The organism is Shewanella hanedai, assembly GCF_007197645.1.
Lineage (GTDB): Bacteria > Pseudomonadota > Gammaproteobacteria > Enterobacterales > Shewanellaceae > Shewanella > Shewanella hanedai.
In genome coordinates this window covers 57672-108965 of sequence record NZ_VKGK01000023.1, presented here as the reverse complement: position 1 = coordinate 108965, position 51294 = coordinate 57672, and the positions used below count along the sequence as shown (strand labels likewise).

General features: G+C 42.7%; 41 protein-coding genes. 24 read left to right on the top strand and 17 right to left on the bottom strand.

What is annotated here, in order from left to right; all coding sequences use genetic code 11:
• The 4 genes from FN961_RS17700 to rluA form a co-directional block, all read right to left on the bottom strand.
• Positions 1-217 (bottom strand): transposase domain-containing protein (locus FN961_RS17700; RefSeq protein ID WP_185972828.1); only part of this gene is annotated, 217 nt, incomplete at its 3' end.
• Between the two features lie 137 nt (positions 218-354).
• Positions 355-4215 carry a S8 family serine peptidase gene (locus FN961_RS17695; RefSeq protein ID WP_144041508.1) on the bottom strand — a complete coding sequence of 1287 codons (3861 nt, stop codon included), beginning with the start codon at positions 4213-4215 and terminating at the stop codon, positions 355-357.
• Between the two features lie 197 nt (positions 4216-4412).
• Positions 4413-4874 carry a transcriptional regulator AsnC gene (gene asnC / locus FN961_RS17690; protein ID WP_144041507.1) on the bottom strand — a complete coding sequence of 154 codons (462 nt, stop codon included), beginning with the start codon at positions 4872-4874 and terminating at the stop codon, positions 4413-4415.
• 161 nt (positions 4875-5035) lie between these two features.
• A complete protein-coding gene (gene rluA, locus FN961_RS17685; RefSeq protein ID WP_144041506.1) occupies positions 5036-5713 on the bottom strand; it encodes a bifunctional tRNA pseudouridine(32) synthase/23S rRNA pseudouridine(746) synthase RluA in 678 nt (225 codons plus the stop codon).
• Positions 5714-5935: 222 nt separating this feature from the next.
• On the opposite strand from rluA, the gene FN961_RS17680 reads away from it, so the two are divergent.
• Positions 5936-8110 (top strand): winged helix-turn-helix domain-containing protein, encoded by a 2175-nt coding sequence (locus FN961_RS17680; RefSeq protein ID WP_144041505.1) that lies wholly within the window; start codon positions 5936-5938, stop codon positions 8108-8110.
• A gap of 179 nt (positions 8111-8289) precedes the next feature.
• Positions 8290-8532, top strand: coding sequence for a hypothetical protein (locus tag FN961_RS17675; RefSeq protein ID WP_144041504.1), 243 nt, complete (start codon positions 8290-8292; stop codon positions 8530-8532).
• A gap of 1103 nt (positions 8533-9635) precedes the next feature.
• Here FN961_RS17675 and FN961_RS17670 read toward each other — a convergent pair.
• The 3 genes from FN961_RS17670 to FN961_RS17660 are packed head-to-tail and all read right to left on the bottom strand — an operon-like array spanning position 9636 to position 10882.
• Complete coding sequence (locus tag FN961_RS17670; RefSeq protein WP_144041503.1) at positions 9636-9926, bottom strand: hypothetical protein; 291 nt, start codon at positions 9924-9926, stop codon at positions 9636-9638.
• Positions 9927-9966: 40 nt separating this feature from the next.
• Positions 9967-10497, bottom strand: a complete 531-nt coding sequence (locus FN961_RS17665) for a class I SAM-dependent methyltransferase (RefSeq protein ID WP_144041502.1) — start codon at positions 10495-10497, stop codon at positions 9967-9969.
• Entirely contained in the window at positions 10472-10882 is a 411-nt protein-coding gene (locus FN961_RS17660; protein WP_144041501.1) for a hypothetical protein, read from the bottom strand. Before FN961_RS17660 ends, FN961_RS17665 begins: the two co-directional genes overlap by 26 nt.
• A 135-nt stretch (positions 10883-11017) precedes the next feature.
• On the opposite strand from FN961_RS17660, the gene FN961_RS17655 reads away from it, so the two are divergent.
• Both FN961_RS17655 and FN961_RS17650 read left to right on the top strand, forming a co-directional pair.
• Positions 11018-12010: a 2-hydroxyacid dehydrogenase gene (locus FN961_RS17655; protein ID WP_144041500.1), complete on the top strand. Its 993-nt coding sequence runs from the start codon at positions 11018-11020 to the stop codon at positions 12008-12010.
• A 128-nt stretch (positions 12011-12138) separates the two neighbouring features.
• Positions 12139-12876, top strand: a complete 738-nt coding sequence (locus FN961_RS17650) for a dienelactone hydrolase family protein (protein WP_144041499.1) — start codon at positions 12139-12141, stop codon at positions 12874-12876.
• Between the two features lie 69 nt (positions 12877-12945).
• Here FN961_RS17650 and FN961_RS17645 read toward each other — a convergent pair whose 3' ends face one another.
• Positions 12946-13473, bottom strand: coding sequence for a DUF3332 domain-containing protein (locus FN961_RS17645; RefSeq protein WP_144041498.1), 528 nt, complete (start codon positions 13471-13473; stop codon positions 12946-12948).
• 317 nt (positions 13474-13790) lie between these two features.
• Here FN961_RS17645 and FN961_RS17640 point away from each other — a divergent pair, with 317 nt between their 5' ends.
• The 3 genes from FN961_RS17640 to ahpF all read left to right on the top strand — a co-directional run bounded on the left by FN961_RS17640 (position 13791) and on the right by ahpF (position 17083).
• On the top strand, positions 13791-14534 hold the full coding sequence (locus tag FN961_RS17640) for a spermidine synthase (RefSeq protein ID WP_144041497.1): 744 nt from the start codon (positions 13791-13793) through the stop codon (positions 14532-14534).
• Between the two features lie 217 nt (positions 14535-14751).
• Entirely contained in the window at positions 14752-15321 is a 570-nt protein-coding gene (ahpC, locus tag FN961_RS17635) for an alkyl hydroperoxide reductase subunit C (RefSeq protein ID WP_144041496.1), read from the top strand.
• A gap of 193 nt (positions 15322-15514) precedes the next feature.
• Positions 15515-17083 carry an alkyl hydroperoxide reductase subunit F gene (gene ahpF / locus FN961_RS17630; protein WP_144041495.1) on the top strand — a complete coding sequence of 523 codons (1569 nt, stop codon included), beginning with the start codon at positions 15515-15517 and terminating at the stop codon, positions 17081-17083.
• A gap of 78 nt (positions 17084-17161) precedes the next feature.
• On the opposite strand, the gene FN961_RS17625 is transcribed toward ahpF, so the two are convergent.
• From FN961_RS17625 to FN961_RS17615, 3 genes are all read right to left on the bottom strand, one after another.
• Positions 17162-17350, bottom strand: a complete 189-nt coding sequence (locus FN961_RS17625) for a cytoplasmic protein (protein ID WP_144041494.1) — start codon at positions 17348-17350, stop codon at positions 17162-17164.
• 114 nt (positions 17351-17464) lie between these two features.
• On the bottom strand, positions 17465-18880 hold the full coding sequence (locus tag FN961_RS17620) for a cytochrome C biosynthesis protein (protein ID WP_144041493.1): 1416 nt from the start codon (positions 18878-18880) through the stop codon (positions 17465-17467).
• A 224-nt stretch (positions 18881-19104) separates the two neighbouring features.
• A complete protein-coding gene (locus tag FN961_RS17615) occupies positions 19105-19518 on the bottom strand; it encodes an OmpA family protein (protein ID WP_144041492.1) in 414 nt (137 codons plus the stop codon).
• Positions 19519-19767: 249 nt separating this feature from the next.
• Between FN961_RS17615 and ohrR the strand changes: the two genes are divergently transcribed.
• The 3 genes from ohrR (at position 19768) to chrA (ending at position 22757) form a co-directional block, all read left to right on the top strand.
• On the top strand, positions 19768-20220 hold the full coding sequence (gene ohrR / locus FN961_RS17610) for a transcriptional regulator OhrR (RefSeq protein WP_144041491.1): 453 nt from the start codon (positions 19768-19770) through the stop codon (positions 20218-20220).
• Between the two features lie 111 nt (positions 20221-20331).
• The gene (locus FN961_RS17605; RefSeq protein WP_144041490.1) at positions 20332-21507 is read left to right on the top strand and encodes a glycerol-3-phosphate dehydrogenase/oxidase; all 1176 of its coding nucleotides are present in this window, start codon (positions 20332-20334) and stop codon (positions 21505-21507) included.
• Between the two features lie 80 nt (positions 21508-21587).
• A complete protein-coding gene (chrA, locus tag FN961_RS17600) occupies positions 21588-22757 on the top strand; it encodes a chromate efflux transporter (RefSeq protein WP_144041489.1) in 1170 nt (389 codons plus the stop codon).
• A gap of 52 nt (positions 22758-22809) precedes the next feature.
• Here chrA and FN961_RS17595 read toward each other — a convergent pair whose 3' ends face one another.
• Positions 22810-23793: a pentapeptide repeat-containing protein gene (locus FN961_RS17595; RefSeq protein ID WP_144041488.1), complete on the bottom strand. Its 984-nt coding sequence runs from the start codon at positions 23791-23793 to the stop codon at positions 22810-22812.
• 221 nt (positions 23794-24014) lie between these two features.
• Between FN961_RS17595 and prfB the strand changes: the two genes are divergently transcribed.
• Together prfB and lysS are read left to right on the top strand one after the other, a co-directional pair.
• Positions 24015-25113, top strand: a protein-coding gene (gene prfB, locus FN961_RS17590; protein WP_185972827.1) for a peptide chain release factor 2 whose coding sequence is annotated in 2 segments (ribosomal slippage) — positions 24015-24089 and positions 24091-25113 — 1098 coding nt in all. Because the reading frame shifts where the segments join, the coding sequence is not laid out codon by codon here.
• A gap of 116 nt (positions 25114-25229) precedes the next feature.
• Positions 25230-26735 (top strand): lysine--tRNA ligase, encoded by a 1506-nt coding sequence (lysS, locus tag FN961_RS17585; RefSeq protein WP_144041486.1) that lies wholly within the window; start codon positions 25230-25232, stop codon positions 26733-26735.
• 81 nt (positions 26736-26816) lie between these two features.
• Here the strand turns inward: lysS and FN961_RS17580 are convergent, their stop codons facing one another.
• Positions 26817-27902, bottom strand: a complete 1086-nt coding sequence (locus FN961_RS17580) for a PQQ-dependent sugar dehydrogenase (protein ID WP_144041485.1) — start codon at positions 27900-27902, stop codon at positions 26817-26819.
• A 125-nt stretch (positions 27903-28027) separates the two neighbouring features.
• Positions 28028-28645 (bottom strand): pseudouridine synthase, encoded by a 618-nt coding sequence (locus FN961_RS17575; protein WP_144041484.1) that lies wholly within the window; start codon positions 28643-28645, stop codon positions 28028-28030.
• Between the two features lie 297 nt (positions 28646-28942).
• Between FN961_RS17575 and nagB the strand changes: the two genes are divergently transcribed.
• From nagB to FN961_RS17530, 9 genes are all read left to right on the top strand, one after another.
• A complete protein-coding gene (nagB, locus tag FN961_RS17570; RefSeq protein ID WP_144041483.1) occupies positions 28943-29734 on the top strand; it encodes a glucosamine-6-phosphate deaminase in 792 nt (263 codons plus the stop codon).
• Positions 29735-30246: 512 nt separating this feature from the next.
• Positions 30247-32373: an LruC domain-containing protein gene (locus FN961_RS17565; RefSeq protein WP_144041482.1), complete on the top strand. Its 2127-nt coding sequence runs from the start codon at positions 30247-30249 to the stop codon at positions 32371-32373.
• 9 nt (positions 32374-32382) lie between these two features.
• The gene (locus tag FN961_RS17560; RefSeq protein WP_144041481.1) at positions 32383-32871 is read left to right on the top strand and encodes a hypothetical protein; all 489 of its coding nucleotides are present in this window, start codon (positions 32383-32385) and stop codon (positions 32869-32871) included.
• A 231-nt stretch (positions 32872-33102) separates the two neighbouring features.
• Positions 33103-33636 (top strand): SRPBCC family protein, encoded by a 534-nt coding sequence (locus FN961_RS17555; RefSeq protein ID WP_144041480.1) that lies wholly within the window; start codon positions 33103-33105, stop codon positions 33634-33636.
• Between the two features lie 215 nt (positions 33637-33851).
• Positions 33852-35180 (top strand): GGDEF domain-containing protein, encoded by a 1329-nt coding sequence (locus FN961_RS17550; RefSeq protein ID WP_144041479.1) that lies wholly within the window; start codon positions 33852-33854, stop codon positions 35178-35180.
• Between the two features lie 178 nt (positions 35181-35358).
• A complete protein-coding gene (locus FN961_RS17545; protein ID WP_144041478.1) occupies positions 35359-37497 on the top strand; it encodes a TonB-dependent siderophore receptor in 2139 nt (712 codons plus the stop codon).
• Between the two features lie 160 nt (positions 37498-37657).
• A complete protein-coding gene (locus FN961_RS17540; protein WP_144041477.1) occupies positions 37658-38338 on the top strand; it encodes a nitroreductase family protein in 681 nt (226 codons plus the stop codon).
• Between the two features lie 84 nt (positions 38339-38422).
• Complete coding sequence (locus tag FN961_RS17535) at positions 38423-40348, top strand: peptidase U32 family protein (RefSeq protein WP_144041476.1); 1926 nt, start codon at positions 38423-38425, stop codon at positions 40346-40348.
• A 187-nt stretch (positions 40349-40535) separates the two neighbouring features.
• Positions 40536-40910, top strand: coding sequence for a PH domain-containing protein (locus tag FN961_RS17530; protein WP_144041475.1), 375 nt, complete (start codon positions 40536-40538; stop codon positions 40908-40910).
• 1803 nt (positions 40911-42713) lie between these two features.
• Here FN961_RS17530 and ppiC read toward each other — a convergent pair.
• Positions 42714-42992, bottom strand: coding sequence for a peptidylprolyl isomerase PpiC (gene ppiC, locus FN961_RS17525; protein WP_144041474.1), 279 nt, complete (start codon positions 42990-42992; stop codon positions 42714-42716).
• Positions 42993-43227: 235 nt separating this feature from the next.
• Between ppiC and FN961_RS17520 the strand changes: the two genes are divergently transcribed.
• Positions 43228-44151: a TAXI family TRAP transporter solute-binding subunit gene (locus FN961_RS17520; protein ID WP_144041473.1), complete on the top strand. Its 924-nt coding sequence runs from the start codon at positions 43228-43230 to the stop codon at positions 44149-44151.
• Between the two features lie 115 nt (positions 44152-44266).
• Entirely contained in the window at positions 44267-46186 is a 1920-nt protein-coding gene (locus FN961_RS17515) for a TRAP transporter permease (protein WP_144041472.1), read from the top strand.
• Positions 46187-46358: 172 nt separating this feature from the next.
• On the opposite strand, the gene FN961_RS17510 is transcribed toward FN961_RS17515, so the two are convergent.
• Together FN961_RS17510 and FN961_RS17505 are read right to left on the bottom strand one after the other, a co-directional pair.
• On the bottom strand, positions 46359-48152 hold the full coding sequence (locus FN961_RS17510; protein ID WP_144041471.1) for an AAA family ATPase: 1794 nt from the start codon (positions 48150-48152) through the stop codon (positions 46359-46361).
• Between the two features lie 542 nt (positions 48153-48694).
• The gene (locus tag FN961_RS17505; RefSeq protein ID WP_144041470.1) at positions 48695-49849 is read right to left on the bottom strand and encodes a methionine aminotransferase; all 1155 of its coding nucleotides are present in this window, start codon (positions 49847-49849) and stop codon (positions 48695-48697) included.
• Positions 49850-50936: 1087 nt separating this feature from the next.
• Between FN961_RS17505 and FN961_RS17500 the strand changes: the two genes are divergently transcribed.
• The gene (locus tag FN961_RS17500) at positions 50937-51218 is read left to right on the top strand and encodes a hypothetical protein (RefSeq protein WP_144041469.1); all 282 of its coding nucleotides are present in this window, start codon (positions 50937-50939) and stop codon (positions 51216-51218) included.
• The last annotated feature ends 76 nt before the right edge of the window (positions 51219-51294 follow it).

The window sequence follows — 51294 nt, the reverse complement described above, 5'->3', positions numbered from 1 at the left end:
TATTAATGATATGAGCCATGGACTTATCGTTATAGATAGCCATTCCAATGAGAAGCCAAGCCATTGACTCTAATGTTAATTTACGTTTTCTAAGCGTTACAGTTTCAGTCAAAGAATACGCCTCTTCTATCAACTTAAGAGGGAGTAAGTCTGCGAGGGTTTCAACTTGATGAGGCTTGAGTTGGTTGATAATGTCAAAAGCTTGAGATACTTGCATAAAAAAATCCGAGACCTAGAGGTAGGACTCGGATTCTGAAGCATCTAGAAGATCAGTCAACCGATCGATTTATCACTAAATGATCGGCATTAGCCGTTAGGCTCCCTTTATATTTATTGCTTGTTTAATATCTTACATTAACGCTTACGGCGACGTAGGCCTGCAAATGGTAAAAGAAGCATTGCTAACCAACCTAGTGTTCCACCAGAAGATTTATCTTCTTTTGCTGTCACTGAGATAGTTGCAAAACCAACTTCACTCGATAGCTTTCCGTCAGAGGCTACAACAGAGAATGTTAGGTTGTGAGTTCCTGCCGGTGCTGTAAATGAGATTGATGGGCCACCATTTGTGAATACGACACTAGAGCCAGAAGTTTGCGTCCAAATGTAGGTTAAAGGATCATTCTCTATATCTTTTCCGTTTGCTTTTGCAGTTACTACAAAACCTTCAGTACTTGTCATACCTGATGGGCTGATAGTAGGTGCATCATTTATATTCGTAACAGTTATTGTTGCTTTAGTTACTCCATTCTTGTTGCCATCTTCATCTTCAGAATAGTAAGTAAAGCTATCCATACCAAAGAAATCTTTATTCGGCGTGTATATAGCTGTTCCGTCTTCATTCAATGAAACTTCACCGTTAGATGGAGCATCAACCACAGTCGCTTTAGCTAACTTTCCAACTGGAGAAACATCTATCAAGCGTTGTGCTTTTGCAGTAACACCATCACCAGTGACACTAGAACGAGCTACTTTTTGATCTCCAAGATCATTATCAAGTACGTTGAATTCAACACTTGCTTCCTCTTCAACAGTCGCTGAATCAGTATGGCCAGGGTTAAATGTCGTTGCTTTAACAGAGTAATCGATTTCGATACTACCAGCTGCAGTATTCTGGAGGGTGATAAAATCGTTTGTAGTAACAGATTCACCTTCGCCATTGTGATGATAAGTCGTTCCGACACTACCACCAATGTTTTCAGCACCAATGGTTACTTTCGCAGGCATATTCGGAATGTCGTGGTAATGGAATGAAATATCTTCTTCTTCACCTGTTTTTATCCAAACACTAAATGTGTAAGTGTTACCGGAAGTATCGGCGTATACCTGTGCTTTATTCCATTCAACAACAATCCATGAGTCATCTCCAGATGTAACAACTTGAAGTCCTAGCTGGCCGCCACCAGTATCGCCAGTTGTTCCATCGGTTAGATCGTAGTCAGTCCAGAATGGAGCTAAAATATTATCTGGATTTGCTGAGTCTGGTAGCTCTTTATTATTCCAAGTTCCGGATGCCGAACCTGTACCAACAATGACAATACCATTATCTGAAATAGTTATGCCATTGTAAGTCGCCCCATTATACTTGAAGCTTGGTAGCGTGTTGAAATTAAATGATTTTTCATCGCACCCCTCATCGCATGCTGGCACGTATGCAAGGTTTAAATCAAAAATACTTGGGTTAGTACCTGTTGATTTTGATGAATTCATTTCAGGTAAATCTAATTTACCTACCCAAGTAATCAGCCCTAGATCTTGGTTGACATTAAAACCATTTTGTTGGGCTCCATTAAGAGAAACTGTTACATCGTCTTTTGATGTGAAAGAAGTCCCTTTAGGTGCATATGCTGAAACAGTAACTGTATTCTCAAAAATTGAGTTATTAATTGTAGTCTTAATAGGGAATGCATCGCTTGCTTCAATATCTGTAGCATTTGAGCTTATTGATAGCAAGGAGGCGTCACTAGATTCTTTAGACTTAACGGCTAATGGAAGATGAGCATCTTGCTTACCGTCATCACTCTTTAACATTACATTTCCAAATATCCAAGAACCATATTCTGAAAAAGTAGAGTCGACAGTTATACTAAGCTCTGCTGATGCACCTGCTTCTAACTCGATAGAAGCGGGAGAAACGGTAATACCAGCGCTATCAGTAGAGGCTGAAAGTGTCCAAGAAGTCGCTTCATCGCTCTTGTTGTATACAGTACGAGTAAAAGTACATTTTCCAACACATGAATCTGCAGAAATAGATGGTCTATCGAAAGTTAAAATAGCTTTAGCAGCTGCATCAAGATCCATACGACCCGCACCCATTGCAAATGGTGAGGCTGGGGTTTCTGCATCATCATCAAGAATGCCTTCCATCATTGCTGTTGATGTTAATGCTGTTTTAATATCATTAGCAGACCAATCAGGGTGAAGTTGACGCATCATTGCTGCAGCACCTGCAACATGAGGACTTGCCATACTCGTACCTGAAATCATATTAAAGTCTTCTCCACCGTCATCCGGTGAAAATGCTGATAAAATATTAGTACCTGGAGCGGCTAAATCAGGTTTAAGAACATTTTCATTACCATTCGGCCCTCTTGAGCTATCTGCATTAATCGTATCAGCCAGAGACTTAGATACTCTTCGTTGTACTTCTGCAGATATCTTACCTGCTGTTGCTTCATCACCTAATGATTCGATAATAGCCGTGCCATCAGCTTGAGATATCATCACTGAAGGCAGCGTCGCGTCAGGCATAAACATACTGATTGGAGAGCCAGCTTTGCTGCTGTAGACAACCATAGCTTTCGCACCAGCGGCTAATGCATTTTCAGCTTTTAATGAGAAGTTACAAGCACCACGTGAAATAAGGGCTATTCCATCTTTGAAAGAATCTGCAGCGAAGGCTGAACAACCTTCAAAATTATCAGCATCAAGATTAGTTGCTGCAATAATTGGAGCACTTATGTCTGTTGTGATCGCACTGTTATTTGCTTCTATTGCTAGTAAATCGTCTTCGCCAGCATTGAAAGAGTTAGCAAAGAATCGACCTGTTGTGCTGTTAGCAACCGTTATGCCTGATTCAATACAGGCGGGGCAACCAATAGTTTTGGCGCCATTCCCGTCATTACCTGCGGCTGAAACAACTATAACACCTGCAGCTTCTGCGGCTTCAAACATTGTCTTATACGGGCTGTTAGCAGGATCGCCACCAGCACCGCCGCCCCAAGAGTTATTGATGACATCTGCACCATCATTTACAGCATGTTCCAATGCTTCCATTAGCATGATGTTCGAACCTGAACCGCGAGAACAATCTGCTTTGGTATATAGAGCTTTATAAGACATTAGGTATGCAGCTGGTGCAACACCCGATAACTCTACATCGATATCTTTAAAAGTAGCATTGACTTTATTACCAACTGCTGTACCAGCAACATGGGTACCATGCCCGCCGAAACCCAGTGGGCTCATATATTCATCTGGACAAACTTGGAAAGTTGGTTGTGACCAACGCGCTACAATTAATTTATTATTACAAAAAGTGGTATCAACGGTTGAACAATAATCATCTGTTGGCATAGCACCTTCAGGAGCGGCAAAGCCATCTCCTGAAAACATTGGGTTTTCGGGGCGAATACCGCCATCAATAACCGCGACTCGAATCCCTTTACCCGCATTTTCCATTCCAGCTACGGCATCCCACATAGCTTTGCTGTTAATGACTTCATGAGAAGCATCCATGCTCATTTCATACATGGTTTCAGGATAAACGGACTTTACCCCAGGGATTGCCATTAACTGCTCAATAGAAAGACCTTGGCCAACAATAGTCACACCATTAAAAAGAGTTTGAAATTTGCGTTCAACTTTACTATTTGCTGAAACACTAGAAAGCGCAGTTACAAACTTACTCTGCTCTTGAGCTAAATGACTAGAGTAAGTTTTAGCAGCGCTAGATTGAACGTTAATTTTCTGGCCTTTTTTAACCGGAGAAGTAGCCGATAGCTTTGAAATTCCTCCACTATATTTAGACAGCGATGGAGACTCTAGTTCAACGATAAATCTCTGAGGAGCTGCATGGTTAATTACTGACTCAGCTTTCTTATAGCTTGCGGCAGAGGTGATTTCTGGACTGTATGGGTTCGATGTATAGCTGGTGCTTGCCATTGCAGCACTAGAAACCAGTGCTGCCGCAATTGCGATTGATAGTTTAGTTTTCACTACGTTCTTCCTTGTCAATTTGAGCCTTAGACAAAATGTAAATAAGGCAATTTATTATTAACTCCTCTCTTTTTTGAGAGGTTAAAGAAAGTTTGTAGCACAAACCGAGGCGTTTGTTAATTATTTTAGCGCAAATGTTACATCTGAGGCTCCATTGTTAATTTGTAAGCTAAGGAATAACTTATAATAAAAAAGGATTAAGGTTTGACGGCTCTAACAATAGGGTTTTGTAGACTAATTAACGTTTCTGTTGACTGAATCTCATCGATTGATTGAATACGATTGATTAGCACATGTTGCAATCCGTCGATGGATTGGCACATAACCTTTACAAAAACGCTGTAATTGCCAGTGGTATAGTATGCTTCTACAACTTCCTCTAAAGCATTTAGTTTAGATATAGCGGCTGGATAATCTCCAGCGCTCTTCAGATTGATACCGATAAAGCAACATACGTCATAACCAAGTGCTTTGGGATCAACTGTAATTTGTGCTCCGGTGATAATGCCTGCTTGTTTCATCTTTTCGACACGAACATGAATAGTGCCTGCACTAACACTGAATCGCTTAGCTAACTCGGCAAAAGGAGTTCGTGCTTCTTCCATAAGTGCTGATAAAATTCGATTATCAAGTTGATCTCTTTGAAATGAGGTATCCATGGTAATGTGCTTATTATTATGGTGATTAATTGTCAATTTACGTTTTTTTGTAAGAGATGGCTATCAAAATTCGATATTTACTGGACTATTCTGCAGATGCTCAAGCAGTTACCCTTCTTCATTCCAACTATGAATTTTATTTGCACTAGCTGTTCACCGGATTATTGTTCTGCTTCTGGGGCTAAAAAAGGGACGTCACAGCTGAAGGTTAGCTGGTTTCCAGAGTAGGGCTGTTTAATTGTTAGCTCATGTGCATGCAATAGCAATCGTGAGGATAGACTTTTCGCTAATGGGTCTGCATAGAAGTTATCACCTAAGATAGGGTGGCCTATGGCAAGCATATGAACTCTAAGCTGATGAGAGCGTCCTGTAATAGGCGTGAGTTTTACTAAGGTAGAGCGTTTAGCTCTGCTAATCACCTTGTAGTGGGTCAATGATGGCTTTCCCAACTGATGGTCAACTTTTTGTTTTGGTCGGTTTGGCCAATCACAGATAAGTGGAAACTCGATACTGCCTGTATCATTTTTTATGTGGCCAGCAACCCGTGCATAATAGGTCTTCTTCGTTTCTCGATCCCTAAATTGCCTCTTAAGTTCTTTTTCTGCATTTCGCCTTAGTGCAAGAACAATGACGCCTGATGTCGACATGTCGAGCCTATGCACAACTTGTGCATTTGGATATTCAGTAAGAACGCGTTCATAAATGCTATCTCTATGCTCGGGAGCACGGCCGGGAACAGAGAGTAAGCCTGAAGGTTTATTGACAACTAAAATGTCCTTGTCTTGGTAGAGAATATCAAGCCAAGGCGATGTAGGGGGGGAGTAGATAAAGTCAGACATAAAAATAACCTAAGTAGAAGTGCGCAGCAAAGATAACTGCTAGGAAGGAGGTGAAGCAAGTAAAATGAATGCTGTTACATGCTCTTTCAATTTTAATGAATGAATTAGATGTTAATAGTGTTGATTTCATTCGTCTGTCTTGCTCTAATTTGATGTTCTTGTCTGTACTCTTTAGAGTCTTATGTTGTTATTTGTTTTTTTAAGCTAATAAGCGAGTTGTAAATGTTAAATCGAACTCGATATCGATTGGCTGATAAAGTTGTCGATCCTGCACAATGTACCATCTTAAGCGGAGATAACTTACTCAAGGTTGAGTTAAGGGCGATGCAGGTACTGCTATGCCTGATAAACCATGCTGGAGAACCTGTCAGTAGAGATATGCTATTAGATGAGGTCTGGTCTGGTGGTGAAGTTTCTGATAACGCTATTAATCGAATTATCGGTATTTTAAGAAACCAGCTTGGCGATAATGCAAAATCACCAAATTTTATCAAAACCTTACCTAAAGTGGGCTATGTATTAATAGCATCTGTCACCTTAGTTAAAGAGGTCACCAAGCATGAGAAGTTCGCTACTGAAGTGATTGCTGGTGCTGAACTCGATAAGGTTGAGAGTAAAAAGCAGGTCTTTAAACGTAGTCTATTTGCAACCTTGTACCTACATGCAGGTAAAACGGCATTGTTATTTACAGTTCTCCTGTCTCTGTTGATCTTTTCTGTTTATCAAATCAGCCACAACTCCACAATTGTAAACCCTCAACATGTTAAAACTGAGCTAAAACGTTTGACTTATCTGGATGGTCAGGAGTTATCGCCAATGCTATCGGGTGATGGCAAATATCTAACATTCGCAAAACGAGAGTTAGGTGATAAAAACTGGCGAATAGGTTTAATGACGTTAGGGAGTCGGAAAACTCATTTTCTTGAAGATGTATTTGATAGCCAAAGCTATCCTGCTTTTAGTCCTGATGGCAGTAGAATTGCCTACTTATCCTTTAATCTAATCGGAGGCTGTCAGATTAATATGGTTGAGGTGATTGATGGGCAGTTTGGTAAAATAAGTAAGATTACAGATTGTAAGAGGATTATTCAGAGTACCAGTATTGTTTGGCACCCGTCGGGGAAGAGTATTTATTACACGGATGAAGATCACCAGAAAACCTTTCTGAGTGAAAGAATGTTGTTCTCCATCGATGTGACTGGAGCAAATAAGAAACAGCTGAGTCAACCATATTCTATAGGTAGTGGTGATTACTCTCTCAGTTTATCTCCGAATGGTCGTTATCTTGCTGTGGTGAGAAATGTGCGTTGGTACCAAGTACAGGTAATGTTGCTTTCACTGGATACCGGAAACTGGCAGAAACTTTTTACCCTTGACCTTGCTCTGCATACGGTAGCTTGGAGTCGTGACAGTAAATCTTTGATCTATCGTGGCGAGGGCTCGCACTTGATGAAATATAACATAGAGTCCGAGATACATACTCAGTTGACCAATATATTACAACCAGTTTTCTCACCCGTTTCTAACATGAATGGGGATATAGTTGCTTTATTAGGTAAGCTTTATGATAGTGAAGTGTGGCAATTATCGACAACATCTCAGCTAAAAAAAGGTGTTAACGATGATAGCAAACAGAATGATTGGTTTCGCCTCATTGCTTCTAATGGCCGAGATTCACGACCAGCAGTCAGTTTAGATGGAAGACAGTTAGCTTTTGTATCAACTCGAACTGGTGAGCCTCAAATTTGGTTAAAGTTAAAAGATGGTACTGAATCACAGCTAACACAGTTTAAAGATATTAGTTTCATAAGGAATGTTCGCTTTTCTGCCGATGGGTCTCAAATATTAGGCCGAAATAGCTATCAACCTTTCATCTATGATCTGGATACTAATAAAATTATGTATATTGATATTCAAGGTCAGCATGAACTCTACGGCGTTGCTTGGGGTCCCGATGATCAAACTATTATGGCTTCGTTTGACATTTTAGGCCGGTCGTCACTTAGACTCGTTGATATCGAGTCGGGAGAAGTATCTGATACTTTAGCCGAAGGAGTTGAATTTGGCTTGTTTTCTAGTAGTGGGCAACTCTATTTCACTCAAAGATTAAAGGAAGGTCTCTGGACTTTAAAGAAAGGTGAAATAAAGCTGATTTATGAAGACTTTACCGTAATGCTTGATATGTCGTGGACCATAGTTGATGAGTATGTTTACAACTTAGCTTATCGAGAGGGACGAATTGATATCGATCGTATTGATCTTAATACTGGTGAGCCAATAATGATGAAGTTAGTTGAGGGGACTAGAACACAAGCAATCGCTGTTGATAGGGAGGGGGTTGTGTACCTTGGAACTTATAATGAGAGCGATACCAATATCGTGAAGCTTGAATATTAAAATAACTAATTATAAACTTGATTTTATTGATTTTATTGTTTTTATTTTTTCATTATGTTTTCATTATGTTTTTGTTATGTTTTTTAGTGGCTTTAGTTGTACTCTATGAAGGAATTATATGAGGTTGCTGTAAGATTCATCACAAAAGCTAGTGAACACTTACGAATAGAGGGCGAAACATGAAAATTACGATAATAAATATGTTTTTAAAAGTGACGGTTTGTTGTGCTTTATGTGTTTCAGGGGCTGCTACCGCTGGAATCATAAATGATTTAGGGGTTGCTGCACAGTTTCAAAATATACAAAGTTTTGAAGATAAAAACCTTAGCCTAAATAATGGGGAAAAGGATGAAGCGGAAGATGAAGTAATAATAAACCCTATGGCAGGTTGTCCTAGGTTGCCTTGTCCTGGCAATTGGTAGCAGTGAGCAATACGTATACGTAGCTGAGGACTAAGTACAGGTATATAAATGAATATGTGCATAAAAATATGCGCATTTTTATAACATTAGCCATTAGATATTTTTCACAAATATAATATAATATAATATAATATAATATAATATAATATAATATAATATAATATAATATAATATAATATAATATAATATAATATAATTTCATTTCTGCTATACCTACTCTCATTCATTGATTATATTCATTTCGTTATACATTTATTTTACTATTCAATAGCCTTATACATATATGAGAGGGACGGTGACTCTTTTCATGTCAAAGCCTATACGGCTACGAAATAAGTATCACAACTCTCATGGACAGGATCTTTCCTCTAACCGTAACCTTACTCTAGACATAACTTATTGGTGTTGTTTAAATAAACTTAACTGACTGTTTTTGTTGTTAATCACCTTTTAATCATCTTATTGTTATGACTCAGCAACCACCCAGTTGTAGATTTGTAGTCAGACAGGTTAACTCGGTAAGTTCAATGATTAGGTCGGCTTTTAATCTAAACTTTACCCTGGGTTTCATCACTTGCTTTCTACAACTAAAGGGAACGATTAATTTTAAAGTGTCATATATTTCATTGTCTGGTCCACAATTGAGATAACTGGATAGTACATATAGTTAGGTTTGACAGCTTAGATCTGAGTTAGGTCTTAACTGCCAAAAACTATAGGTTCTAGCGTGACAGTTTTTATATTGGTCTGTTTCTGTAGTGGCAAAGTGGTTCATTAATCGTGAATACTTAATCAGAACACTGATTAACCTGTCTCCCTATTTACTTGTTAATTGAAGATTGAAGTGAAATTTTGTCAATTAAAGATGTTCTACTAGCGATGATATTTATCCACGTTGCTAGGTTTGCCTTTGTATGATTGAGCTTGCTTAGTTTTTCACTACGACTAGGCTGATTTTTCATCATAGATGGTAAGTTGTTAGATTATCGTCATCTCCCTTTAGACATAGGGGTGCTTAATTTGAGCACTCCTTTTTTTTTGTGTTTTCTATCAAGAGTATTAATGATTCTAATCATTAGGTGACTGGGTTGTTTATCGAAGTTTTACGAAAATCCGTTACCGTTTACATGCATCAAAGAAAATGTCCAAACTACAAATGACAAGGCTATATGGATAAAAGCATAGACACTTTGATCCAGCATCTCCATTCCCCTCGATTGCCAAATCAGTTTGCCGTGTAGCAATATCACCAGTGGGAATAGCGCAAATAGTGGGTAAAACGCTATTGAACTGCTATCGCCTAACAGTAACTTGCTGAGCAAAGACCAGAACACCATAAAAGCAGTGAGAAGAGGTGGGGCTGCTTGTCGATATTGTTCTGGATATGGGAACATGGATTTCCTTGTTTACTGGGTATGTAATAATGTTTTTATGCTAGTCGGGCTTTCGTGCAATCAATTGAGCTTTTTGACTGACACTAGCATGGTTAACTATCTTACCTTCAAAGTAATGCAAGCAGTCCCAATGAGCAAACTCTGATTTAAGCTCACCTTGTTTAAGTAGAAACTTAGGGTTCTTCGGGCGACCAATTTCAGCTTGTTTATCGATGAATGTTTCATAGAAAATTAGACCTCCTGGTTTCAGGGCTGCTCTAATTTGTGGGAAAAGAGGTCGGTGAAGATAGTTAAATACCAGAATCAGATCATATTCTGCAACTGGAAGAGCTGTGGCTGAGCCATCTTCTAGATCCCACTGAAGATAGAGATGGTTTTCTGGCCGATTACTGAGCCCGGCTAACGATCTGTCTATAAATGTCACCTGATGACCACGTTCAGCAAACCAGAGACCATTTCTTCCTTTGCCACAGGCTAGGTCGAGTACTTTTATACTCCCCTCTTCGTGCCTAAACTGAGCGAACTCTGTAATGAGTGTCGCTGCTTCAGCCTTTAACTTCTTTTCTTCCATCAATTCTACGTCCATGAATAATTGAAAAATGACGTAATCCTGCAGGGCCGTGAGACACCATAACTGAGAGCAGGAGTACGGTGATTAAGAGCTCTGGTTTGTATTGTGCAAGGGGAATGAAGAGTCCAAGTAAACCGAGTTTTACCAGTGTCAGAACTCCCTTTAGTTGGATCAACCAGCGCCAGTCTCTGACTATCTCCCATATCATCATGAGTGAACCTGATGCCATAGCCATGCACCAATAATAGATCCATTTATCTTGCGGCACGCCTAATAGTATCCCTCCTCCAGCACCAGTGACTCCGAGAATGTGTACGGCTCTTAGGCTAGTTTTACTGAGTCTTTGTAGCCAAAATTGTTTTTCTGTTAGTTTCGATTTAGCCATGGTGATGCTGAGGTTATTTGATTTGCTGTAAGCTTATCAGGATTTTTTATACTGTGAAGCCCCGTATTACTGCTGGATGAATTTATACCTGATTTCTATTAAACTCTCAGCCAATAGAATAGATAGGTGGTAAAAATGAGAATTGGGTTCTTCAGTGCTAAGCACTATGACATGGAACACTTCGATCGCACTAATCAGGTTTTTGGTGCCGAAATCGAATATTTTGATTACCGATTATGCATGCAGTCTGTAAAGCTAGCTCATGGTTTTGAGGCTATCTGTGCATTTGTAAATGACTCATTGTGTGAAGAGGTTTTGGTTGAACTCGCTAAGAACGGCACTAAGATTATCGCCATGCGCTGTGCCGGCTTTAATAACGTCGATCTTGTTGCTGCTAAGCGCTTAGGGTTACGAGTGGTTAACGTTCCTGCCTATTCACCAGAGTCAGTTGCTGAACATACCATAGCCTTAATGTTGACCTTGAATAGAAAGGTGCACAAGGCTTATCAGAGAACCCGTGATGCTAATTTTTCGCTGGAGGGGTTGGTTGGTTTTAACATGCATAATCGAACCGTAGGTGTTATCGGTACCGGTAAAATTGGCTTGGCGACTATCAGAATATTATTAGGTTTTGGCTGTAAGGTTCTAGCGCATGATCCATACCCTAACTCGGAAGTTGTCGCTCTTGGAGTTGATTATGTATCGCTTGATAAGCTCTACTCTGTGTCGGATATTATTACGTTACATTGTCCTTTAACTCCTGATAATCATCATCTGTTGTGTAAGGCTAGTTTCGATAAAATGAAGCCTGGTGTTATGGTCATAAACACCAGCAGAGGTGGCCTGTTAGATGCTATGGATGCGATGGAAGCATTGAAAATGGGACAGCTAGGCTCGCTTGGTTTGGATGTTTATGAAAATGAAAAATCTTTATTTTTCCAAGATAAATCTAATGAAATCATTCAAGACGATGTCTTTAGACGTTTATCTGCGTGTCACAATGTGATTTTTACTGGCCATCAGGCCTTTTTAACCTCTGAAGCATTGGAGGCCATTGCGCATACTAGCTTAACCAATGTGAAGCAACTGCTTTCAGGGGAGTGTTGTCCTAATGAGTTGCATTCATAAGCATATGTACGTCTCAAAGGTCGTTAGGCAGTGTTGATTATAATTTGACATATCATGTGGATATTAACTGACAAAATAAGCCTTGGCTGATAAATTGAAACCTCAATCTCAGCTAGAGTTTTTATACCATGATGGTCACCCAAGAAGTTCACGATATTCCTACCAATACAGGGCTTATGCGAACCTATCTTTATCGTCCTGATGAAGAGGGCCAGTTTCCAACTATTTTGTTTTATTCTGAGATATTTCAACAAACAGAGCCTATTGCAAGAGCAGCGACTATGATGGCGGGGCATGGCTTTGTGGTACTTGTGCCGGAAGTGTTTCACGAGCTAAATCCCATTGGAACCGTGCTTGCTTATGATGAGGCGGGTAAAGATAAAGGTAATGAAGATAAGTTTGCTAAGCCATTAGAGAGTCATGATTCAGATACTGAGGCTTTAGTGCAATTTGCCAGAAGTCAGCCTTTTTGTACCAGTCAGGTTGGTAGCATGGGCGTGTGTATTGGTGGGCATTTAGCATATCGTGCTGCAATAAACCCCGATATCTCAGCCGCTTTTTGTTTATATGCGACCGATATTCATTCAAGTACTTTACCTAGCGATGAAGGCAATGATTCTCTGTCCAGAACTGAAGACATTCAGGGGGAGTTAGTGATGGTGTGGGGCAAACAAGATCCACATGTATCAAGTGAGGGGCGTAAGCGGGTATATGCTCAGTTAGAAAGTACTAAACGGACGTTTACTTGGTTAGAGGTCAATGCACAGCATGCCTTTATGCGCGACAGTGAGAGCCGATACGATCCCGCTCTGGCTATGCAGATGTACTTACAAGCCGTTGCTTTTTTTCACAGACTATTGCGTTAGTTTTAATTCAAGTACAGCTTAAACTTTAAGAGTCATTAATTAAATAATGACTCTTGTTTTGGCTAGTGCTTAGCCTTGATTGCTGTAGTGAGCAAGATCTTGAACACTCACACGAGCGATAAACTCATTATCAAGGTAGAAATCAACCTGTTCTCCACTCTTCTTACCAGACATTAGCTGTTGGCTACCATCGTCGAAGTTCAGTGTCATCACTAAGGTGTCATCACCGGTGGCTTCCATTGTCGCGTTAGAAAGTTTGATCTCTGGTAGCGGCGCCTTAGTTAGCTCTTTATTGAGGTGAGGGTTAACTTTAAAGATGGCTTCAACAGGCATATCAACAACGGCAGGTGAACGCTTGGTGATAGGGTTAGTCCCTGTCCAGAATTCAACGCTATTGAATATGAATAGATCTGCTGTAGCTGTTAAGCCATAAACAGGGCTTAGTAGAATAAATAAACCAGCGCGGCCAAAACGGTTATCGACAGCACTTAGGTTACCTTTGGTGACCATTGCGCTTAAGCCCATTTGACCCATGCACCCAGAAAGTTGAGTGGTTAACAGAGCGGCAAGCGTGATAGAGATTAATGTTTTTTTCATGATTTTCTTAGTTGATGGGAAAGCGAGCAGATTTTAATGATTCGATTTTTATTATTAGCGATCTTAATCACAGTCCTTGGTTGAATATTGGTGGTGGTTGCTAGCGGGTTTGAGGGGGATGTTGTTGGATTTGGCTCATTGGTTTCTTTTTGTTGTTGATAGCTTGCTTTGTAACCTACCGTCATTTTGTTGTTAACGCTCGTATCTTATTGGTGAGCACTATTATCCAAGACTTATAGTGGTAAAACTAACATGTTGGGAGTGGGTTATATTGGTAATTTAGCGCATACTACACGGCTTATTTTTAGGGGGGATAAATGACAGAACTTGAAATACTATATCAGAGCGAAGATGAGTACGGCCCTTTATTAGTACTCGATGACAAGCATATGCGCGTGCTCTCCTTTGGCGATAATGATGAGCAGAGTAAGTTACTCAAAGCGGAGCCTCATCTTCCCCAACACACTTATGTTCAGGCTATGCTTTTGGTACTGCTATTTATCAAACCTAAGCGGGTGATTATTCTTGGACTCGGTGGTGGTGGGTTGATACATGCACTTCGTCATTATGATACTGGCATAAAGGTGACAGCGGTAGAGTTGAGAGCCCAAGTGATCGATATTGCAAAGCGCTTTTTTCAGTTACCTATCGGTAAAAAGCTGACGTTAATTCATCAAGATGCCGCAGAATTTCTCGCACAGGCAGATCATAAGAAAGCGGATGTGATCTTTGCAGACATATATGGGGCTGATGGCGTCGATGAAAGCCAGTTGTCTGAAGATTTTATTAAGAATGCGTCTGCAATGATAAAGGCCGATGGCTTCCTTGTTTTAAACTGCTGGAAGGAACACAGCCAAAATCGGGCCTTATTAGAGCTGTTGCAAACTTACTTCTGTGAGGTGAGGGCATGCTTGACTGGTGGAGGCAATTGGGTTGTGTTTGCCAGTAAATCTAAAAGAGACATTTCTGGTAGTGGCATGAGAGCTAAAGCTCACGGTTTATCTCAACAGCTAGATTTCACCTTAAGTCGTTCTTTGACTCGGTTTGACTATTGGGTTTAGTTATTTCCATAGGCAAGCTTGCTTGCCTATTCCTTCGTTGTATTACTATCTATCCTTAAGCTATTTATGGTTGTTCGGATAAATCGATTAGAACAACAGTTTTTATCCGTTATACTTAATTTTAAGTCCACGTTATTATCTTCACATCGAAAACAAACTGACCATTACATCTTAAGTCAGTCGAATGAATTTATTAATAATTTTTACGGAGCTTTAAATGAATCAATCAATCATCAATACTGAAATCAAGCCTTTCTCAGCAACTGCATTCCACAAGGGTGAATTCGTACCAGTTTCTGAGCAAGACCTACTAGGAAAATGGTCTGTGGTTTTCTTCTACCCTGCTGATTTCACTTTTGTATGTCCAACAGAATTAGGTGACATGGCTGACCATTACGAGAAGCTGCAAGGTATGGGTGTTGAAGTTTTCTCAGTATCAACTGACACTCACTTCACTCACAAAGCATGGCACGATGCTTCAGACACTATCAACAAGATTCAGTATCCAATGATTGGTGACCCAACTGGTGCTATCACTCGTAACTTCGGTGTCATGATTGAAGAAGATGGCTTAGCACTTCGCGGCACATTCGTTATCAACCCTGAAGGTCAAATCAAAGTCAGTGAAGTTCATGACTTGGGTATCGGTCGAAGCGCTGCAGAACTAGTACGTAAGATTCAAGCTGCTCAATATGTTGCAACTCACGACGGTGAAGTTTGTCCAGCAGCATGGCAACCAGGTGCAGAAACACTAGCACCATCACTAGACCTAGTCGGTAAAATCTAATTTAACCTATTGCTGGTAGCGGCTTCATCTCCAAACTACCAGCCACTGAGGTGAAAGATTTGCTTTACACTTCAGTGCTCTTTTTTATTTATATCCAAATAAGCTCAGCTCCCCCTGTCAGTCTGAGCTTATTTTTTCCCAAATTTTCCGATTGATACTCAAAGATAGTAGTGTCGATTTTTTAGGAGTTATCATGTTAGATACGAATCTTATGGCTCAACTGAAAACCTACCTGCAAAACCTCAAGCGCCCAGTTGAACTTGTCGTGTCTGCAGATTCCAGCCCTAAAGCGCAAGAGCTTAGAGCTTTAGCGCAAGACATTGAAAGTTTGTCACCATTAGTTAGCATCACAGAGAACGATGGTAAGCGCATGCCTTCGATGAAAGTGACGAATGCAACAACGCAAACTGATATTACCTTTGCTGGTTTGCCGATGGGTCACGAGTTTACCTCACTTGTTTTGGCTCTACTTCATACTGGCGGTCACCCACTTAAGTTAGATGATGCGGTTATTGCACAGATCAAGGCCCTTCCTGGCGAGTATCATTTCGAGACCTACGTTTCGCTTAGCTGTCAAAATTGCCCTGATGTTGTTCAGGCATTGAACATGATGGCGGCCGTTAATCCAAATATCACGAATGTAATGATTGATGGTTCACTGTTTCAAACCGAGGTTTTTGATCGCGATATTTTAGCCGTCCCTTCGGTTTACCTAAATGGTGAAGTGTTTGCTCAAGGCCGTATTAGTTTAACGGAAATTCTCAACAAAATAGACACTGGTGCAACGGCACGACAAGCGGAAGTCTTGGCTGAAAAAGAGCCATTTGATGTGCTTGTTGTTGGCGGTGGTCCTGCGGGTGCTTCGGCGGCAATTTATGCTGCTCGTAAAGGTTTGCGCACTGGTATTGTTGCCGATAAATTTGGCGGTCAAGTCGCTGAGACAGTAGGTATTGAAAACTTTATCTCAGTTAAGGCCACTGAGGGGCCTAAGCTAGTGGCAAACCTTGAAGCCCATGTTCATGAATATGATGTCGATATTATGGATAATCAACGAGCTTTGAGTCTTAAATCGGGCGAGCTATTTGAACTTGAACTGGAAAATGGTGCTGTATTAAAAAGTAAAACAGTATTGTTAGCGACAGGTGCAAGATGGCGTGAAATGAACGTACCTGGTGAGCAAGAGTATCGCGGTAAAGGTGTCGCTTATTGTCCACATTGTGATGGTCCCTTGTTTAAAGGTAAGCGTGTTGCCGTCATTGGTGGTGGTAACTCAGGTATTGAAGCAGCAATCGATTTGGCGAATATTGTTGAACACGTTACCGTACTGGAATTTGATAGCCAATTAAGAGCAGATGACGTTTTGCAGCGTAAAGCGGCATCGATGGGCAATATTAAGATCATTACCCAAGCCATGACTACAGAAGTTGTCGGTGATACAAAGCGCGTTAATGGGCTTAACTATACTGATCGAGCCACTGGCGAGTCACATCATGTCGAGCTTGAAGGTATCTTTGTTCAGATTGGTTTGATCCCTAACTCTGAGTGGTTAGAGGGGACGATTGGTCTAACGCCAAGAGGCGAAATCATCGTTGACGGTAAAGGTGAAACATCATTAACGGGCGTATTTGCTGCCGGTGATGTGACTAACTCAGCGTACAAGCAGATTATTATTGCGATGGGCAGTGGGGCAACCGCTTCGTTAGGCGCATTTGATTATCTGATTAGACACAGCGCGCCAGAGGTTGAACAAGCCGCAGCTTAATTTTTTTGTTTAAACAAAATTCAGCCAGTCACTAGACTGGCTGATTGAGCGGCACAGCTTATCCCGAGTTCAGGTTAACTAGACTTTGATATTGACGTTATGCCCTGAATTGCCAACTGGAGCTGCAGGGGCTGTAGCTTGAATCAATTGCAGTGCAATTTCTCCTTCTGCTTCTTGTTGCTCTTTAGCCAATTGAGCGACTTTAACGCCAACATTACCATTGCTTAAGTTAGGCTCTAAATTTGCGGTACCGATTGTGACTGACATTTCGACCTCACACTAAATTAATTCATCGATCTTTGGTTAAGATTCTATCGACTCAGATACCATAAACTTTAGTCCAAAGGAGCAATGGTAGCGACGTTTTTTATAATATTTAACCTATTTATCAAGAATTTTCCTAGTGAGGGTAATGATAAAAGTAAGTGCTATTGAGCTGAAGATTAAACCTATTGCCAGAGTAACATTTTGCAGTGCAGTAGGATCCATCGCTAGTGTGCCACCTAAACCTATCATCATAATGCCGGACATTAACTTTAGAGTTTTCCCCTCTTTTTCTGTCAGCTTACGTTTACCTAATGTGGCGCTAAAGGCGATAACTATGATAGCTAGAGGGATCACGTAGACGATGTTATAGAAAACAAGGTACATATAGCGTTCAAAGTCAGGTAACTCATGCATGGCTAAAACACTGGTATAAATCATGGGGAAGCCTGCGGTACATAAAAGTTCATAAGCGTTAGCTAAGATGGACAGTACCACGGTCCCAGCAATCATTGCTGCCATGCTGCTGGCATTCGTGAGTTTTCCCATACGCTTTATCAGGCCTGTTCGGTTTTCTGCCGACATGGATAGAGTGACTTCTCCCTTAGTGAAAAAGTAATCTTTTAGATTTATAACTCCAGCAACTAAAGCCAGAATCCCAGCTCCCAGTATGATCATCCCTCCGTCACTATTCGCGCCGAGTAGTTCGAAAATATTTAGCCATGCGATCATGAAAAGAAAATAGATGAAGCCTGAAAAGAATACAAATATCCCACCGACAATTAGCATACGAGTACGACTCTTAGCATTCACCATAATTGAGAGTAAAAATAACAGTACAAAGAAGGCACAAGGATTAAACGCATCGACCCCAGCAAGGACAAGAGTAAGTAAAGGGAGTGAAAGTTGCTCTGGCGCAACAACACCGATGAATGGCAGTTCTACTGGTTGAACTGAACTGGTGTTGGATTGTTGAGATTCTAGATTAAGGTCGCAAGTTCCCGTATTACTATCTTGGTTTGTACCATCATTACAAGTGCTGAAAAGTGGTTGTTCTTTATCTGAACTGTTAGGTGCAAAGTTGTCTTGGGGAGCTAATTTCCCACCCAAAGATTGATAGCACTGTTTCAAGCTGTCAACTAAATATTGGCCAGTTACAGCTTCGCTACTGTAGCCCACGACAGCTTTATTACACACAGCCATATAGGGAACCGAGCTCGCTTTGGTCCCCGTTTGTAAGGCTATTTCTTGCCATTTATCCATAGAGCCTGGTGTTGAGACTCTATGCGAGTAAAGTTCTATCCAAGGGTATAGTTTTGGTAATTGGTCGATAAATGGGTGAGCTTCAGCACAGTGAGGGCAAGTTTTGGACCAGAAAAAGTAGAGTTTGATCTTAAGTTCGCCCTGTTCATTTACATAATGCCAGCTTTGAGATTCATCAGTGAACGATGTTGGGTCCGTTGTGGCTAAAGTGTCAGAACTTGAAAATAAACTTAAGAAAAACAGCATGGTGAGTAGGGGTAATTTAGCCATGTTCCCTCCGAAGGGCGTATTTATCTAATTAGAGTATTTGAGACGAGCTATCTCGATTACTCTACGTTTATTTATCTGATTAGATAAATAAACGTGTGATAAATGCAGCCTGAATCTCGATTAATCGAGAATTGAGAACTTAATCGTATTTTACCTTTTGGGTTCTTTTAATGTTGGCTGTGAATCGGAGTTCAGGTTGTTTGATATTTGAATCGATATTTCAATTACTCAGCAAGTTCAAATGATTTAACGGTGGGAGCTTTGATCGGGCACCAGGTTACGCTTATATCACGACGTTTATCCATGCCAGCAGTTAAAATCCGCGTGACGATGGGCGCAGGAAAGCTTGATTCCGTTAAATAGGATTTAACTCTGTGGATCCTGCGTTCGGCAAGCCAGAGGTTATATGCTCTGAGCTCATCACTTTTCTGGTTTTTTTGAACTTGAAACTCTAATAACAGATAGCCATTTTTTGACTTATGCTCTTCACTGATTTCGTCTAATCGAGTGGAGTAGGCACTTGGAAAATAGGAACTGTTTTTAACATAAGGTATGTTGAACATATGAACACTACTATCACATTGTGCTACAGCATTTCCTGTTATTAATACTGCAAGGGCGGCGACTATCACTCTCATTATTGGCTTCCGGTGATGTAAAATAGCTATTAATTGTGTCTGGGTGGTTTTTTATTCTGTTGATAACTTAAGCTAGTGCTAGGATGAAATCAATGAGTAAGATAATAAGTTAAGCCTTTCGAGTAAACAACAAAGAGAGTTTGTAGGCATTTAGTTTGGTATTATTCAGAGACATTCTTACCAAAAGTGTCGATTTACCGGGTGACTATAAGTATATTGTGCACAACTGAACTAATTATTTAGGCCATTATGTCAAAAGATCTTCTAAACCCCCTATCACTGGACAATCAAGTGTGTTTTTCACTCTATAGCGCCACGAATGCAATGGTGAGAGCGTATCGCCCTTTGCTGACTGAGCTCGATTTAACCTACCCTCAATACTTAGTCATGTTAGTGCTATGGGAAAATAGGGGGATAAGTGTAAAAACGCTAGGGGAGCAGCTTCATCTTGATTCAGGAACCTTAACTCCCTTGCTTAAACGCTTAGAAGTAAAAGGCCTAGTGATTAGAGGCAGAAGTGAATTAGACGAAAGGGTAAGGGTATTACATGCATCAAAGAAAGGCGTGGACTTAAAGCTACTTGCCGCGAAAATACCTGAGAAAATGGCGTGTAAACTCACGATAAAGCCAGAGGTTTTTATTGAATTAAAGCGTTTGTGTGATCAGGCTTATGTGAGCCTAGCTGACGCGGATATGAAGTAATACTAAAGCTAAATCAATCTCGTTTATTTTGTCTGTTACTGGTGGTGGTTTCGCCAACAAGTTGAATTAATTATGCTATCTTAATTTATATCTCCCCCACTAGGTATTTAAATGGACCAACTTGATCTGATTGTTATTGGTGGCGGTATCAATGGGGCTGGCATTGCCCAAAGCGCATCAGCAGCTGGCTACAGTGTATTGTTATTGGAAGAAGGCGAGGTGGGTGAGCAAACTTCGGCTAATTCAAGTAAATTAATCCATGGTGGACTAAGGTACCTTGAGTCAGGTCATGTATCCTTGGTTCGCAAGTCTCTATCTGAACGCCGTGCTTTGCTTAGGTTAGCGCCTAGTTTAGTTAAACCTGTTCCCTTCTATATTCCCGTTTATGACAATAGCCAACGCAGCCAGTGGATGATTAGAGCTGGACTGAGCGCCTATGCTTTATTGAGTGAATTAGATCCCTTAGGCAGATATAAGAGTATTCCTGCGGCTCAATGGCCCAACATTCGGGGGTTGAAGCTGCAAGGTTTAGAGGCTGTTTTTCAATATTGGGACGCCCAAACAGATGATAAGGCGTTGACTCAAGCTGTCATAAAAAGCGCAATAGAATTAGGTGCTAACGTATTAGAACAGACTCGATGTGATGCCATTGTACATAGACCAGGGTATTGTGAAGTTAGCTATTTGTATCAAGGTGAGCCCACTAAAGTAAAAGCATCATGTGTGATTAATGCAACTGGTCCTTGGGTCAATGACCTGATTGGCTGTGTGACGCCTCCAATGGCAAAAGAGGAGATAGATCTCGTACAGGGAACCCATCTATTGCTTGATATTACTCCCCCTGATGGGATCTTATATCTGGAGTCTTGCTTCGATCAACGAGTCGTATTTGTTATCCCTTGGCAGGGGAAAACCTTGTTGGGGACGACGGAGACTCAATTAGCCGATTTAGAAGGAAAGCCGACTCCAACAAGAGAGGAGATCGTTTATCTGCTAGGGATTTATCAACATTACTTTACTGACGCGGGTGAGATTGAAATATTAGAGTCAAAGATCGTCGAGACATTCTGTGGTGTTAGGGTCTTGCCTAAACAAGCGGGATCATCGTTTGATCACTCTCGAGAACTCTGGTTACAAACCCGAGACTCACATCCTAGGATTTTGACCCTCTATGGTGGCAAGCTAACCACATTTCGCACGACGGCAAAAGAGGTCACTCTTTGGCTTGAAAGCAGGTTAGGTGGGAGGAAAATGTTAGCTGATATCGATAAATTGCCTTTGTACTAATACTCAGACGAAAAATTCATCTGAGTGTCATATTTCGATGTTAAGATCCCACAAATTTAATTTAATACTCTTATGGATTTATGCTGCAAATCTTCATTCGTTTTTTCTCATTAGGTTTAATCTCTTTCGGCGGGCCCGCTGCACATATTGGTTATTTCAGACAGGCTTTCGTTCAAGAGTTGGCGTGGTTAGATGATAAACGTTATGCCAGTTTTGTCGCTTTGAGCCAATTTATGCCTGGCCCAGGTTCGAGTCAGGTGGGGTTTGCGATTGGTTACCATAGAGGTGGATTACTCGGCGGGCTGGCAGCTTTTATTGGTTTTACGCTCCCTTCATTTATTCTGCTGTTTTTGTTTGCCGTAACCAGTACTCAGTTGCTCGATTACCCGGTAACTCAAGGCATTATTCACGGACTTAAGTTATTGGCAGTGGTTGTGGTTGCTGACGCAGTGTGGATCATGTTCAATCAATTCTGTAAGCGAAAGCCAGCGATTTTACTTATGCTGTTTAGCGTTGCTGTTATCTTACTGTTTCCCGGAATATGGATACAATTTGCACTTCTAATCCTTGCGGCGGTGGTCGGCAGGCAGTGGTTATCAAGCACTGCAACGCCAGCAGAGCCAACTAAGCAGCGCATCAAACTTAATTATCTCTGGTTGAGTATTTTTGCGCTTCTGTTTGTGGGTTCAACATTTATCGTCTCCGAAAATATCAGTGCATCAGAGTCTGGTTTAGTGTCGCTTTTCAGTCAGTTCTATCAAGTCGGTAGCCTAGTCTTCGGTGGGGGTCATGTGGTGTTGCCGCTGCTGCAAGCGAGTGTTGGCGACGCGATGAGCAATGATCAATTCTTAACTGGTTATGCCTTAGCACAAGCGGTTCCCGGTCCAATGTTTGCTCTGGCTGCCTATCTTGGCGCTGAGATATGGATTGAGCAGCCCTTGGTTGGTGCTCTTGTGGCCACGGTTGCCATCTTCCTTCCTGGTTTTTTATTGATGTTAGTGGCACTAAAAAGTTGGCATGCGCTGAGTGCAAGACCCCATATAACAGGGGCGATTGCCGGAGTGAATGCTTGTGTTGTGGGCTTTTTATTAGCGGCGCTCTATAACCCTATTTTCTCTAGCGCGGTAAAAGATAATCTGGACATGGCATTAGTGGTGATAGGTTTTGGTTTGTTTAAAGTGCTAAAGCCCAATATCTTTTATTTGGTACTGAGTTTTGCCGTTGCAGGTGCAGTGACTGAGTTAATCTAATCGGCATAAAAACACAGGCTTTAGCTCGGGAGTTCAAAGCCTTTGATTATTGTTAGCGGGTCATCTTCTTTACAAATACCACGACGAACAGGGCGATGGTAAAGCTACCGGTAAATGCCTCTATTGCGGCGATGACTTTAGAGAACCCCACAGGGGTAAAGTCTCCATAGCCTAAGGTCGTGAAAGTGACAACGGAGTAATAGATACAGTTGAAGAAAAGGTAAAGATTGGTCTGAAAGTCATTGCTCATCTGAAATTGGTGTAATTGAGTGCCGTAACTTAATCCAGTAAAAAAATACAGCATTGCACAGACGAAGATAAGTCCCATTGAGAAGCCGATGACACGCAAAGGCGCTTCACCGTAGCCACAGAAAATATCGATAACTTTAGATACTGTTCGCTTATAGCTGTATTGAGGCATCAGGTGGCGTCGCATAGTGAGTTCTTTGCGGATATAGTCACCAGACATGGCAAAGAGTCCTTCGCGTTCGGCGGCTTTACGAAGATCTCTGTATATCTCTTCGGCTTGCTCAAAATAGTCGTTAGCTATCTCTCGTTCACCCACTCGATCTGCTTCGTGCGCCAGTATCTCCTGTTTGATCCGTTTACCTGTATTGATGTTCTCAATTTTGGCGCCATTCCATTTTATGCCAAGCAGGTTAGTGCCGGTTAAATTGGCGCAGTGGACGTTTGAGTCTCTGAGGTCTGCTTTCATCAAACTCGCATTATGTAGATTGAGATTGAAAAGATGTGCTCCTTGGAGATCGGCTCGATATAACTCTGCGTGAGTCATATCAAATCCCGTTTTTTGGTGATGTCTGACAAGATCGATCCCTGGCAAAACGGCACGCTTGAGTGCTAAGCCCCGCATCATGCCCCCATTTCGTGCAAACTTTTCAAGCTTTTGCACATCATCAGGGTTATTTTTGACTATTTTGGGATCGTGCCAATAGCATAAACCAGAGGGCTCTGCCGACTCTGTGCAGGAGAATCCTTCTTCTTCGTGATAGCAGCATGTAGGCATTTTTTCATTCATCAAGAAAGTATAGACATGAGGTTTGAAATTTGTGAGTTTTATTACTCATTGATTAAAGACATAAATAAATTGTAACTGCGATCTAACTCCCTAAGTTTCCTCTAGATAAGTATAAGGTTGAAATAACCGCAATTCATCGCGTTCCAGATCTAGTCGAAATGCGACTATTGAGTTAAAATAGCGGGTTGCAGCCACATCTAACTTATTTGAGTAGAAGAGTAATGTTTGAAGTAAATCCGGTTAAATTTAAAATTAAAGACCTTGCCGATCGCACCCTTCTACTGCGGAGGTATCTTTGACTATGATGCCAAGAGCGAGCGTCTAGAAGAAGTTTGTGCTGAACTTGAAAGCGCAGAGGTATGGAGCAATCCTGAAAATGCTCAAGCCTTAGGTAAAGAGCGTTCTGCTTTAGAATTAGTGGTTAAGACTATCGATGATATGGATTCGGGCCTTGAAGATGTTGAAGGCTTAGTTGAACTTGCTGTCGAAGAAGAAGATGAAGAAACGTTTAACGATGCAAGCTCAGAACTTGATGCGTTAGAGAAGCGTCTTGAAGAGCTTGAGTTCCGTCGTATGTTCTCCGGTCCTAATGATATTGCCAACTGTTATTTAGATATTCAGTCAGGTTCTGGCGGAACTGAAGCGCAGGATTGGGCCAACATGGTACTGCGTATGTTCTTGCGTTGGGGTGATGCCCATGACTATAAGCCTGAACTGATGGAAGTGACTGATGGTGATGTGGCTGGTATTAAAGGCGCAACCATCAAGTTTACTGGCGAGTACGCGTTTGGTTCATTACGTACTGAAACCGGTGTACACCGTTTAGTGCGTAAATCGCCTTTTGATTCGTCGGGCAAACGTCACACTTCATTTTGTTCAGTGTTTGTATACCCTGAAATTGATGATTCAATTGAGATTGATATCAATCCATCAGATTTGAGAATTGACACCTACCGCGCCTCTGGTGCTGGTGGTCAGCACGTCAACAAAACTGAATCCGCGATCCGTATTACTCACGTACCAACCAATACGGTTGTGCAGTGTCAAAACGATCGCTCACAACATAAAAATCGTGATGCAGCGATGAAGCAGTTGAAAGCAAAACTCTATGAATTAGAGATGCTAAAACAAAATGCCGATAAGCAGCAGGCGGAAGATGCTAAGTCAGACATTGGCTGGGGTAGCCAGATCCGTTCATACGTACTCGATGATGCACGTATTAAAGATCTGCGCACCGGTGTTGAAAACAGAAATACCCAGAGCGTACTTGATGGCGATCTGGATAAGTTTATTGAGGCCAGCTTAAAGTCTGGTTTATAAGGTTTTTTAGTTCACCTCAACGGGGATAACAAGAGTGTTGCTTATTCCTGTGGAGGCCAGTTGTAGAAAGCTAATTTATTTTAACGTGTGAACCGTAACATTTACGAGAGAAGAAGATGACTGAACAAGTATTACCTGATGAGAATAAGTTAATTGCAGAGCGTCGTGCCAAGCTTGAGCACATTCGCGCTAACTGTCCTGCAAATGGTCACCCGAATAACTTCGATCGTAAACATAAAGCGGCAGATATTCAGGCTGAATATGGTAATAACACCAAAGAAGAACTTGAAGGCATGGAGATCCAGCGCAGTATCGCTGGTCGTATCATGGCGAAACGTGGTCCTTTCTTAGTGATCCAAGATGTCAGTGGTCGTATTCAGGCTTATGCAGGTAAAGATGTTCAGAAAGATCTTAAAGAGACATTCCAAGGTCTGGATATTGGTGACATTATCGGTGTGACTGGTCAACTTCACCTTTCAGGTAAAGGCGACTTGTATGTCAACATGGAACAGTACCAGTTACTGACTAAAGCACTGCGTCCACTGCCTGAAAAATTCCACGGTCTAACAGACCAAGAGACTCGTTATCGCCAGCGTTATGTTGACCTGATTGTGAATGAAGAGTCGCGTAATGCCTTTATTATGCGTTCTAAAGTGGTTTCAGCAATTCGTAACTTCATGGTGAAGAAAGAGTTCATGGAAGTTGAAACTCCGATGATGCACAGCATTCCAGGTGGCGCTTCAGCTCGTCCTTTTGAGACGCATCACAATGCGCTTGATATGGCGATGTACCTACGTATCGCACCTGAGCTTTATCTAAAGCGTTTAGTTGTTGGTGGTTTTGAGCGCGTGTTCGAAATTAACCGTAACTTCCGTAACGAAGGCTTGTCTCCACGTCATAACCCAGAATTCACTATGATGGAATTCTACATGGCGTATGCAGATTTCAATGATCTGATGGATTTGACTGAAGAGATGCTTAGCTCTATTGCGACTGAGCTATGCGGTTCTCCACAGCTTCCATATGGTGAGCATACTGTAGATTTTGGTGGTCCATACGCTCGTCTTAGCATGTTAGATGCGATTAAGAAGTACAACCCAGATAACGCGACTATCCAGTCTATGACTTATGAAGAAGTCAAAGATGTTGAGTTTATGCGTGACTTGGCTAAGAGCTTAGGCATGACTATCGAAAAATTCTGGACATGTGGTCAGTTGCTTGAAGAGATATTTGGTGAAACTGCCGAGACTCAACTTATGCAGCCTACATTTATCACTGGTTACCCAGCAGATATCTCACCACTTGCTCGTCGTAACGATGATAACCATTTCATCACTGACCGTTTCGAGTTCTTTATCGGTGGACGTGAAGTGGCTAACGGTTTCTCTGAGCTTAACGATGCAGAAGATCAAGATAATCGCTTCAAAGCACAGGTTGATGCGAAAGATGCCGGTGATGATGAAGCAATGTTCTATGACGCTGATTACATCAGAGCACTAGAGCACGGTTTACCGCCAACAGCGGGTCAAGGTATCGGTATCGATCGTCTAGTGATGTTGTTCACCAACACGCATACTATTCGTGACGTGATCCTGTTCCCTGCGATGCGTCCACAAACTTAATCGTTGGATGTGTATTGATTGAGTTTTGAATCGAAAAACCAGCCAATTGGCTGGTTTTTTTATGTTATAAAAACGGCATTATCAGTTTTTATAACTAATACGATATATGGCATCTGCGGCGTCATCTGACACGAGCAAAGAACCATCGGGCATGGTGAGCACTGCAACAGGACGTCCCCAACTTTCTTCCCCTTGTAGCCAGCCTGAGGCAAAGACCTCTGAATTAACCACCTTGTCTCCTTCAAGTTCCACTCGAACGATACGGTAGCCGACTTTTTTACTGCGGTTCCAAGAACCATGTTCAGCGATAAATATCGTGTTTTTATATTCTGCTGGAAATTGTTTTCCTTGGTAGAACTCCATCCCAAGTGATGCCACATGAGCGCCAAGTTTTAACGCGGGTTTATGGTTCAACTTAGCCTTGGTCTCATTGCTAAACTTGGGATCGGCAATGTCATCATTATGGACATAGGGAAAACCAAAGAACTGTCCTTCTTTTGAGACATGGTTGAGTTCATCATCGGGAAGATCGTCACCCATCATGTCGCGGCCATTGTCGGTAAACCATAAATCACCTGTTTGGGGATGAAAATCAAAACCAACACTATTTCTGACGCCATCGGCGACTAAGGTGGTATTTTTAGTGGCGAGATCGAGTTTAATGATACTGGCAAAAGGGGGCTTGCTTTCACATACGTTACAGGGAGCACCAATGGGAATATACAGCTGACCATCTGGGCCGAATGCGATGAACTTCCAGCCATGATGTGATTTATTGGGCAGTTCATCAAAGACGAGTTCAGGTTCTGGGATCTCTGGGAGTGAAGCTTCAATATTTGGGTAGCGCCATATTTTATCGACTTCGGCGACATAAAGATCACCTTGATGATAAGCAATACCGGAAGGCATAAAGAGTTTGCTCGCGACATCAATTATCTTGTCGGCCTGCTTATTATTGTCGCTATCAATTAAGGCGTAAACTTTGCCGGCTTTACGACTACCAACAAATAAAGTGCCCTTGCTGCCTAGCGCCATCTGGCGGGCATTATCAATCCCTTCAGCATAAAGTTCGATGTTGAATCCTTCAGGCAAAGTGATCTTATCTAAAGGCAGCGAATAACAGAAAGTGGGCAACAGCATTGTAAGGGCTGTGAGTAATAATTTCATTAACTTGGCATCCTTGGCAAATCGTTTGTTCACTAACCTGAACTCGAGATAGAATGTTCAGGTTAACCATAAGCTACTTCAAGCTGAAAAATTCAACAAGTCGTAAATTATTTCTCTTGTGCTCGTTATAGGATATTAGTTATGTCAGTAAGCTCAATGACCTCACCGGGTTGCATCCTTGATAGATGTATATCGCCAATGCGTACTCGAACGAGTCTCATGGTCGGAAAGCCAGCTGCGGCAGTCATCTTGCGTATCTGCCGGTTTTTTCCTTCACTGATGGTGATAGAGATCCAACTCATGAGTCCGTGTCTTGGATCTCTCACTCTGCGGCCATTATTAGGCAAGTCTGGCTCTGTATCGAGTTTGAATACTTTGCAGGGGAGGGTGAGGTATTTCTCTCCCTTGATGCCAATTTCTACCCCTTGTTGAAGACGAGCAATAGCTTGTTCATCAATGTCACCATCGACTTGAACATAGTATTCTTTTTCCACTTTTTTACTGCGTACTTGGTGGCTAACCATGCCATTGGTTGTTAGTAACAACAGACCCTCTGAGTCATGGTCTAATCGACCAATCGCCATCGTGCCTAAGGGAAAGTGGGCCAATTCAGCTAGCAGCTTTTTACTCTTTCTGGTTTCAGGTACAAACTGGCTGAGAAAACCGTGAGGTTTAAAGATTTTATAATGGTGATGACACCCTTCTGGGGCTGGGAAGTGAGTGTGAATATCATCCTCTGGCATGGTTTTTTGTCATCATTTAGTCAAGAGAGTGGAGTATTATAACGTTAAATTTACTGCAATGATGCGATGACTTAAAGCAAAGTTAAATTGCCACTTCCATCTGTTTACAATAACAAATGACAGCGTTGTCATTTGGCGTTATAGTAATGTTACGAAATACTGGGATTAGCATCTTTCGCCCCTCACTTGTAGGATTAGAAGTTGAGGTAAAGGGCGGAGTAGTCGTGATTTTTCTGGTCTTACATCGATTATTCAATCGTATTTGAGCTGAGCTCTACGTTAAAGCGAGTTTATATAATGCAAATTGTCATCTTAAAAAATAGTGCTGAAGTTGCCGAATATGGTGCGAATATTTTTATTAAGCAGCTGCAAAACAGAGCTGACTCAGTGTTAGGTTTGGCTACGGGCTCAACTCCATTGGCTCTTTACCAAGGTTTGATTGAGGCTAGTAAGGCGAACAAGATCTCTTTTAAAGATGTGACTACCTTTAATTTAGATGAATACCTAGGGTTAGAAGGCACTCACCCTCAAAGCTATCGTTACTTTATGAATGAGCAGTTATTTGATCATATCGATATCGATAAAGCGAATACATTTGTGCCACCAGGTGATGCAGAAAATCCGATCCAAGCTTGTGATGGCTACGAAGCGAAAATCGAAGCCGCTGGTGGTATCGATATTCAACTTTTAGGCATTGGACGTAACGGTCATATCGGCTTCAATGAGCCTTCATCAGGTTTAATGTCACGCACTCGAGTGAAGACATTGACCAAAGCGACAATTGAAGATAATGCGCGCTTCTTTGGTACCGATGAGTACCAACCTCATCTATCCATCACCATGGGTATAGGCACTATTTTGGATGCGAGAAAGGTGGTTTTACTCGCAACGGGTGAAAACAAGGCCGATGCGATTTTAGCCACGGTTGAAGGCGCATTGACTGCATCTTGTCCTGCTTCAGCATTGCAACTTCACAAAAATGCAGTGTTGGTGATTGATGAAGCAGCGGCCTCTAAATTATCTGATTGTGAGTTTTATAAGCACATCGAAAGTGAAAATCAGAAATTGATGGCACGTTTAGGCTTCTAGTCGCTAATGGCCTGTGTCAACACAGGTGCTATTACGTTAAATGAGGGCAGCTGAAGCTGTCCTTTTTTGTGGGCGTACTATTTCTTCGCTCTAACTATTGGGCATTACATTTAATCTCATCACATTAATAATCCTCTCATTGCTCATTCCCTATTTAAGCTAAGCGAAGTAGTACCTTCGCATTGGTTGTTCGCTTTGCAACTTGCTTTTCATTTTGAAAATTTAACGGTTAAAAGTGGACTTATTCTCGTTGGATAAAATAGAAAATCTTGCTTATTCAATCAGTTAACTTCTTGGTATGCACCTTGCTTTAGCTCTACTGCCTAGACTTTAACGGGGCTATTAATGAAAGATTCTCTTACCTGACTTGTAGTGGATGTAATCCCAAACCGTCAAACAGATTTCATTTCTCCAGTTACATCTAGTGATGTTTATTTATTGACGCGATCTCAAGTACATGGAGCTGTTAATTGTATTGAGGGATTGCCTCCTCATTAAAGTAGAGGTTTATTATGAAATGTAGATATCAACTTATGTCCCTTATTTTCCTGAGTGTTGCGAGTATTCCTATCGCAGCAGAATCAGTAGATTTGGATTTCTCTAACCAAATGGAAACCACTAATGTATCCACTGGTTTTGGGCCATCCTATGACGGTCCTATCATGCGTTTTCTCAATGTAGGAACTCATGACGGGAAAACCATCGATGCCAAGGTAACGAGCTCGATTTTTGGTGCAGCGACCTTCCTTTATCACACTCCAAATTATAAAGAGGGCGCCGGAGAGCCAGAAGGAGATATTGGTTTTCTCTATCAAACCACCGCTCCAGGGGCTGCTGGTCTTATCTACAAGTTTGAATTTTTTGATGGTACAGCTGGCCTTTCTGCCACCTTCTCGGTGCCTTACACTATTCCAGAATTCGATATGATTGGTTATGACATTGATGGTGAACCCGTGCAATCTGAACAAGTACGTGTTTTCAAAAGTGAAGGGTTCTTCAGCTACCAAACCGGCACAGCAGCTGCCAGTCTCACTGCTGAGGAAAGCGTTGATGGTCTGTCAGTATTGTTCAGTGGTCCTGGCACTAACTTTAGTGAAACAAACACATCAGGTGCTGTAAAATTTACATACAAGAACACATCAGCAATAACGCTTCAATTTGAAACCGTTACAGCTTCAAACAGTTACCTGCCAAACCCTATCTTTTCTGCTTTTGACGGTAATTGGGAGTTAAGTGGTTTCACCGATCCGGTTACCAGTTCTAATTCGTCAGATTTTGGCGACGCGCCTAACGAATACAACACGCTGCAGGCTAGTAACGGTGCAGAGCATGCAATATCGTCTAGTTTGTACCTTGGATCTAACATTGACGCTGATGATGATGGCCAACCAAGTCTTGGGTCAACAGGTGATGACTTAGATATAGACGGGAACGACGATGACGGCATCACGCTACTAACTAACCTTGAAATAGGCTTAGATGCGCTAATCAATGTTAGCGTCTTTGGCGAAGGCTACTTACAAGCTTGGGCTGACTGGGATATGAATGGCAGTTTTGATGAAGATGAACAAATCATTACTAACTATGCGGTCAGCAACGGACTGCAGGTTATCCCTATTCGTGTTGGGGATGATGCGGTAGTTGGCCAAGCCCAAACCCGTTTCCGTGTTTCTAGTAGCCCTAATATCCCAAGCAGCGGTTATGTTGGTGATGGTGAAGTCGAGGATTACGTGTTCAATGTCACCGACTTAGGCACCACTATTCAGCATTCAGGCTTTTACACTGCAGCCTTTGAAGATAACTGGCCGGAAGTCGGTGATTTTGATGTCAACGACGTAGTAGCCTATTACCGTACAACCATCATCATTAAAGATGACAAAGTATTACGATTCGATATCAACGGTAATATCACTGCTTACGGTGCCTCTTATGGTAATGGTTTAGGGTGGAAGCTCGAAGGTTTTACTGAGTCAGAGGTTAACCTCCAACTGTCCCGTGTGATGAGAAATGGAGCCACTCGAGCAAATATTTCGCCATTCACAGGCGAAGAGAAAGATTACGCAGATGTACCAGCAGGGCAGGATCTCGTTGTTGTTGCCTCTTTGAATCTACGAAACGATATACCGATTAATCCAGAGTGTCTGTTCCATCGTACTAATCCTACTTGTGGTGCAGCGTTAGAGGCTGAACAAATGACATTCAGTATCTCTCTGCCGTTTAATGTGGGCGATGAGCCGAGTGTGAGTTCAGTCATGCCTCTAGGGGGATATGATCCATTCATTTTCGGACCCGGTGAGGGACTTTATCATGGTTCTAGCTTCTCTAGTCCTCCAGGAAAAGAGTTAGAAATTCACACCGCTGACTTTCCACCAACAACCAGAGGCACCTTGGTTTCAGACTACTACGGTATCGCTCAAGATGATTCAGACCCTGCAATTGGCAAATATTATCGTACCAGTGAAAACTTACCATGGGGGATTTTGATTTCTGTTCCTTGGAATCATCCATCTGAGTACGTCGATATTAGTCACGCGTACCCAGACTTTGCAGAATGGGCAACCTCAGGCGGTACAGATAAGCAAACTTGGTATCTCGACCCTGATGCAACTAAAACCTGGACAACGGCAGATGACCAATAAGGAGGATATATGAAAACGATTAATCTATTACTAAGCACTGTCACCCTCGTTTTGCTTTCAGCTTGTGGTGGGGGAGGTGAGGAATCAACGCCGGAAGTTGTCAGTCCACCACCCGTGACGACACCGCCCGTTGTTACTCCACCGGTAACAACGACACCTGACAGTGGAGGTGGACCGGTGAATACCAGTGATTTGTTAATCCCAGACGGATTTGATTTCACTACGGAGAGAGAGGTTTCCTTCAACCTCTCCGTTGCAAGTTCACAAACTGAACGGGGATTTATGTCGGTGTACACTGAATTTAATAATGGGGTTGTGGATTACAATTCTCAGATCATCCGTACGCCAATGAATGCGGGTGTTGAATTCAAAAGTAACATCATGGTCCCCAATCATTTGGATAAAGTTTGGGTTGAGATTTGGTACCCAGCAGCGATAGGAACTGAAGTTAAAAAGCAGTTAGATATTGTCAATGGCGTGGTAAACGCTGTGCTCTAAATAATGTGTTGATCAAATGCCTCCGCTCGGAGGCATTTTTATTTCAGCTGTAAACTCCATGAGCACAATCACGTCGGGTCAATGAAACCCAACAATTCAGCTTGTTCGACCGATAAATCTCCAGCAATAAAGTGTCATTGCTCTAAGCTTTTTATAGATATCGGCCACATTTGCTAAACGATGGGCATTATTTTATGTTGAGTAATAGAGTCATTTTAAGTGGAGAAGAGCATGTTGAAAAAAATATTAATCTTACTAACTCTTATTATTGCGTTGCCGTTAATCATCGCTCTGTTTGTTAAGCAAGATTATGCGGTGGTGACGTCAGTCACTATCGATAAACCTGTGACTGAGGTTTTTGATTATATTAAATATCTTAAAAACCAAGATAATTACAGTGTTTGGGCAAATATCGATCCTAACATGGAAAAAACACATCAAGGAGTTGATGGCACCGTAGGTTTTGTTTCAGGATGGTCAAGCTTGAATGAAGAGGTTGGTGTCGGGGAGCAGGAGATTATTAAGATTGAGGACGGGAAGCGTATCGACTATGAGCTAAGGTTTATCTCTCCTTTTGAGGCCATTTCTCCCGCGTTTATGTCCTGTGAATCCGTTACTCAAGATATCACTAAAGTGACGTGGGGCTTTGAGGGGCACATGGATTATCCCATGAATCTGATGATGCTCTTTATGGATTTTGAGGGCATGATAAGTAAAGATCTCACTCAAGGGCTTGAGTCTTTAAAAGAGACTTTGGAGCAGTAAAGTTGAGCGAGGATTCACTTAGTGAGTGTTTGAGAAAGCGCCATTTTGTTTGTTCTTCTTTACACTGCCTTAGGCTGAGTTATGCATAAAACGGTTAAGATAGGTAATTATTAATCTAAGACCTAGTCTTTTAGTAGTTTAATAAAGTGTCATATTTAATTTACTTAGCATGAAATATACATTTATCCTAAGTGTTGTTGACAACTGTATTTTCTATGAGCGTTTATTTAGCCTTAACCATTAATGTTGTCCTGTTCTCGATTTTCCCGCTGTTTCTCTCATCATTAACCCCAGTTATGCGTCGCATTGGTTTTTACTCATATTTAAGCATTATTCTGGTTATTGGTGGCGTGTTAGGTAGCCTATATTCATTTCAACTTACTGATAATATATATCTTTCCGGTGGCAATTTAGCCTATGGCTCTTTTATGATGTCTGCAGTCATGCTGTTTATCATGGAGCGCAAGGTATTAATATTTAACTATTTAATAAAGCTACTGATTTTTATCAATCTATTTGTATTTTTGGGCTTTGAGTTTCTGCTGTATACCTTAGAAAATGCTCTAGTTGTTAATCCATTTAACGTGGATGCTCAATTGTTCGATACCTCCCTTGGCGTCCTGATACTCGGTGGCGTACTGATTGCGACTGAGTTTCTTATTCTGATGTTTATTTTTATCAAAACGAAGCACGCCATCAAAAGCCCCAAGTATTTGATGGTACTTTATTCTGTGGCGTTCGTGTTTGTGATATGTCTCGATGGCATTCTATTTCCTGTGATAGTGATCGGGATATCACCTGAACTTGTCCCGATAATGATAAGTAACCTTAGCGGTAAGTTTATTTTAGCGCTCTCTTTTAGTGTTCCTTTATTGGTTTTTTACTGCTTATACCGAGGTAATCTAAACCGATTTATTAATACTCCGATGGCATTAAGTCAAGTTATTTTCAGTTCCAGAGTGCGGTTAATCGCTGAGTTGGGTAAGCAGGAAAAAGCAACGAAGTTGTTGATAGAAGATAATCAAAAATTGATTAATCTTTCCCATTACGATCACTTAACAGGATTGGCAAATCGAAGAAAGTATGATGATTATGCAAGTGAGCTATATGCGGCAGGCCTTGAGTCAGGAGAAGCGATCACCCTTGTGCTGGGTGATGTTGATCATTTCAAAAAATATAACGATTTTTATGGTCATCAAACGGGTGATAAATGCTTGCAAAGAGTGGCTGAGTTTTGGAAAACTCTCTTACCTGAAGAGAAATGCTTAGCGGCTAGAATCGGGGGAGAGGAGTTTGCCGTTATTATTGCAAATCGAAATATCGAGCAAGTTTTACCACGTTTAGAGTTGGATATTCAGCGGTTAACAGAACTTGCCATTCCTCATGAAACTTCACCAACAAGGTCCTTTGTGACCATGAGTATTGGGGTTGCGAGCATGCATCCACACAAGAAATTACAGTTTGAACAGCTGTTTGAACTTGCTGATAAGGCACTTTATCAAGCTAAAAGCAGCGGACGGAATTGCATCGTTACATTCAGCTAGATTACATCTTGATTGGCCATTGATTTCATATACATATATATCAGTTTTCCCTGTTTAAAGTTTGCAGCTATTACCAATATGATATCAATTGTAAATACAATTGATAATTATTCGCAACTGTATTACTGTCTCGCCACATTTCCAAAGGGCACCTTTTACAGCTTATAGAGGCAGAAATATGGACCACCATTTAACGCTAAAATATCCGGCACTGTTAATCGCACTTAGTATTGCATTATCGAGCCAAGCATACGCGTCAGAGAAAAATCCTGACATGCAAGTCGATGAAACTGAGATGGAGGTGATCACGATTAGTGGTAAAGGCCTTATCTCCTATGTGAGTGCATCAGCATCAAAAACGGATATGCCCATTATCGAAACTCCCTCTTCAATTTCGGTATTAACAGAAAAGCGCATTACCGATCTCGGGGCTGAAAGTCTTCAGGACGCTATTGGTTACGTTGCTGGCGTTTATAATGGTCCATTCGGCGTTGACACCCGAGGTGATTGGGCTCAAGTGAGAGGCGTATCACCATTGTTGTATCAAGATGGTTTGCAGATGATGTTTGGTAATTACAATAACGTTCGAACCAACCCTTATATGCTGCAACAGGTTGAGATCTTAAAAGGGCCCTCTTCGGTGCTTTACGGTCAGGGCTCTACGGGCGGTATCATCAATATGGTGACCAAACGTCCAGAAGCCGAACAACAGGGCGAGATCTGGGCGCAGGTGGGCAATTATAATCGTAAACAGTTAGCTGGAGATGTGACGGGTTCACTTAATGATGATGAATCTGTGCTTTATCGCCTGACGGGTTTATATCGCGATAGTGAGACCCAAACAGATTATGTTGATGACGATAGCTATTTTATAGCCCCTGCAATCACTTGGTACGCTACTGATACGACTAAGTTGACGTTACTGGCTAACATTCAGAAAAACGAGTCAGGTTCGAGTACACAGTTCTTCCCCCACGAGGGCACGCTATTGCCAGCTCCTAATGGTCAAATTTCAAGTTCACGCTTTGTCAGTGAGCCGGGATGGGATCAGTATGATACTGAACAGGTATCGGTCACTTTCCTCTTGGAGCAAGAGCTTAACGACTATATGTCACTTCATTGGAACAGTCGCTACGTTGATAGCAAAGCCACTTATCGGACGATGTTCGCATGGCCGCCAAAGTTTCAAGATGATGGACGCTCAATTCTACGCAATGTCAGTATGAGCGACTCAAGCGCGCAAGCTTTGACATCAGATTTACGCCTGCAAGCCGAATTTGATACAGGTTCTGTAGAACATAATCTCACCTTCGGTGTTGATTATCAGGATGTCGATACTGATACTGACCGACTGTACATTCCTGGTGCTGGCGGTTTACTTGATCTCTATAATCCCAAATATGGCTTAAATATTGGCTCTCTGCCAACTGGAGATGACATACCTGATACCCCCGGTGAGAACAATAATCAGCTAGGAGTCTACCTACAAGATTCAATCAAATTTGGCCAATTTATTGTGAGTGGTGCACTACGCCATGACTGGGTTGAGTCGAATACAGTTAGTAATGGTAAGCAAGATCAAACTGCAACAACTGGCCGCTTAGGCTTAATGTATAGCTTCGATTCAGGTATCGCCCCTTATGTCAGTTACGCCCAATCATTCCAGCCTATTTATGGCTCGAATGAACAAGGAATAGCGTTTAAGCCGCAAGAAGGGGAGCAGTATGAGCTTGGTGTTAAGTATCAGCCTTCGGGTACAGAGCACCTGTTTACTGCTGCTATTTTTGATATCACGGATAAGAATCGTAAACAGTCAGCTGGCCCTAATTTGACCAGCCAACTTGGCGAGGTTCAGATCCAGGGCTTAGAACTGGAAGCTCAGCTTGAGTGGGAAGAGATCGATGTTTACGCAAGCTACGCCTACACAGATTCAGAAAAACACACCAATAAAGTCGGAGAAGTTGACGCTAAACTTGCTGCTATGCCTGATCATATGTTGTCGACTTGGCTGACCTATCGTCCGCAATCTTTTTGGCATGGATTTAAGGCGGGTGTTGGATTCCGTTATGTGGGCGAGACCTCTGATGGCAGTGTTGATGTCTTAACGCCTGGTGGCACTCGAGTGCACACTGCGTTAAACACAGAAGCGTATCACTTGTTTGATTTGATGTTAGGTTATGAGTTTAGTGATATCGATTTGAGTTTAAATATTGATAACCTCACCGACGAAACCGTCATTACCAGTTGTTTGGCGCGTGGTGATTGTTTCTACGGTCAACGTCGTACTATTACAGCGAACCTAAGATATAAATTCTAATCGCTATCGTTGTGAAGAAAATGGAGCCTTAAGGCTCCATTTTCTTATCTGTACTTCTAATTTTACAACAAAGTGTTACTGGTCTTTCTCTGTATTTTTGGTAACGTTGGAAGCAATTACGAAACATAGAACAATAATAAAATAGCAAACAAGGATCGTCATGAAAGAGACAGAAGCCCATCATCCCCTGACAGATTTTATTGAATATGGTCAAGAGGAGATGCTCGCCAGAGCACAAGCTCATTATCAAGAGGTTAAACGCCGTCACAGTATTCGCCAGTTTTCAGATAGAGCCGTTCCCCAAGCCATTATCGAGCAATGTATTCAAACGGCTGCAACCGCGCCAAGTGGTGCCAATCATCAGCCTTGGCATTTCGTTGCGATCAACGATCCTAAAGTTAAAGCGCAAATTCGGCACGAAGCTGAGGCATTAGAGCGTTCATTTTATGAAGGGCGTGGTGGTGAGGAGTGGTTGGAAGCATTGAAACCACTAGGGACTGACGCTAATAAGTCTTATCTAGAACGTGCTCCTTGGCTTATAGCTGTGTTTTCTCAAAAACGTGGCGGCATGGATAATGATGACAGTAAGACCAACTATTACGTGCATGAATCAGTGGGGATCGCCACCGGATTTCTATTGCAAGCGCTGCATCATGCAGGCCTCGGCACCTTGACTCATACGCCTAAGCCTATGTCTTTTTTGAGTAAGGTTTGTGGTCGCGATACTGATGTCGATCGCCCCTATATGTTAATTGTGGCAGGCTACCCAGACGAAGGCGCAAGCATACCTGACCATGCGACCAAGAAGAAGTCGATTGCAGATGTCTGCACCTTTATGTGAATTTATATTAGCGGATCCCAATCTTACAAACTTCTTTGCTATAATGCCCCTCCAAAATGACGGGTTTACCTTTAGAGTGATTTTATGAGCAAAGCTAGCATCTTTACCCCAGACGATGTGTCGCATATGTCGAACCGATTAGAACTGCTTGCCCCGGCAAAAAATGCCGAATTTGGTATGGAAGCAATTCTACATGGTGCCGATGCAGTCTATATTGGTGGTCCAGATTTTGGTGCACGAGCGACCGCTGGCAACAGTGTTGAAGACATTGCTCGTTTGTGTACTTTTGCTCATAAATACCATGCTCAGGTGTTTGTCGCGCTCAATACCATTTTGATGGACGATGAACTTGCTGGTGTTGAAAAGTTAATTTGGCAGCTTTATGAAGCTGGCGCCGATGCACTAATTGTTCAAGACATGGGCGTGCTACAGCTCGATTTGCCACCGATTGCCTTGCATGCCAGTACGCAGATGGATAACCGTACTGCGGAGAAGGTGGTCTTTTTAGAGCAGGTTGGATTCTCACAAGTGGTGCTTGCTCGTGAGCTTGGCTTAAGCCAAATTCGTGAAGTCGCGGCTCACACTAAGATGCAGCTCGAATTCTTTATCCATGGTGCGCTCTGCGTTGCCTATTCAGGTTTGTGTAACTTAAGCCACGCTTTCAGTAATCGCAGCGCTAACCGTGGTGAATGCTCGCAGATGTGCCGTTTACCGGGTGAACTTAAGACCCGTCAAGGTGAAGTACTGGCTGAAAATGAACATCTATTATCATTAAAAGACAATAATCAGACCGATAACCTCGAAGCCTTGATTGACGCTGGTGTGCGTTCATTTAAGATCGAAGGCCGCCTAAAAGATGTCAACTACGTTAAAAATATCACGGCTCATTACCGACAAGAACTGGATAAGATCATCGCTCGTCGTCCAGAGTTTCACGCGTCATCACATGGCCGCTCTGTTCATAGCTTTACACCGAATGTTGAAAAAACCTTTAACCGTGGTCGTACCGATTATTTTGTTAACGAACGTAGCCAAGGCGTGAGTGATTTCCGCTCGCCTAAATACATAGGTGAAGAGGTCGCGACGGTTAAGCGCTTAGGCAAAGACTTTATTGAAGTGGAATCGACACACAGTTTCAATAACGGTGACGGCCTGTGCTACTTCCCTGCCAACTACGCCACCGCGAAACAGTCTGACGATAAGCTTCAAGGTTTACGAGTGAATCGCGCCGAAGGCCATATGTTACATGTGCTGACAGTGCCGGGTGATCTTGAAGTTGGCATGACGATTTATCGAAACCGCGATCAGGCTTTTGAGGCCGTATTAGCAAAAGATTCCTCTAAGCGCACTATCGAAGTGGATATCAAATTAACCGATACCGCTGACGGTATTCAAATGACCATGACCGATGTTTACGGCCATCAAGGTAGCGTGACTTTGGCCATGGATAAGCAGTCTGCCAACGATCAAGAGGCCGCGAGCGTCAAACTGCGCAAGCAACTAGCAAAGCTAGGCAGCACCGATTTTGTGGCGAGACAGATCAGCATAGAGACAGAGCAAGTCTGGTTTGCTCCAGCATCCATCATCAACGGTCTTAGACGTGATGTGGTCGAGGCATTAGAGCAAGCGCGTGTTGATGAATACGAAAGACCTAAGCCTTGGAAGCATAATTTAGACGCCATGTACCCAACCAAGCATCTTAGCTATCTCTCAAATGTGGCGAATCAGAAATCAAAAGATTTCTATATGCAACATGGAGTGATTGAAATTGAAGACACTTACGAGAAGAATGGCATTACAGAAGAGGTGCCATTAATGGTGACCAAACACTGTTTACGCTTTAACTTTAATTTGTGCCCTAAAGAGGTGCCAGGTATTAAAGCTGAACCTATGATTTTAGAGATCGGTAAAGATGTATTAAAGTTGGTATTTGACTGCCCTAAGTGCGAAATGATGGTGGTTGGTGCTAACCGCCAGGTTAAGAGCGACGGCAGAGAAGTCATTAACTAGATAATCAGTCATTAACTAGATAATCAGCCATTAATTAGATAATCCGTTGTGAATAAAGCGAATTAACTCGCTAGGTTAGCGATTATCAATATCTTCAAGAGCGTCGACTATTTACACATAGCGGCGTTCTTTTGCTAAGTGGTTATAACGTGCTATGTTGTTTTTTTAAGTAATTAAGGGAAGCAGCATGGGATTATTAGATTCGTTAATGGGCAACGCATCAGAAGTCAATTTAGAAGAGTTAACCGAAGAGTTAGCCCCTATCATGGGTGACAATGAACAACTGCACTTGGCTTATAAAGTCATTAGAGACATGTTTGTGTTTACCAACAAGCGCCTCATCCTAATCGACAAGCAAGGTCTAACTGGCAAGAAAGTTAGCTACCATTCTATTCCCTACAAGGCCATCACCCATTTTGAAGTGGAAACTGCGGGACGATTCGACATGGATTCAGAGTTGAAACTGTGGATCTCAGGCCAGAAAGAACCACTAGTGAAAGAGCTTAAAAAAGGCACCGATGTGGTCGGCATTCAAAAGACCATCGCCAACTTTTCTCTTTAGGTTTATGTGACTTGTTGGATAACAAGGTTCAAGTCTCTTTTCGTTAATCAAGCTTCGCTTGAATCTTTATAGTTAGACTGCGCCTAACAATTAACGTCGTGGAATTCCATTCCACACCTGGGCAAGGAGGACTGCTCGTCCTCATCCTCCTTGCATTCACCTATGACGCCCCTGCGAAGTTAAATGCATTGATTACGGGTCTCATACTTCAACTAAAATAGCCTAACGGCTCAGATGCTACATCCTTGTAGCTCCGAGCCTAAACCATCATCCATGATGGTTTGACGGTATTTTTGTCTATGTACTTCGATAACTTCCAAAGGGGAATTGTTGTAACCTGCAGCAATGTTTGGAGTCGTCATGTTTCAATTGGTTACGATCCCTTTATTTTTTAATTGTAGGTAGAACTTTAATTTTATTAAAATAAGTGTGAGCCTCATTCCAGCTACGGTATTCAAACCATCTATACCCTTATTTTTATTACCTTAATATGACACAGTGCGCCCGATTTTTGACATCATTGATATTTTTAAGGGCAACATGTAGTTTGCAGTGATTAGCAGCTAAGGAGTTATAGCTGGCTGTATTTTATCCTTTTTTTAGTTTCACTATAAAATCAAATCGAAGAGATAGATGAATAGGCGTTGATGAGACTGCGAGTTTCGATTTCAGGGCGAAGTTGCACCAATTGCAACTCTTTGAGCGTGAGGTTGGGTCGTTCTCAGGCTCCTGTCCTTCACGACATTGAGACTTCCTGTCTGGCAGATACGAACTGGCAGTTTAACAAGGAGATTATTGGAAACCGTAAAGCGGCCAGAATGATTCTTATAAAATAAAGAGCCAGCGTACCTAGAGATTACTTGCACATAAGGTCGTTCTTTCACATCCATGTGATCACGACATTGGTGCATCCTTGCACGGCACCTGCGGCAGGCAATATATGATAATGAAGGTACAACCTTCAACAGTCCAGCTCAATACCAACTCAGCCAGAAGCTAAATCAGTAAATGTAATCATTTTTCACTCGAAGGCTAACAAGCTTTCACCACGGAGGACACAGAGACCACGGAGAAGAGCAAAAACAAATCACAACATCACAAGTTAAACCGAAGCGATAACTAGCGATGAAGCAAAACATAACACTCTTCAAAGTAGATTTACCTCCATCTTTACCTCCGTGATCTCCGTGAAGCGTAGCGCTCCGTGGTGAGAATACGCTTTTGGTTTTTAGCTAAGCAGTCTAAACAAAGTTATCCATCACGGCGAATATGACAAAGCCATGCGCACATTCGTCCGTTAGGAAGCGATAGATAACGATGAAAGCATGACCTTCAAAGGCTCAACCCGATAACAATAAAGCCAAATGAACCAGACCAGAAATTGTCATCAGCCTTCATTCGAAGACCAACAAGCTTCCACCACCGCGAATATGGCAAAGCCATGGCTAATGAACGAGAAGCACGGATGCTGAACTGGCTTTTGTATATGGACATATTTTACCGAACTGGCCGTTAAACAGGGACGTTGTTGGAGCACGGAGGGCCACGGAGAGGAGAACAGATTACAATAATCAAAAGCCAAATCGAAGAGGTAGATGAACAGGTGTAGATGCGGCAGGCGATAGATAGCGATGTAGTAGAGGCCTTTAAACACAGCTTCTAATACCAACTAATTCACAAGCTTCAAGCTGGATCCTGAAACAAGTTCAGGATGACGGCTGGTTATCATCACCATGAATATGAAATGTCATCAGCCTTCATTCGAAGGCTTGCCAACTTAGCGAGAAAACGGCTATATCGTCATTAAGTGCGATATAGCACCTTAATCACATGCCAACCGAATTTGGTTTTTACTAGGTGAGGTGTGATGAGTGCTTCGTTGAAGCAGACTTTATCAAACGCTGGCACCATCTGGCCTCGCTTAAATTCGCCTAGGCTGCCGCCTTTTTTGCCTGATGGACAACTTGAGTGTTTCTTGGCAAGTACATCAAACTTTGCGCCTTTATTGAGTTTTTGAATAATATCTTCGGCCAGTTCTTTATGTTTGACCAAAATATGCAGCGCGCAAGCGGTTTTTGACATGTTTGTTAACTCTGAATCGATAGTAAATACTGATTACGGATTATACCGAGAATGAGGATAAGAACCTATCTATTTAGACCATTCGATGTCTTGACATTAACTGGCCCTTAAGTGAATATCGTTACCGAATTCAAGTATAAAACCACTAATAATTAAGGGTTTTTGGCCGAATCTAAGATTCAATCTAAGAACCCATTTAAGAATAAAAGTATCCTATCTCTTTAAGGGGAAACCTATGTTTTATCGTGCGCTTACTCTCGCGTTACTGTGTGTCATATCGTCAGCTGCCAATGCTGAAAACTACTCTATCGGAACGGGTGGGCAAAGTGGTGTCTATTATCCATTTGGGGGCGCGTTAGCTAAGGTATGGTCTGAACAGGTTCCTGATGTAAACGTGAAAGCGGAGGTGACCGCTGCGTCAGTTGAGAACACCATTAAGGTGGTTCGTGGCGACATGATTGCAGGCATTGCGATGGGCAATGTGGTATTGGATGCCTATAAAGGTGAGGGGAAGTTTAAGGGCAAGCTACCCGTTAAGACCTTGTTCGCCCTTTACCCTAACTTAGTGCATGCATTGACCTTAGATAAATCAGGAATCACGTCTTTGGCTGATCTCAAAGGTAAGCGTATTTCGCTTGGTGCACCAGCCAGCGGTACGGCGGTGACTTCGGCGGCGCTGCTTGAGTCCATCGGTATCGATGTAAAGAAGGATATTGATGCGGTATACCTTAATTACTCTGAAACCACTAATGCGCTAGCGAATGGTCAAATTGATGCAGGTTTTATTGTTGGTGGACAAGGGGTAGGTGCGGTCACTCAAGTTGCGTTAACCCATGACATTAATATCTTACCCATTTCAGATAAAGAGAGTGCGGCTTTTATTAACGCATTCCCAGCTTATAGTAGTTATACCATCCCAGCAGATACCTACAATCAGGTGTCAGCGGTGCCGACATTGAGTGTCTGGAATGTGTTGGTGGTGAATGCCAAGATGAGTGATGAGATGGCTTACAACCTGACTAAATCGACATTTGAGAACATTGAACAGGTGCGTAAAGTGGTAAAAGCTGCTGATATGACGACCCCAGAAAATGCAACCCGTCTTGAAGGTGTACCTCTACATGCGGGGGCACAAAAGTATTTTGATTCACTGCAGTAACCGATGAAAGCAGAGTTGAAATGTGACGTTTCAACTCTGGATTATTTTTCCTTTCCCTAGATTCTCCAAAACTGATTCTCCAAAACAATAATAAAGTAACAAGAGGATAAAAAAGATGGTTCCTCATTCTGATCGGCTCTCCGAGAGTGACCCAGATTTAAGCTTGGCTAAAGAGCGGACGATAAAGCTACTTGGTTATCTGGTGCTGATCACTGCGGTGGCGCTGTCGGCTTTTCAGATCTGGCAGGGGATCACGTCGACCATCTCTGCGACCTATTTCAGGCCAGTGCATCTGTGTTGGGTATTGGTGCTGATTTTTCTGCATTATCCTCTGGTGAAAAACCGTCACAGTCCGTTATACCTGCCCGGAAGAGTATTCGATCTCATGCTGTGTGGGCTGGCGCTGTTTGCCGTATATCGGATGTCGATATTTGATTACAATGATATTGATCATCTTCTTTATGGGCTGGGGACTGAAGACTTAGTCGCTGGTGTCATGTTGATTGCACTTTTGATGGAAGGATGTCGACGCACTGTCGGTTGGGTCATGGTGTTGATCGCATCACTCTTTCTTGCTTACAGCGCCTTTGGCGATCTACTCCCTGATGCGCTTGGGACTAAATCCTATTCGTTGCAGGAGTTGATTCAGTTTCAGATCTATTCAGCCAATGGCGTATTTGGTTCAGCCTTGGGTATTGCGGCAACAACGGTCTTTATCTTTGTGCTCTTTGGCGCGTTCTTGGAAGTGACGGGGGCGGGTAAGTTCTTTATCGATTTGGCTTTCTCTATCGCTGGGAAATATCGAGGTGGTCCAGCAAAAGCTGCAGTGCTGGCTTCCGCTGGTTTAGGCTCTATTTCTGGTTCGGCCATTGCCAATACGGTGACCACAGGTTCAGTCACCATTCCGATGATGAAAAAGCTGGGGTACAAACCTGAGCAGGCGGCAGGTATTGAGGCCGCAGCTTCCACTGGTGGGCAGATCATGCCGCCCATCATGGGCGCGGGGGCTTTCGTGATGGCTCAGTTTACTGGCGTTCCCTACAGTGAGATCATGCTGGCTTCCATCGCGCCTGCTATCCTCTATTTCTTTTGCACACTGCTCTATGTGCACCTAATGGCGTGTAAGTTAAATCTACAAGCTGTGAGTCGTACCGAAGCGGTGATTACTGTGATGAAACAAGGCGCTCACCACTTAATTCCACTGGCATTAATTACCACGCTGTTGATGATGGCTTATTCGCCATTATTGGTTGGAGTCGCAGGTTGCGCCGCTATCTTAGTGACAGCTGCCTTACGTAAGCACAGCCGTATCGGGCTAACTAAATTTATCGCAGGCATGAAAAACGGTGCTTTGATGGCGCTGCCGATCTCAGCAGCTTGCGGCGCGGCAGGGATCATTGTTGGTGTGGTAGGGCAGACTGGCATTGGCTTACAGTTTACCCAGTTCGTCATGGCGTTTTCCGGTGGTTACATGTTGGTGGCACTCGGTCTTATCAGCATTGTGGCGCTAATACTCGGCATGGGACTTCCTGTTACAGCGGCCTATATAGTACTGGCTGTGATGGCTGTGCCTATGTTGGGGGATTTCGGCTTACCTCTGTTAACCGCACACCTTATTGTATTCTGGTTGTCGCAAACATCGAATGTGACCCCACCCATTGCATTAGCCGCGTTTGCGGGCGCTGGTGTGGCCAATGCTAATCCAATGCAGTCATCAGTTGAGGCATTTAAGCTCGCAGGTGGTCTGTTTATTATTCCTATCATGATGGCGTACACGGATCTGCTTAACTCTGAAGCCAGTGTGTTTGAGTTCATCTTTGCCATCGCACAAACAGCGGCCATCATTATCGCAATTGCCATCTCAATCGAGGGATACCTGCTGCGTCGATTATCGACAGTAGAAAGAGTTGTTGCTCTGATGACAGTGCCGTTAATTCAACTCAATCCATTGGGAACGGGTGTTATTGGCATATTGCTGCTTGCGGGTTTGATTGTTCTGCAGTGGAAAACACGAGATGTGATAAAAGTAGGCTAGCTTGCTAGGACGCCACCTTGTGCCTACGAGGTCGTTCGCAAGCTCACTGCTAGAAAGAAGAGAAAGACGGGGGTGCTCAATCTTCTCCTTTTCGATTAACGCGTTTAGTTGTCACTATCGTGATAAGACAAGGGTTAATACCACTTGATAGTGATATTAACCCAAGCAAATATTATTGACCGAAGCTGGTCATCTCAACAGCTGAATCCCAATCACTTCGGTTTAATAGTACGAGCGCATCGCCCTTCATCTCAATACCTTGCTCTATTAAACGCAGAGGGCGAGATTTTTGCATTGCTTCTAACATCTGACGCACCGCACCTGCATTACCAAATCCTTTACCGTAAGCTGCACGCCATTGACTGATCAGCTCAGGCAATTCATGCTGAAACTGCTCTTCAAATTTGTCACCGGCTTTGCCAGCCATCAAGGATAAAATCCCCAGCAACTCATCATCAGCGTAATCATCAAAATGAATAAAGCGTGCAAATCGACGTTTCAAACCTTCGTTGGCCTGTAGAAAATCATCCATATCTTTTTGGTAGCCTGCGGTGATAACCACAAAATCACCACGTCTGTCTTCCATAAGCTTTAATAGCTCATCGATCGCCTCAGATCCAAAATCGTTTTCACCGCCTTTGGCCAAACTATAAGCCTCATCGATAAACAGGACTCCGCCCATGGCGCTATCGACCACAGCTCTAACTTTAGGGGCTGTTTGACCAATATATTGAGCCACTAAATCGCTACGTGTGACCTCGATGACTTTCTTATTCTTTAATACTCCCTTATCAAACAGCATCTCAGCTATAAGACGCGCGATGACGGTTTTACCAGTGCCTGGGTTACCGGTAAATACCATGTGATATGCCCCTTGCTCCAACACCGCTAAGCCCTCTTGTTGGCGCTGATGGTTATAAGTGAGCATGGCATTAAGTCGTCTAACTTCTTCTTTCACTCGCTTTAGGCCGATCATACTGTCAAGCACTTGCTCTCTTTGCGCTTTAGCGACCTCTTCATTCTCCTTCTCTTGTTCAACATTCTCGATTTCAGAGAAAAATTCAGCAATAGTTTGCAGTGATAAATTTGTGGCATCTTTATTACGAATATATTGATTACCACTGACCGAAATTTGGCTAGGTTTGAAACCGAACTCCAGTGAAGCGCGAGTTAAATGGACAATATAACTTTCAATTAAGCCCAGTTGCTCAGATTCCGGCATACTAAAGTGTGCTATTTTGGCATTTGGAGTGAGTTGAAGAAAATCAAAGAGATATTGTTCAGCAGTCGCTTTATCACAGTATTTGGTTCTATCAAAACGCACAGAACCAGTCACAATTGAGCGACGCATACCGGTAAAACTATTGATCTTATCTTGGCGCATCTTTGCCCAATCGATTATCGGATCACCGCTTTTAACCTCAACCCCTATCTCCTCTTTTTTCATTGTCGCAAAGTAGATGAGAAACCCCGAAGTCACAACAGGCTTAGCAAACGCATAATAATAGAGGAGGAAAACAGCCAGCGTTGTGGAGATATTGCTATATAGTTCTCCTCGGCGATAGGAGCTCCCGATGACATTATCCCAGCTATGATACATATCAATCACATATAGGTGTAATAGGAGGGCTTGCCAGATCAGCACAAGGAAAAATGCACCTAAGTACCAGCGTGAGCCATACTCCCAGTCAACCTCACTGATGCGTTCTTTAACGACATCCGAGGTAAGGCGGAGTATATTCCCGACAAGACAAAGCAAGACAACAGGGATGAGTATGAGCACTGGCGGGTTGAGAACGAAGCCTACATAGATTTCGTAGTTATACAGTACAAAAGCACCCAGAATTAACCCAAACCATAAGCGAAACTGTTCGCCAGAGAAGCTATATGTTCCCCAATCGACACACGCATTAATTAGTGGGACACAAGACAGCCTTTTATTCGCTTCACTAGGAAAGCTTTGCATTTAACACCTCAAAGACAAAAAAATAATGACACCGATATTTAATAAGCATGCTTTATATACAGAGGAGGATATAACCAAGCTTATTGTTCGATTTGAATATTGAACAGCACAAGACACAACACTCGTTCCTGACGAATGCGATACACTGATAATCGGCGAATATAATAAATTATTGATAAATATACACCAGACAATATTGATAAAAATGAGAAGGTAGTCGATAAGAATCAGTTGCTTAAGTTGTTTTCGGTCTGTAGGGGAATAAAGGCGGAGAAGGACGGCACTTCGTGCCTGCGAGGTGCTAGGGCGCTACGCTGCTAGAAAAAGCTGAGACGAACGTCGCGGGCGACTCACTTGAGTACGGAACGCGCTGCTTACAGTAAAGCTAAGAAGGACGGGCTTCGCCCTGCTAGGACGGCACTGCGTGCCTACGAGGTCGTTCGCAAGCTCACTGCTAGATCGCAGCGCTTCGAGTAAAAGACTAAAGATATTCGAAACTGCTTATCAGGTAAGCTAGCCAATATGAATAGTGAAACTGCTCACTAGAGAGCAGCTAACCTCTGGGCTGCTTGCAGTAAGGTATCATCCTCTTTGGCGAAGCATAATCGAATGACTTTATCATTGGTCGCGGTTTGGTAAAACACGCTCAGGGGAATGGTGGCTACGCCTACCTCTTTAACTAGGTACTCACAAAATGCCATGTCGTCTAGCGGTGAAATATCTGAATAATCGAGTAGTAAAAAGTAGGTGCCTTCGCTGGGGAGGATAGTAAAGCGACTCGCTTGTAGGGCGTTCACTAGTACATCTCTTTTGTGTTGATAAAAGGGGGCGAGTGCGGTGATATGTTCACTCTCTTCGGCCAGCATATCGGTTAATGCCAGTTGCGCCGGAGTGAAGCTTGAGAAGGTGACATATTGGTGAATCTTTCTAAACTCTTGTGTCAGTACCTCGGGCGCGATGCAGTAACCCATCTTCCAACCTGTGCAGTGGAAGGTTTTACCAAAGCTGGCGATAACAAAAGCGCGGGAAAAAAGTTCAGGATCGCTTAATACACTGATATGGGGTGTGCCTTCAAAGGCGATATGCTCGTAGACTTCATCACTTATCAGTAATAGCTGATGTTTGCTCACGAGTGCTTTTAATTCATCAAAGTCAGCTTGTTTTAAGGTCTTGGCGCTGGGGTTATGGGGCGTATTGATAATGATCCCGCGGGTTCTATCTGTTATCGCTGCTGCAACTTGCAGCCAGTCAATGGCATAATCTGGCGCCTGCATGGATATATGTACCGCACGGCCTCCGGCCAATTCAATCGCTGGTTTATAGGAGTCATAAGCCGGGTCGAAGATGATAATCTCATCGCCAGGATGCGTAATGGTTTGTATTGCGACAAACAGGGCTTCAGTTGAGCCTGATGTCACCGTAACAGTATCGAGTGGATTAATATCAGTGCCATATGTTCGCCCTGTGAGTGCGGCTATTTGAGCTTGAAGAGGCGCGAGTCCACTTGAGGGCGCATATTGATTAAAGCCTTGCCCACAGTATTTAGCTAAGCCTTGTTTTAGCCGTTCAGGAGTATCGAATTCAGGGAAACCTTGAGAGAGGTTAATGGCATTGTACTGATTGGCCAGCCCAGTCATAGTGGTAAAAATACTAGTGCCAAGGTGCGGTAATTTACTGCTATGAGTTAAGCTTTTCAATGGACTTTCTCTCTATGGTAAATACTCACTATTTAGTGAACTTTTTCATTTTTTCATGGCCTCATCATATTCTAAATTAACATAATTTCATATTAGGTGGATAAGCGAAGAAGGGCGGGCTTTGCCCTGCTAGGGCGGCACGATGTGCCTACGAGGGCGTTCGCAAGCTCACTGCGAGGGCGCTACGCTGCTAGAAAAAGCTGAGACGAACGTCGCGGGCGACTGACTTGAGTACAGAACGCGTTGCTCACAGAATAGCCTGCGGCTACAGGAACGGGTTGCTTACAGTAAAGCTGAGAAGGGCGGGCTTCGCCCTGCTAGGACGGCACTGCGTGCCTACGAGGTCGTTCGCAAACTCACTGCTAGATCGCTACGCTTCGAGCAAAAGACTCAAGGCAAGAGCAAAAGATATTCTCACCACGGAGGCTTCGCTACACGGAGTTCACGGAGGAAAAGATGGAGGTTGAAGCTGGGAAGAACGGGCTTCGCCCTGCTAGGGCGTTCGCTGCGTTGCGAGTAAATTCAGAGATAGATGCTGTTGATTTTCTCCGTGGCTTTCCGTGTTCTCTGTGGTGAATCGCTTTTATCTTGGAAAGCTGAGAAGGGCGGGCTTCGCCCTACTAGGACGGCACTACGTGCCTTCGAGGGCGTTCGCAAGCTCACTGCTAGGGCGCTGCGCTGCGAGTTAATAGCTTTAAGAAAAGAGAAATGTCTACGGAACGCGTTGCTCACGGAATAGCCTGCGGCTACAGGAACACTGCGCTTACAGTAAAGCTAAGAAGGACGGGCTTCGCCCTACTAGGGCGGCACAGCGTGCCTTCGAGGTCGTTCGCAAGCTCACTGCTAGGGCGGCACTGCGTGCCTGCGAGATTTTAGGGGGCTTGGCTGCTAGTAAAGCTAAGAGGGTGAGCTTTGAATCTATCGGTCACTTCGTTCGTTTCGAATCTTTGCTGATTAAACATGAGAACTTTAACTGTGGTTTCCTTACCTAATTATTATGTTATGGATTTATTTTTATGGGGTGGATAGATAGCAAGTTGCACCCAGTCAATTTTGCAAGTGAAGTTAGTTAGGAGGAATTTGGATCATGAAGAAAGAGCAAGATTTTACCGAGGCTGAACTTATCGAGATGGCTGAAATTCTGGAACGATATCAGGGGCAGATGTTGAAGGAAATTGAGTCAGTGATAGGGAAGCATGTTCAAGCCGCCAGCTCCGAGTTGGTGAGCACTGACCCAGAACTGGCTAATTACGACTATTTTTCGGCAGTGGTTTTGGGAGAGCTGTTCTCCAAACTGCATGGAGGGGATAAAGATACAGCAGGAATAATCATATACAACCTTCAAGGGCAGGCAGACTTAAACAATTGATCGTAAATCTGAGAAGGGCGGTAAAGCGAAGAAGGGCGGGCTTCGCCCTACTAGGACGGCACTGCGTGCCTTCGAG

Excerpts from the sequence above, each read along its gene's own strand:
- asnC (WP_144041507.1), bottom strand. The coding sequence starts at position 4,874 with ATGGATACCTCATTTCAAAGAGATCAACTTGATAATCGAATTTTATCA.
- rluA (WP_144041506.1), bottom strand. The coding sequence starts at position 5,713 with ATGTCTGACTTTATCTACTCCCCCCCTACATCGCCTTGGCTTGATATT.
- FN961_RS17680 (WP_144041505.1), top strand. The coding sequence starts at position 5,936 with ATGTTAAATCGAACTCGATATCGATTGGCTGATAAAGTTGTCGATCCT.
- FN961_RS17675 (WP_144041504.1), top strand. The coding sequence starts at position 8,290 with ATGAAAATTACGATAATAAATATGTTTTTAAAAGTGACGGTTTGTTGT.
- FN961_RS17670 (WP_144041503.1), bottom strand. The coding sequence starts at position 9,926 with ATGTTCCCATATCCAGAACAATATCGACAAGCAGCCCCACCTCTTCTC.
- FN961_RS17665 (WP_144041502.1), bottom strand. The coding sequence starts at position 10,497 with ATGGAAGAAAAGAAGTTAAAGGCTGAAGCAGCGACACTCATTACAGAG.
- FN961_RS17660 (WP_144041501.1), bottom strand. The coding sequence starts at position 10,882 with ATGGCTAAATCGAAACTAACAGAAAAACAATTTTGGCTACAAAGACTC.
- FN961_RS17655 (WP_144041500.1), top strand. The coding sequence starts at position 11,018 with ATGAGAATTGGGTTCTTCAGTGCTAAGCACTATGACATGGAACACTTC.
- FN961_RS17650 (WP_144041499.1), top strand. The coding sequence starts at position 12,139 with ATGATGGTCACCCAAGAAGTTCACGATATTCCTACCAATACAGGGCTT.
- FN961_RS17645 (WP_144041498.1), bottom strand. The coding sequence starts at position 13,473 with ATGAAAAAAACATTAATCTCTATCACGCTTGCCGCTCTGTTAACCACT.
- FN961_RS17640 (WP_144041497.1), top strand. The coding sequence starts at position 13,791 with ATGACAGAACTTGAAATACTATATCAGAGCGAAGATGAGTACGGCCCT.
- ahpC (WP_144041496.1), top strand. The coding sequence starts at position 14,752 with ATGAATCAATCAATCATCAATACTGAAATCAAGCCTTTCTCAGCAACT.
- ahpF (WP_144041495.1), top strand. The coding sequence starts at position 15,515 with ATGTTAGATACGAATCTTATGGCTCAACTGAAAACCTACCTGCAAAAC.
- FN961_RS17625 (WP_144041494.1), bottom strand. The coding sequence starts at position 17,350 with ATGTCAGTCACAATCGGTACCGCAAATTTAGAGCCTAACTTAAGCAAT.
- FN961_RS17620 (WP_144041493.1), bottom strand. The coding sequence starts at position 18,880 with ATGGCTAAATTACCCCTACTCACCATGCTGTTTTTCTTAAGTTTATTT.
- FN961_RS17615 (WP_144041492.1), bottom strand. The coding sequence starts at position 19,518 with ATGAGAGTGATAGTCGCCGCCCTTGCAGTATTAATAACAGGAAATGCT.
- ohrR (WP_144041491.1), top strand. The coding sequence starts at position 19,768 with ATGTCAAAAGATCTTCTAAACCCCCTATCACTGGACAATCAAGTGTGT.
- FN961_RS17605 (WP_144041490.1), top strand. The coding sequence starts at position 20,332 with ATGGACCAACTTGATCTGATTGTTATTGGTGGCGGTATCAATGGGGCT.
- chrA (WP_144041489.1), top strand. The coding sequence starts at position 21,588 with ATGCTGCAAATCTTCATTCGTTTTTTCTCATTAGGTTTAATCTCTTTC.
- FN961_RS17595 (WP_144041488.1), bottom strand. The coding sequence starts at position 23,793 with ATGAATGAAAAAATGCCTACATGCTGCTATCACGAAGAAGAAGGATTC.
- lysS (WP_144041486.1), top strand. The coding sequence starts at position 25,230 with ATGACTGAACAAGTATTACCTGATGAGAATAAGTTAATTGCAGAGCGT.
- FN961_RS17580 (WP_144041485.1), bottom strand. The coding sequence starts at position 27,902 with ATGAAATTATTACTCACAGCCCTTACAATGCTGTTGCCCACTTTCTGT.
- FN961_RS17575 (WP_144041484.1), bottom strand. The coding sequence starts at position 28,645 with ATGCCAGAGGATGATATTCACACTCACTTCCCAGCCCCAGAAGGGTGT.
- nagB (WP_144041483.1), top strand. The coding sequence starts at position 28,943 with ATGCAAATTGTCATCTTAAAAAATAGTGCTGAAGTTGCCGAATATGGT.
- FN961_RS17565 (WP_144041482.1), top strand. The coding sequence starts at position 30,247 with ATGAAATGTAGATATCAACTTATGTCCCTTATTTTCCTGAGTGTTGCG.
- FN961_RS17560 (WP_144041481.1), top strand. The coding sequence starts at position 32,383 with ATGAAAACGATTAATCTATTACTAAGCACTGTCACCCTCGTTTTGCTT.
- FN961_RS17555 (WP_144041480.1), top strand. The coding sequence starts at position 33,103 with ATGTTGAAAAAAATATTAATCTTACTAACTCTTATTATTGCGTTGCCG.
- FN961_RS17550 (WP_144041479.1), top strand. The coding sequence starts at position 33,852 with ATGAGCGTTTATTTAGCCTTAACCATTAATGTTGTCCTGTTCTCGATT.
- FN961_RS17545 (WP_144041478.1), top strand. The coding sequence starts at position 35,359 with ATGGACCACCATTTAACGCTAAAATATCCGGCACTGTTAATCGCACTT.
- FN961_RS17540 (WP_144041477.1), top strand. The coding sequence starts at position 37,658 with ATGAAAGAGACAGAAGCCCATCATCCCCTGACAGATTTTATTGAATAT.
- FN961_RS17535 (WP_144041476.1), top strand. The coding sequence starts at position 38,423 with ATGAGCAAAGCTAGCATCTTTACCCCAGACGATGTGTCGCATATGTCG.
- FN961_RS17530 (WP_144041475.1), top strand. The coding sequence starts at position 40,536 with ATGGGATTATTAGATTCGTTAATGGGCAACGCATCAGAAGTCAATTTA.
- ppiC (WP_144041474.1), bottom strand. The coding sequence starts at position 42,992 with ATGTCAAAAACCGCTTGCGCGCTGCATATTTTGGTCAAACATAAAGAA.
- FN961_RS17520 (WP_144041473.1), top strand. The coding sequence starts at position 43,228 with ATGTTTTATCGTGCGCTTACTCTCGCGTTACTGTGTGTCATATCGTCA.
- FN961_RS17515 (WP_144041472.1), top strand. The coding sequence starts at position 44,267 with ATGGTTCCTCATTCTGATCGGCTCTCCGAGAGTGACCCAGATTTAAGC.
- FN961_RS17510 (WP_144041471.1), bottom strand. The coding sequence starts at position 48,152 with ATGCAAAGCTTTCCTAGTGAAGCGAATAAAAGGCTGTCTTGTGTCCCA.
- FN961_RS17500 (WP_144041469.1), top strand. The coding sequence starts at position 50,937 with ATGAAGAAAGAGCAAGATTTTACCGAGGCTGAACTTATCGAGATGGCT.